The organism is Pantoea sp. AS-PWVM4 (assembly GCF_000468095.1).
GTDB classification, from domain to species: Bacteria; Pseudomonadota; Gammaproteobacteria; order Enterobacterales; family Enterobacteriaceae; genus Pantoea; species Pantoea phytobeneficialis.
Genome location: NZ_ASZC01000015.1, coordinates 172,279 through 213,320 on the forward strand (window position 1 = coordinate 172,279; position 41,042 = coordinate 213,320).

At 56.6% G+C, this 41,042-nt stretch carries 37 protein-coding genes, 2 tRNA genes and 1 rRNA gene (1 of these 40 running past the window's edge); 14 read left to right on the top strand and 26 right to left on the bottom strand.

Features of this window, described 5'->3' with window-relative positions; all coding sequences use genetic code 11:
* From L579_RS14440 to L579_RS14450, 3 genes are all read left to right on the top strand, one after another.
* Positions 1 to 473, top strand: partial view of an ABC transporter ATP-binding protein gene (locus tag L579_RS14440; RefSeq protein WP_021184956.1) — the 3' portion only. The gene continues 355 nt to the left of window position 1, outside the view; the window shows 473 of its 828 coding nt (coding positions 356–828); the start codon falls outside the window, past its left edge; its stop codon occupies positions 471 to 473.
* 113 nt (positions 474 to 586) lie between these two features.
* Positions 587 to 1,327 (top strand): ABC transporter ATP-binding protein, encoded by a 741-nt coding sequence (locus tag L579_RS14445; protein ID WP_021184957.1) that lies wholly within the window; start codon positions 587 to 589, stop codon positions 1,325 to 1,327.
* Positions 1,324 to 2,835, top strand: coding sequence for a serine hydrolase domain-containing protein (locus L579_RS14450; RefSeq protein ID WP_021184958.1), 1,512 nt, complete (start codon positions 1,324 to 1,326; stop codon positions 2,833 to 2,835). The genes L579_RS14445 and L579_RS14450 overlap by 4 nt, the downstream gene beginning before the upstream one ends.
* Positions 2,836 to 2,903: 68 nt before the next feature.
* Here L579_RS14450 and L579_RS14455 read toward each other — a convergent pair whose 3' ends face one another.
* The 10 genes from L579_RS14455 to mntP form a co-directional block, all read right to left on the bottom strand.
* Positions 2,904 to 3,740: a fumarylacetoacetate hydrolase family protein gene (locus L579_RS14455; RefSeq protein WP_021184959.1), complete on the bottom strand. Its 837-nt coding sequence runs from the start codon at positions 3,738 to 3,740 to the stop codon at positions 2,904 to 2,906.
* An 83-nt stretch (positions 3,741 to 3,823) separates the two neighbouring features.
* Positions 3,824 to 4,645: a M55 family metallopeptidase gene (locus L579_RS14460; RefSeq protein ID WP_021184960.1), complete on the bottom strand. Its 822-nt coding sequence runs from the start codon at positions 4,643 to 4,645 to the stop codon at positions 3,824 to 3,826.
* Between the two features lie 118 nt (positions 4,646 to 4,763).
* Positions 4,764 to 5,810: a DmpA family aminopeptidase gene (locus tag L579_RS14465; RefSeq protein WP_021184961.1), complete on the bottom strand. Its 1,047-nt coding sequence runs from the start codon at positions 5,808 to 5,810 to the stop codon at positions 4,764 to 4,766.
* A 2-nt stretch (positions 5,811 to 5,812) separates the two neighbouring features.
* Positions 5,813 to 6,697 (bottom strand): ABC transporter permease subunit, encoded by an 885-nt coding sequence (locus L579_RS14470; RefSeq protein ID WP_021184962.1) that lies wholly within the window; start codon positions 6,695 to 6,697, stop codon positions 5,813 to 5,815.
* On the bottom strand, positions 6,697 to 7,626 hold the full coding sequence (locus L579_RS14475; protein WP_021184963.1) for an ABC transporter permease: 930 nt from the start codon (positions 7,624 to 7,626) through the stop codon (positions 6,697 to 6,699). The genes L579_RS14470 and L579_RS14475 overlap by 1 nt, the downstream gene beginning before the upstream one ends.
* 145 nt (positions 7,627 to 7,771) lie before the next feature.
* Positions 7,772 to 9,313: a glutathione ABC transporter substrate-binding protein gene (locus tag L579_RS14480; protein WP_021184964.1), complete on the bottom strand. Its 1,542-nt coding sequence runs from the start codon at positions 9,311 to 9,313 to the stop codon at positions 7,772 to 7,774.
* A 20-nt stretch (positions 9,314 to 9,333) separates the two neighbouring features.
* Positions 9,334 to 11,205, bottom strand: a complete 1,872-nt coding sequence (locus tag L579_RS14485) for an ABC transporter ATP-binding protein (protein ID WP_036626743.1) — start codon at positions 11,203 to 11,205, stop codon at positions 9,334 to 9,336.
* A gap of 18 nt (positions 11,206 to 11,223) precedes the next feature.
* Complete coding sequence (gene dgcA / locus L579_RS14490; protein ID WP_021184966.1) at positions 11,224 to 12,189, bottom strand: N-acetyl-D-Glu racemase DgcA; 966 nt, start codon at positions 12,187 to 12,189, stop codon at positions 11,224 to 11,226.
* Position 12,190: 1 nt separating this feature from the next.
* Complete coding sequence (gene dgcN / locus L579_RS14495) at positions 12,191 to 13,198, bottom strand: N-acetyltransferase DgcN (RefSeq protein WP_021184967.1); 1,008 nt, start codon at positions 13,196 to 13,198, stop codon at positions 12,191 to 12,193.
* A 467-nt stretch (positions 13,199 to 13,665) separates the two neighbouring features.
* Positions 13,666 to 14,238, bottom strand: a complete 573-nt coding sequence (gene mntP, locus L579_RS14500; RefSeq protein ID WP_021184968.1) for a manganese efflux pump MntP — start codon at positions 14,236 to 14,238, stop codon at positions 13,666 to 13,668.
* Between the two features lie 386 nt (positions 14,239 to 14,624).
* Here mntP and L579_RS14505 point away from each other — a divergent pair, with 386 nt between their 5' ends.
* Positions 14,625 to 14,867 carry a DUF1158 domain-containing protein gene (locus L579_RS14505; protein WP_036626745.1) on the top strand — a complete coding sequence of 81 codons (243 nt, stop codon included), beginning with the start codon at positions 14,625 to 14,627 and terminating at the stop codon, positions 14,865 to 14,867.
* Here the strand turns inward: L579_RS14505 and L579_RS14510 are convergent.
* Together L579_RS14510 and L579_RS14515 are read right to left on the bottom strand one after the other, a co-directional pair.
* On the bottom strand, positions 14,857 to 15,501 hold the full coding sequence (locus L579_RS14510; protein ID WP_021184970.1) for an FMN-dependent NADH-azoreductase: 645 nt from the start codon (positions 15,499 to 15,501) through the stop codon (positions 14,857 to 14,859). The genes L579_RS14505 and L579_RS14510 overlap by 11 nt on opposite strands.
* 81 nt (positions 15,502 to 15,582) lie before the next feature.
* A complete protein-coding gene (locus L579_RS14515) occupies positions 15,583 to 17,025 on the bottom strand; it encodes a MocR-like pyridoxine biosynthesis transcription factor PdxR (RefSeq protein ID WP_021184971.1) in 1,443 nt (480 codons plus the stop codon).
* Positions 17,026 to 17,089: 64 nt separating this feature from the next.
* Between L579_RS14515 and L579_RS14520 the strand changes: the two genes are divergently transcribed.
* Together L579_RS14520 and mqo are read left to right on the top strand one after the other, a co-directional pair.
* A complete protein-coding gene (locus L579_RS14520; RefSeq protein ID WP_021184972.1) occupies positions 17,090 to 17,545 on the top strand; it encodes a carboxymuconolactone decarboxylase family protein in 456 nt (151 codons plus the stop codon).
* Between the two features lie 509 nt (positions 17,546 to 18,054).
* Positions 18,055 to 19,668: a malate dehydrogenase (quinone) gene (gene mqo / locus L579_RS14525; RefSeq protein ID WP_021184973.1), complete on the top strand. Its 1,614-nt coding sequence runs from the start codon at positions 18,055 to 18,057 to the stop codon at positions 19,666 to 19,668.
* 40 nt (positions 19,669 to 19,708) lie between these two features.
* Here the strand turns inward: mqo and L579_RS14530 are convergent, their stop codons facing one another.
* The gene (locus L579_RS14530; RefSeq protein ID WP_036626747.1) at positions 19,709 to 20,296 is read right to left on the bottom strand and encodes a LysE family translocator; all 588 of its coding nucleotides are present in this window, start codon (positions 20,294 to 20,296) and stop codon (positions 19,709 to 19,711) included.
* A 135-nt stretch (positions 20,297 to 20,431) separates the two neighbouring features.
* Here L579_RS14530 and L579_RS14535 point away from each other — a divergent pair, with 135 nt between their 5' ends.
* Entirely contained in the window at positions 20,432 to 21,922 is a 1,491-nt protein-coding gene (locus L579_RS14535; RefSeq protein ID WP_021184974.1) for an aminotransferase-like domain-containing protein, read from the top strand.
* Here L579_RS14535 and L579_RS14540 read toward each other — a convergent pair.
* The gene (locus L579_RS14540) at positions 21,889 to 22,512 is read right to left on the bottom strand and encodes a glutathione S-transferase family protein (protein ID WP_021184975.1); all 624 of its coding nucleotides are present in this window, start codon (positions 22,510 to 22,512) and stop codon (positions 21,889 to 21,891) included. The genes L579_RS14535 and L579_RS14540 overlap by 34 nt on opposite strands.
* Before the next feature lie 113 nt (positions 22,513 to 22,625).
* Here L579_RS14540 and L579_RS14545 point away from each other — a divergent pair, with 113 nt between their 5' ends.
* Complete coding sequence (locus L579_RS14545; protein WP_021184976.1) at positions 22,626 to 23,474, top strand: PhzF family phenazine biosynthesis protein; 849 nt, start codon at positions 22,626 to 22,628, stop codon at positions 23,472 to 23,474.
* Between the two features lie 83 nt (positions 23,475 to 23,557).
* Here L579_RS14545 and L579_RS14550 read toward each other — a convergent pair whose 3' ends face one another.
* Positions 23,558 to 24,316 carry an SDR family NAD(P)-dependent oxidoreductase gene (locus tag L579_RS14550; RefSeq protein WP_036626749.1) on the bottom strand — a complete coding sequence of 253 codons (759 nt, stop codon included), beginning with the start codon at positions 24,314 to 24,316 and terminating at the stop codon, positions 23,558 to 23,560.
* Positions 24,317 to 24,431: 115 nt separating this feature from the next.
* Here L579_RS14550 and L579_RS14555 point away from each other — a divergent pair, with 115 nt between their 5' ends.
* The 3 genes from L579_RS14555 (at position 24,432) to L579_RS14565 (ending at position 27,989) form a co-directional block, all read left to right on the top strand.
* On the top strand, positions 24,432 to 25,331 hold the full coding sequence (locus L579_RS14555; protein ID WP_021184977.1) for a LysR family transcriptional regulator: 900 nt from the start codon (positions 24,432 to 24,434) through the stop codon (positions 25,329 to 25,331).
* Positions 25,332 to 25,370: 39 nt separating this feature from the next.
* The gene (yhjD, locus tag L579_RS14560; RefSeq protein ID WP_021184978.1) at positions 25,371 to 26,378 is read left to right on the top strand and encodes an inner membrane protein YhjD; all 1,008 of its coding nucleotides are present in this window, start codon (positions 25,371 to 25,373) and stop codon (positions 26,376 to 26,378) included.
* Positions 26,379 to 26,654: 276 nt separating this feature from the next.
* The gene (locus L579_RS14565; RefSeq protein WP_021184979.1) at positions 26,655 to 27,989 is read left to right on the top strand and encodes an MFS transporter; all 1,335 of its coding nucleotides are present in this window, start codon (positions 26,655 to 26,657) and stop codon (positions 27,987 to 27,989) included.
* A 291-nt stretch (positions 27,990 to 28,280) separates the two neighbouring features.
* Here the strand turns inward: L579_RS14565 and ilvC are convergent, their stop codons facing one another.
* Positions 28,281 to 29,756: a ketol-acid reductoisomerase gene (gene ilvC / locus L579_RS14570; RefSeq protein WP_021184980.1), complete on the bottom strand. Its 1,476-nt coding sequence runs from the start codon at positions 29,754 to 29,756 to the stop codon at positions 28,281 to 28,283.
* 160 nt (positions 29,757 to 29,916) lie between these two features.
* Between ilvC and ilvY the strand changes: the two genes are divergently transcribed.
* Positions 29,917 to 30,798: an HTH-type transcriptional activator IlvY gene (ilvY, locus tag L579_RS14575; RefSeq protein ID WP_013510959.1), complete on the top strand. Its 882-nt coding sequence runs from the start codon at positions 29,917 to 29,919 to the stop codon at positions 30,796 to 30,798.
* On the opposite strand, the gene ilvA is transcribed toward ilvY, so the two are convergent.
* The 6 genes from ilvA to ilvL all read right to left on the bottom strand — a co-directional run bounded on the left by ilvA (position 30,799) and on the right by ilvL (position 37,357).
* Positions 30,799 to 32,346, bottom strand: a complete 1,548-nt coding sequence (gene ilvA, locus L579_RS14580) for a threonine ammonia-lyase, biosynthetic (protein WP_021184981.1) — start codon at positions 32,344 to 32,346, stop codon at positions 30,799 to 30,801.
* A gap of 3 nt (positions 32,347 to 32,349) precedes the next feature.
* A complete protein-coding gene (gene ilvD / locus L579_RS14585) occupies positions 32,350 to 34,200 on the bottom strand; it encodes a dihydroxy-acid dehydratase (RefSeq protein WP_021184982.1) in 1,851 nt (616 codons plus the stop codon).
* A gap of 60 nt (positions 34,201 to 34,260) precedes the next feature.
* Entirely contained in the window at positions 34,261 to 35,190 is a 930-nt protein-coding gene (gene ilvE / locus L579_RS14590) for a branched-chain-amino-acid transaminase (RefSeq protein ID WP_013510962.1), read from the bottom strand.
* A gap of 18 nt (positions 35,191 to 35,208) precedes the next feature.
* Positions 35,209 to 35,466: an acetolactate synthase 2 small subunit gene (gene ilvM / locus L579_RS14595; protein ID WP_013510963.1), complete on the bottom strand. Its 258-nt coding sequence runs from the start codon at positions 35,464 to 35,466 to the stop codon at positions 35,209 to 35,211.
* Positions 35,463 to 37,109 carry an acetolactate synthase 2 catalytic subunit gene (gene ilvG / locus L579_RS14600; RefSeq protein ID WP_021184983.1) on the bottom strand — a complete coding sequence of 549 codons (1,647 nt, stop codon included), beginning with the start codon at positions 37,107 to 37,109 and terminating at the stop codon, positions 35,463 to 35,465. The genes ilvM and ilvG overlap by 4 nt, the downstream gene beginning before the upstream one ends.
* Before the next feature lie 149 nt (positions 37,110 to 37,258).
* Positions 37,259 to 37,357, bottom strand: a complete 99-nt coding sequence (gene ilvL / locus L579_RS23375) for an ilv operon leader peptide (protein WP_071783595.1) — start codon at positions 37,355 to 37,357, stop codon at positions 37,259 to 37,261.
* Between the two features lie 328 nt (positions 37,358 to 37,685).
* Here ilvL and L579_RS14605 point away from each other — a divergent pair, with 328 nt between their 5' ends.
* Entirely contained in the window at positions 37,686 to 39,206 is a 1,521-nt protein-coding gene (locus tag L579_RS14605) for a YifB family Mg chelatase-like AAA ATPase (protein WP_021184984.1), read from the top strand.
* Between the two features lie 25 nt (positions 39,207 to 39,231).
* On the opposite strand, the gene L579_RS14610 is transcribed toward L579_RS14605, so the two are convergent.
* Positions 39,232 to 39,570, bottom strand: a complete 339-nt coding sequence (locus L579_RS14610) for a DUF413 domain-containing protein (RefSeq protein ID WP_013510966.1) — start codon at positions 39,568 to 39,570, stop codon at positions 39,232 to 39,234.
* A gap of 121 nt (positions 39,571 to 39,691) precedes the next feature.
* Here L579_RS14610 and hdfR point away from each other — a divergent pair, with 121 nt between their 5' ends.
* Complete coding sequence (gene hdfR, locus L579_RS14615; protein WP_021184985.1) at positions 39,692 to 40,513, top strand: HTH-type transcriptional regulator HdfR; 822 nt, start codon at positions 39,692 to 39,694, stop codon at positions 40,511 to 40,513.
* A 169-nt stretch (positions 40,514 to 40,682) separates the two neighbouring features.
* Here hdfR and L579_RS14620 read toward each other — a convergent pair.
* The 3 genes from L579_RS14620 to rrf form a co-directional block, all read right to left on the bottom strand.
* Positions 40,683 to 40,758, bottom strand: a tRNA-Trp gene (locus L579_RS14620).
* A gap of 9 nt (positions 40,759 to 40,767) precedes the next feature.
* Positions 40,768 to 40,844 (bottom strand) — tRNA-Asp (locus tag L579_RS14625).
* Positions 40,845 to 40,918: 74 nt separating this feature from the next.
* Positions 40,919 to 41,034: ribosomal RNA gene (gene rrf, locus L579_RS14630) — 5S ribosomal RNA — on the bottom strand.
* Between the last annotated feature and the right edge of the window lie 8 nt (positions 41,035 to 41,042).

Below are 41,042 nucleotides of genomic sequence, written 5' to 3' on the forward strand. Positions count from 1 at the left end.
GCGGCAGCAGAAAAGCGGCGATGCAGGCGGCGATTGAGTTGCTGGAACAGGTCAAAATCCGCGATCCCGAGACGGTGGCAAAACGCTATCCGCATGAAGTTTCTGGCGGCATGGGCCAGCGCGTGATGATCGCCATGATGCTGGCACCGGACCCGGAGCTGCTGATTGCTGACGAACCCACCAGCGCGCTGGATGCCACGGTGCAGGCCGAGATCCTGAAACTGATTGACGATCTGGTTTCTGCGCGCGGCATGGGGTTGATCCTGATCAGCCACGATCTGCCATTGGTGTCGCATTTCTGCGATCGCGTGGCGGTGATGTACGCCGGACGGATCGTCGAATTGCTGGAAGCCGGACAGCTACAACAGGCGCAGCATCCTTATACCCGCGGATTGCTGGCCTGCCTGCCATCGTTGCGCCATCCGCGCGAGCGGTTGCCGGTGTTGCAGCGCGATGCGGCGTGGCGGGATTAATAAGCGTTTCCGAAATTGCGCGATGAATCGCGCCGCCACGGTCTGGTGCGGCCTGTAGCGGCGCGATTTATCGCGCGAGTTGGATCGGATGATTAGCTAAACGAGCAAAACACATGATTCAAATCGATAATCTGCGCATCGCCTTTGGTGCGCACACCGTGGTGAAAGGCGTCAGCTTTGCCGTTGGTAACGGCGAAAGTTTTGGTCTGGTCGGCGAAAGCGGTTCCGGCAAATCCACCATCCTGCGGGCGCTGGCGGGCCTGAATGAACACTGGCAAGGCAGCATGACCTTCGGTGGTCAGGCGCTGAGTGCCAAACGCAGCCGGGCCTTTTTTCGTCAGGTGCAAATGGTGTTTCAGGACCCGTTCGGTTCGCTGCATCCACGCCAGACCATTGACCGTATCCTGCACGAACCGTTGCTGGTACATCAGCTCGATCGCGCCGAGCAACGCATCAGCCAGGCTCTGAGCGAAGTGGGCCTGCCTGCGGCGGTGCGGTTCCGTTATCCCCACCAGCTCTCCGGTGGGCAGCGTCAGCGTGTGGCGATTGCCCGCGCGTTGATTGCCGAGCCGGAAGTGCTGCTGCTGGATGAACCGACCTCCGCACTTGATGTGTCGGTGCAGGCGGAAATCCTTAATTTACTTAGCGATCTTCGCAGCGAACGCAAACTGACCTACATTATGGTGACACACAACCTCGCGGTGGTGACGCACCTGTGTCAGCGCATTGGCGTGATGCAACATGGCGAGATGGTGGAGCAGCTAAGCGCCGATGACCTGCGCGCCCGCCGCATCCAGCATCCGCACACCGCGCAACTTTTTGATCTCAGCATGACGCTGGAGGAACCGGCATGACAGCCCACTGGCAACAGGCCGCAGATGTTGCAAACTCAATTGTGCAAAGCTGGCAACAACCCGGCGCACCCGGCGGGGCCATCGTGCTGTTCGATGCTCACCATATTCACTCTACCCACTGTGCCGGTTTGGCCGATCTGGCCCAACAAACGCCGTTCACCGCCGACAGCGTGGTGCGCTTTGCCTCCATTACCAAACATCTGTTTGCCGCACTGGTGACCGGGCCAGGCCGCCACTATCTGCGACTGGAAGACACCCTGGCCCAGCATCTGCCGCAATTGACCGGCGCTAATGGTTCAGTAACCGTCGGCCAGGCGCTGGATATGAGCAGCGGTTTGCCGGATGTGCGTGAAACCCTGTCGCTGCTCGGTTTGTCGGTCTACAACGCCACCACCGCCGCCGACCTTTTGGCTTTCGTGGCGCGCGAAGGCGATCTCAGTTATCCACCCGGTAGCGAGATTTCCTACACCAACACCGGTTATCGTCTGGTGGAAGAAGCGCTGAAAGCCAAAGGCGTGCTGTTCAACGACCTGTTGCAGCAATACGTCTGCGAACCGTTGGATATCAACCTGTTCGCCCCGGAAAGCTGGTTTGATATCGTCCCCGGCCTGGTGCCGGGTTACTGGAATAATGGACAGCAGTGGCAGCTTTCCAGCGCCGGTCTGCATCTGTCGGCATCCGGCAGCGTGACCGGCAGCCTGCATGATTTGACGCGCTGGCTGCAAACGCTGTTGGCAGACACCGGTCCCGGTGCAGGCGTGCTGCAACGGCTGAGTGCGCCGCGCAATCTCAACGATGGACGCACCAGCGGTTATGGCCTTGGCATCACCAGCTCGACGCTCGGTAGCCAGACGCTGTTTGGTCATGGCGGTTCCCATGCTGGTTATAAAAGTTACTTCCTGCTGCACCCGGAACTGAAGATTGGGGTGGCTCTGGTCGCCAACCGCGAAGATATCACCACCTCCGAAAGCGCACTGCGTATCCTGGCGGCGGCATTGGGCCGGACGTTGCCGGAGAAGGGGCACGATCTGACGCCCGGTTTGTATGTGGCACCGGATGCCGCCGACTGGCTGGAGATTAACGGCGTTACCGCCACCTGGCTCGGTGCCGGTGAAACTCTGTGGCGCGACGAGCGTCACGGCGACGCCGTCTCCCTTTCCAGTACCTTCCCCATGCAGTTACGCCACGACGGTGCGGCGATTGTTGGTGAAATCGGCCATGCCGCGCGCCGTTTTGTGCCGGTGCAGCCCGATAGCGCCAGCCTTGATAACCTGCAAGGACGCTGGTTTGCGCCGCAGTGGCGCAGTGAAATGGTGATTGAAGGGGATACGCTGACGATGGGCATCGGCCCGGCGGCGATTCGTGCCACGTTGCAATCGCTGGGTGGCGATCGCGTGCTGGCTACCGCGCTGGATGGTCCGTGGGAAAAACGTTTTGTGTTGGCGCGCGCGGGGGACAGCGTGCGGCTGCTGCTCAATCGCAGCCGCGTGGTGACGTTTACGCGCTAAGCACCAAAACCCGCGCGATGAATCGCGCCGCTACCAATGATTGCACCCATCAGTAGCGGCGTGATTTATCACGCAATAGGGTGACGCAGGCGTCCGATTTTTTCGATCTCCACTTCAATCTCATCGCCGGGGAACATAAACAGCGGTGGCGTGCGTTTCTTACCCACGCCGCCCGGTGAACCGGTGATGATCACATCCCCTGCCGCCAGCGGGCTGAATGCCGAGATGTATTCGATGATCTTCGCTACCGGATGCACCATGCTGGCGGTGGTGTCGTTCTGTACTTCACGCTGATTCAGCCAGGTTTTAATCGCCAACTGCTGTGGATCGGGGATCTCATCCGCGGTGGTCATCCACGGGCCAAAACCCCCGGTTTGCGGCCAGTTTTTCCCGGCAGTGAACCAGGTGAACTGCATGTCACGCACGGTGGCATCCATAAAGCAGCTGTAACCGGCGACGTGGGCCAACGCTTCATCCGCTTTGACCTGATACGTCGGTTTGCCGATGATCACCGCCAGCTCGCCTTCATAGTCGAACTCCTGGGTAGTGACCGGTTTCAGCAGCGGCTGCTCATGAGCCGCCAACGAATCGGCAAAGCGCACAAATAAGGTCGGCGCTTCAAGGGTTTCAGCAAACTCTTTGCGTTTGTCGGCGTAATTCATCCCAACGCAAAACACCTTACCCGGATTCTCAATCACTGGCAGAAAACGGATAGCACTGAAGGGGTAATCGGCAGGCAGCGCGTGAAACGCCGCCAGGTCGCTCTGCGCACCACGTTGCAGCAGGGTTTTCAGGTCGGGACATTCGGCACCGAGGCGTTTGCCGAGATCCACCACACCCTGTTCCTGCACGATTCCATAACTTTTTGTTGCCTGGTCAATAAGATAAAAACTGCAAAGCTGCATGACTGCCTCGTTGGAATAAAAAAATCGCGCGCAGGTTACCAAAAGCCGCACAGGAAAGCGGTACGACCTGCGCGCGATGTGGCTTAATTTTGCGTACTCGCCAGATAGGAGAAGGCACTCAGCAGGCTGATCAGCGTCCCCATCTGCTCGGCACGATAGCCCACCGTTACCGCATCAATACGTGTTACACCGGGGATCAGGCTGAACAGATCGGCCAGCACCGGTTTGCTCGCCTGGAGCTGCATCTCATAAGGGGCGCTGAGGCGGGTGGTGCTGACCTGACTGGCACGCTGCACTGCCGCCGTCGCCGCCGCGCGAATGGCGTTTTGCGCCGCCTGCGGGCTGATAGATTCTGCGCAGGTATGGGAAATCGCGCGTTTTACGCAGACGTAGTCCACCGATGGATAATGCTCGCCCATCCAACCCTTGAGCTGATCGTCGCCGCTCACCAGCCACAGCGGTGTGCCCTGTTCGGCAGCCGCAGCGGCATAGATATCGCTCTCGCCCATCACTTTGCCGTTGATATGGATGCGCCAGAACGCGCGACCGTTAATGGTGTGCGCCAGCACGCCCGGCTCTCCTGCCGCGCTGTGATAACCGATAAAAAACAGGCCATCGAACGGTTGCTGCTCCAGCCCTTCGACCATCGACAAACCGCGCGGTTTGCCCTGCACCAGCCGGGCACGCGCATCGATATTTTCTGCGCGCAGGTTGGTCATTTGCGCGTGGCTGTCGGCCACCACCACTTCAGTGGCACCACCGGCAAACGCCCCGTCGATGGCGGCGTTGACTTCCTGTTCCATCAATCCACGCGCCAGCTGATATTCCGCATGGCCGGGTGAACATTGTTCCGGGCGCATCACGCCCGCGATGCCTTCGATATCGGCGGAGATAAAGATTTTCATAGGGTGATGTTTGTTCCGTTAATCATGTTACAAGCCAAAACCGCGCGATAAATCGCGCCGCTACATTACGTGCGTTCATTCGTAGCGACGCGATTTATCGCGCAAGAATACCGGGAAGTTATGGTTGCGCCAGTTTGTCTAAAACATCCGTCAATGCCGGGCGGTGGTGGCCGCGGAAGCCGGTAACGGCTTCGGCACTCAGCAACGCATCCAGCACCGCGTGTTCAGTGGCATCGGCGGCGGCAGCGAGCAAGGGTTCCAGCGCCGCATCGTCCGGTGGCTGTGGTTGGCCCTGGGTGGAAAAGGCTACCGCGATATCGCCGGAACCATGACCCCAGTAGCTACCAAGACGTCCCAGGCCGGCACCCGCTCGCTTTGCCACGCGCTTCAACTGACGAGCATCCAGCGGCGCATCGGTCGCCATAATGATGATGATGGAACCCGCATCGCGCTGTGGCGTCAGTTCCGGCAGCAACGGGGCGATCATCTCGCCGAGGCGCACGCCATCCAGCGTTAACGCCGTCAGTGCGCCAAAGTTCGCCAGCACCAGCACGCCCAGCGTGGCATTCAATGAAGGGATCAGACGCGAGGCGCTGCCAATGCCGCCTTTCAGGCTGAAGCAGCTCATACCGCGCCCGGCCCCCACGCTGCCACGGGGGAAATCGGGCTGCGCCTGGTGCAGGGCTTGCTGCGCCAGCGCTTCCGTCACTGCCAGCGCCTGGATGTCGTTCAGCCAGCCGTCGTTGCACTCCAGCGCCAGCGGATTAACCGTAGGCAAACTGCGGCCCAGTTCCGGGTTGCGGCTGATGGCATCTCGCACCAGGGTGGTAAACAGCGTGCCGACTGCCAGGGTGTTGCTGAGCAGGATTGGCGTCTGCAATACGCCCAGCTCCTCCACCTGTACCAGACCAACCGGCTTGGCAAAGCCGTTAAACACCGCTGCCGCGCAGGGCAGCGGTTGCTGGAACAGATTGTCGCCCGACGGCACAATCGCGGTGACGCCGGTCTGGATCTCACCCTCGGCCAACGTGGCATGGCCGACGCGCACGCCGGGAACATCGCTGATCAGGTTGGTCGGCCCACAGGCGCTGCGCGGCTGACCGAGCTGGCGCGTTTCACGCCAGCGTTGCAGCAGCAGGTCGCGCTGCATCTGTTGAAAATCCATGTTTAACTCTTCAGTTTGGGATCAAGCGTATCGCGCAGGGCATCGCCCAGCAGGTTAAACGCCAGCACCGTGATAAAAATCGCCAGTCCAGGGAAGACGCTGACGTGCCACATGCCCGCCATCATCATGTTGCGGCTCATCGCGAGGATGTTGCCCCACTCCGGGACGTCCGGCTCCGGGCCAAGACCGATAAAACTCAGTCCGGCTGCGGTGAGAATACTGGTGCCGATGCGCATGGTGAAGTAGACAATCACGTTCGACAGCGTACCCGGCAGGATATGGCGCAGCAGGATCACCCGGTCCGGCGCACCGGCGCAGCGTACCGCTTCCACATAGGCGGCCTGCTTCAGCGATAAGGTCGACGCACGTACGATGCGGGCAAACACCGGTACGCTGAATACCGCCACCGCGATAATCACGTTATTCAGACCTGGCCCGAGAATGGCCACCACCGCAATCGCCAGCAGCATACCGGGGAAGGCGAACAGCACATCAGAACCACGCATGATCAGCATGTCGATCCAGCGACCATAGTAGCCCGCCAGCAAGCCAAGCATCACGCCCACCACCATGCCAAGCGTGACTGACACAACGCCAACATATAATGAGATACGTGCGCCAAAGATAATGCGACTGAGCAGGTCACGACCGAGATCGTCGGTGCCCATCCAGTGCGCGGCAGACGGCGGTGACGACAGCGCCATCCAGTCTGGTGCCATCGGGTCCCACGGGGCCAGCCACGGGGCGAAAATCGCCACCAGTACCAGCAGCAACACAAAACCGCCCGATACCAGCGCCAGTGGATTGCGCACAAAGGCGTGGAGAAAATCGCGCCACGGCGAACGGATCGCCTCCTGCGTGTTGGCAGGCAGAGATTGCAGACTCATCACGGCTCCTGTCGCAGGCGAATTGCCGGGTTAACCACTGCGTACAGCAGATCCACCAGCAGGTTAATCACAATAAATTCAAAGACAAACAGCATAACCAGCGCCTGAATTACCGGCTGATCCTGCGCTTTGATCGATTCGATCAGCAGCCAGCCTAATCCCGGCCAGTTGAACACGCTTTCCACGACGATCGATCCACCCAGCAGAAAACCAAACTGCAAACCAAGCATGGTGATCACCGGGATCAGCGCATTGCGCATCACATGTTTCCAGGTGACCAGCCGATTACGTAGCCCCTTCGCTTTGGCAGTGCGCACGTAATCCTCCTGTGCCACTTCCAGGAACGCAGATCGGGTAAAGCGCGCCATCACCGCCGCCACCGAGGAGCCAAGGGTAATGGCGGGCAGGATGATATCGGTGGGCTTGTTGAAGCCGCTGACCGAGAACAAACCAAACGGCATGGCAACAAACTGAATCAGCAGCAGGCCCAGCCAGAAAGTCGGCATTGAGATACCGCCCACCGCGACGCTCATCAGCGTCCAGTCCTGCCATTTACCGCGTTTCAGCGCCGCCAGCACACCCAGAAACAGACCGAGAATCACCGACCAGGCAAAGCCCGCCAGCGCCAGCCACATGGTCGGCATAAAGCCTTTTTTGATCACTTCCAGCACCGGTTGTTGCGTGCGATAGGTGACGCCGAGATCGCCGCGAAACAGGCCGCCCAGCCAGTGCAGATATTGCTGCGGCAGCGGGTCATTCAGACCAAGATGCTGACGCGCGGCTTCCACCGCCGCCAGCGGTGCATCCGGCCCGGCGTAAATACGTGCCGGATCGCCCGGTAGCAGTTTGATGAAGCCGAATACCAGCAGCGAGACCACCAGCAGTACCGGGATCATCTCCAGCAGACGACGAATGATGTATGCGAACATGCGTTTCCTTTTTGCGATGGTGCGAGCGGTGGGGCCCTCACCCTAACCCTCTCCCGCCAGCGGGAGAGGGGACTGATCGAGCACCATCACTACCTCCCTCTCCCGTATTGCGGGAGAGGGCCGGGGTGAGGGTCACAGCGATGTCTTACTTAAACGCCGCCTGGGTATACAGGAAGTTGCCATCTGGCAGCATCGACACGCCGCTCAGGTTGCTGCGTTTACCCACCAGGTTGTCTGGCGTACCGAGGAAGGCGACCGGGGCATCTTTCCACAGCAGCTTCTGTGCTTCGGCATACGCCACACCACGTTTCGCCGGGTCAGCGGTGGCCAGGCCACCGGCAATCGCTTTATCCACTGCCGGGTTGCTGTAGTACGACACGTTGTATGAGGTCGGCACCCAGGATTCGGTGGCGTACAGCGGGCGCAGTGCCCAATCCGCATCACCGGTAGAGGTGGACCAGCCGCCGTAGTAGAGGTCAAATTCCGCCTGCTTCGGATCCTTCACGCCCCACAGTTTGGCGTTGCGCGTCCCGGAATCCATTGGCGTCACGGTGACGCGAATGCCTGCGGTCGCGAGCTGCGCTTTCAGGAACTGCGCCGCACGCACGCTGGCAGTGGCGTTGGTGGTCCACAGCTTCAGATCCAGACCGTTCGGATAACCCGCCGCTTTCAGCAGCGCTTTGGCTTCATCCGGTGCGTAACGGTAGTTCGGGTCGCTCTGCTTCTGCCAGAACTGCACCCCTTCCGGGATGGCGGAGCTGGCCGGTTTGCCCATACCGGCAAACGCGACTTTCAGCCACAGATTGCGATCGATGGCGTAGTTGATCGCCTGACGCACACGCAGATCCGCCAGCGGTTTGTGCTGGGTGTTGATCGCCATGTAGTACAGGTAAATGCTCGGATCGCGCTGGATCGCCAGCTTGCTGTCGTTCTGCACGGTGCTGATCAGATCGGACGGCAACGGCCAGATCGCATCCACCTGACCGGATTTGAGCGCGGCCACGCGCGTGGCATCTTCCGGGCTGGGTGAGAAGGTGACGTTATCGACTTTCGGCCAACCTTTCTGCCAGTAGCCATCGTATTTGGTCAGGTTGACCGCTTTCCCCGGCTGCCAGTCAACAAACTTAAACGGACCGGTTCCCACCGGATGCAGACGCAGCTGCGCTTCGTCCGGGTACTGCTTGAGGATTGCCGGGCTCCACATCACCGCCGACGGATGCGCCAGGGTGTTGATAAAAGCACCAAACGACTGGTTCAGCTCAACTTTGACCTGATCCGGGGCCAGTACCGTGACTTTCGCGATCATCTTGTACAGGCTGTTGCGTTTCAGGCCTTTGGTCTGATCGGCGAGGCGTTCAAGGTTGGCTTTCACCGCTTCCGCATCGAACGGCGTGCCGTCCTGGAAGGTCACGCCTTTGCGCAGCGTCAGGGTGAATTCGGTGGCACTGTCGTTGCTGGTGTAGCCGGTCGCCAGCCAGGGTTGCAGCTTCATCTGGGCATCAAACTGGAACAGGCGTTCAAAGATACCGCTCTGCACCGAATAGCTGACGTTGTCCGAGGTATCGTGCGGATCAAGGCCAGTGATATCGGCATACATTGAGATGTGCAGATCCTGCGCCTGTGCGGCAGCCGCCAGGGAGAGGGTAAGTCCGAGAGCGAGCGAGGTGCGACGGAAAAACGGGTTCATAAAATCTCCTGGTATTGGGGTTAGCGCGAAACAATGCCGTCAGCGACCCAGTGCTGCGGAGCAACCTGGCGATAACGGGGTTTAATGACCGTTTCTCCCACCTTGCGTAGCGGCGAGGGGATCTCGCTGTCTTCGAAAGTTCGTTGTGGACGGTTCTGTGGATCTGCCACCGGCACCGAAGCCAGCAGCCGTTGGGTATAGGGATGTTGCGGGTTATTGAACACCGACTGGCGTGGCCCCAGCTCCACAATCTGGCCGAGGTACATCACCGCCACGCGGTTGGCGATACGCTCCACCACCGCCATGTCATGCGAGATAAAAATCCACGACACACCGGTTTGTTGTTGCAGATCCATCATCAGGTTCACCACCTGTGCCTGAATCGACACATCCAGCGCAGAGACCGCCTCGTCAGCGATAATTACTTTGGGTTTCAGCGCCATTGCACGGGCAATCGCGATGCGCTGACGCTGGCCGCCGGAAAACTCATGCGGATAACGGCGCGCATGTTCCGGCAGCAGGCCAACACTTTTCAGCAACGCTTCCACCTGCGGCGTCGCCTCCTCCAGTGACTTCACCACGCCATGCAGCAGCAGCGGCTCGGCAATGGTGAACCCCACGGTTAAGCGCGGATTGAGTGAGGCATAGGGGTCCTGAAATACCATCTGGATTTCACGCCTGAGCGGCTGAAACTGGGCCTCTTTCAGGTTGGCAATTTCGTTACCCTGGAAATGGATACTGTCGGCATCGCTGTTGATTAAACGCATCAACGCGCGACCGGTGGTGGATTTGCCACAGCCGCTCTCGCCAACAATCGCCAGGGTTTCTCCCGGCCACAGCGTGAAATCGATCTGCTCCACCGCATGTACCTGGTGAGTCAGCGCCGAGAAGATGCCGCTGCGAATCGGGTAATACACTTTCAGGCCACGGACATCGAGCAGCGGTTTGTCGTCATAACGCGCGGTGCGCTGTTCGGCATTATCGGCTGGCGCGGCACCGAGCAGCGGAAAGCGTTGCGGCCAGGCGTGTTCACGCATGTCACCGAGTTTCGGCACCGCCGCCAGCAAGGCTTTGGTGTAAGGATGCTGCGGCGCGTTGAAAATCTCCGCCACCGTGCCCTGCTCCACCACATCGCCGCGATACATCACCACCACACGGTCGGCAACTTCCGCCACCACGCCCATATCGTGGGTAATAAACAGCACCGCCATCTGTTTGGCGCGTTGCAGATCGCGCAGGATATGCAGAATGCGCGCCTGCACCGTAACGTCGAGCGCGGTCGTCGGCTCATCGGCGATCAACAATTGCGGGTCGCAGGCCAGCGCCTGCGCAATCATCACTCGCTGCCGCATCCCACCCGATAACGAGTGCGGGTAGCTTTTCATCACGCGATCGACATCGGCAATACGCACCTGGCGCAGCAGTTCGCGCGCACGCGCTTCGGCCTCGGCTTTGCCACAAATTTGCTGGTCGCGTAGCGCTTCCGTCAGCTGATCGCCGACACGCAACACCGGGTTCAGTGAGGTCATCGGCTCCTGAAAAATCATCGACATTTCGCGGCCACGCAAAGCGCGGCGCTGGGTTTCGTTGAGTTTTTCCAGCTGATGCAGTTGACCGCGACGATCGCGGAACTGGATGCTGCCGCGATCGATACGGCCTGACGCCGCCAGCAACCCCATCACCGCCAGCGAGGTGACCGATTTACCCGATCCACTCTCGCCAACCACGGCGACGATTTCGCCCTGATGTATTTCGAAATTGATGCCTTTCAGCGCCTGGCTAACGCCGCTTCGGCCGCGAAAGCTGACGCTGAGGTCCTGAATAGCGAGTACCGGCGCAGTCGCGGAACCGGCAACGCTGGCGGCGTTGTGCATAAGTGAAGTGTCCGTCATCGTTGCTCCGCGTGCGGGTTATAGCCAGATTCGGCCCTGGGAATAGGAGAGGAATGGCGAGCTGTCTGCCGCCAGCCAAATCGGGCCATCCAGATCGACATGTTCTGCCGCAATCGCCACTGGCAGCGCCGCTTCCATCGCCAGCGATGAACCCAGCATGCAGCCGACCATCAGGCGCATATCCAGCTTTTGTGCTTCGGCCACCATCGCCAGCGCTTCGGTTAACCCGCCGCATTTATCCAGCTTGATGTTGATCATTTCGTAGCGATTGCGCAGTTGCGCGATGTCTTCCCGCGTGTGGCAACTCTCGTCAGCACACACCGGAATCGGATGGGTGAAACGCTGTAAATCCTGATCCTGACCGGCCGGTAGCGGTTGCTCGACCATCGCGATGTTGTACGGCAGCAGCGCGTTAAGCAGGCTGTGCAGATCCACACCAGACCAGGCTTCGTTGGCATCAATAATCAGCGTGGCGTACGGGGCCGCAGCGCGGATCGCCGCCACTTTTTCCAGAATGTCGTCACGATTAAGTTTGATTTTCAGCAGGATCGCGCCACGCGATACCGCATCGGCTGCCGCTTCCGCCATATTGGCGACGCTGTCCAGGCTGAGAGTTTCGGCGGTGATCACCGAAATTGGCTGCTCCTGCTGCGTCAGCTGCCAGATTGACTGTTTCGCCAGCGCAGCGTCGAGCCGCCACAGCGCGCAGTCCAGCGCATTACGCGCTGAACCGGCATGCAGACGGGTTTGCAGATCGACACGGCTGAGGCCCGCTTCGATGTCAGCGCGCATCGCTTCCAGCTCGGCGTTGACGCTTTCTGGCGTTTCGTCGTAACGCGGCGTGGGTGTACATTCGCCGCGACCAATAAAGCCATTCTGCTCCAGGGTGACGCGAATCACCGTCACTGCGGTGCGCGTGCCACGCGAGATGGCAAACGGGCGCGCCAGCGGCAGCTCCAGCACTTCAATCTGCATGCGCCGCATCTTAGCCACGCTCCTTCAGCAGCGCCGCGATGTCACTGATACCAAAGCGCACCGGGTCGGTGGCAGGTACGCCAAACTCGGCACTGACCTCGGCGCAGTAGGCGCGCGCTTCTTCTTCGCTGTAGTTCGAGGTGTTGATAGCGAAACCGGCCAGTTGCACCGAGTCACTGGTGACGGTGGCGGCGCGCAGGTTAGCTTCCACGCAATCTTTCAGGCTGACCATCGGTTGATGCGGCAGATGGCGCATATGTGGGCGGCCCATCTCATGACACATCACCAGCCACTGCGGCTGCGCACCGTGGATCAGACCCATCGAAACACCGGCGTAGGACGGATGGAACAAGGAACCCTGGCCTTCAACGATGTCCCAGTGATCGGCCTCGTTAGCCGGTGACAACGCTTCAACCGCACCCGCGATAAAGTCAGCAATCACCGCATCGATCGCGATACCGGCACCCGCAACCAGGATACCGGTCTGACCGGTGGCGCGGAAATCTGCGTTCAGGCCGATATCACGCATTGCGGCTTCCAGCGCCAGCGAGGTGTACATCTTGCCTACTGAGCAGTCGGTGCCGACTGTAAGTACACGCTTACCGGTACGTTTTTTGCCGCTGCCAACGTCCAGCTTCGGACGCATATGGCGGATATCAAACAGTTCAACGCCGAATTCCTGTGCCAGCGCCACCAGCTCAGGCTCATCCACCAAACGATGGTGCAGGCCGCTGGCAACATTCATACCGGCTTTGATGGCGTTGCGCACGGTATCCAGCCAGTGCTGCGGCAGGTAACCACCGGCGTTGGCGGTGCCGAGCACCAGGGTTTTCGCGCCACGCGCTTTGGCGGTGGCGATGTCGATCTCTTCCAGACCAAGGCTCACAGTGCAGCCAGGCAGTTTGATTTCGCCAACGCACTGCTCAGGACGCCAGACGTGGATGCCGCGCGCGGTTTTAGCCGCCAGTGGATCGGTTACGTCGCCAAGGAAAAGCAAATAAGGTTGCGGGATCAGCATGATGTTTCTCGTATCAGACAGGTGAAAAGGACCTGAGCTGACTATTCCATGCTGCTGGCGAGGGTGACGAATGCTTGTTTAGTGGCGGGGTATAACCTCAGGCTATAGCCAGATCTAAATCTGATGACTGAAGGGGTAAAACGACGTTTTCAGGGAGAAATTGGGGAGAGAATGCGCGGGAGAGATAAGAAAATCATTGATAATCACCGGTCGATCCCTGACCGCGATTATCGAGGGTTGCGTGCGGAGCGCTTAGTTTAAAGCACCCGGCGGTACGTGTTTGTAAGTTTCAACATAAGCACGAAACACGTATTTGAAGAACCGTTTCATAAAGCACCTGATTAAAAATAAGTTGAGAAATACTAAAAAAAGTATATCCCCAGCCTGTTTTTTAAGCAAGAAACTTTGAACCAGATCACAAAATTGCAGGTTTTTCGCATCTGCACAATCTGCCGATACGAAAGACCTTAACTGAACCAACCCAGATGTTCCACCAGAATGGTGGAACCGATACAAATCAGGACAACGCCCCCCAGCACTTCCGCCCATTTGCCCAATACCGGGCCAATAAAGCGTCCCACCATCACGCCGGTGGTCGCCATCACGGTGGTGGCTGCGCCGATGGTGATAGCGGTCATCACGATGTTCACCTGCAAAAACGCCAGGCCAACACCCACCGCCAGGGCATCCAGACTGGTGGCTACCGCGGTTAACGCCAGCACCATAAAACCGTGACGCTGCGGCGGATCACAGGGTTCACCGGCGGTCTGACTTAAGCCCGCCATCATCATACGGCCACCGAGCAGCGTCAGCAGGCCAAAGGCCAGCCAGTGATCCCATGCCATCACATAACGACTGGCCGCCAGGCCAATTGCCCAACCAATCAGCGGGGTGAGCATTTCAATCACACCGAAAATCAGACCGGTGCGCAGTGCCTCTTTAAAATCTGGACGATGCAGTGACGCGCCTTTGCCAAGTGCTGCGGCGAAAGCGTCCATTGACATACCAAAGGCCAGAATCAGGGTTGCGATAAATGTCATGATTTTTCAGTCGACGCGGAGCAAAAGGCGTATAAGCCTGGAGTTTGTCCGCATTTATTGTTCAGTAATGAAAAAGTGCGCGCAGTCTAGCACGCAAATTAACTAAAAAAAAGACAGTAAAATCAGGGCTTTAAGTATAGCAAAGGCTATAACTCTTAACTCTCGCTATTTCTGCTGCTAAGTCGATGGAATAGAAGAAAATTATTCAGCCTGTCGTCCCAGGGATTGCGCCCTGTGGGGCTTTGTGCGCTAATGCCCGCGCGGCTTGATGCTATTGCACGAATTCGTAGCGGCGCGATTTATCGCGTTGTATTCCTGGGTGATGTAAACCCGCGCGATAAATCGCGCCGCTACGGTATATGCGCGACTTGTTGTGGAATTTTGCGATGAAAAACCCGTTAGAAACCCTGATTATCCCTGGTGGCATTTTACTGCTGGGCTTTCTCTCCGCGCTGCTGCTGCCTGCGCCAGCCTTTAGTCTGGTGATGGCAAAGAGCCTGCAAACCCGCTTTCATTTGCAGGATCTGAATCAGCTTTACACCATTGTGTTTTGTCTGTGGTTTTTACTGCTGGGCGCGATTGAATTTTTCGTTATTCGCTTCGTCTGGCGACGCTGGTTCAGGCAGTAACCGCAGCATCGGCCCATTGCGTCACCACCGCATCCAGATCGCGATACGCCTGCGCCAGGCCCGCTTCCCGTGAGGCCTGGTCCGCAAATGCCAGCGGTTCCGCATTGACAAACTGCGGTGCCTGGATGCCGATAAAGCCAAAGGCAGCGCGCAGGGCGGGCGTTAAGGCGTCCATGTCAGCATAGGGCGAACCCGGTTGCAGGCTTGCCCCACGCGTGGTCAGAAACAGCGCTTTCTGGCGCGTCAGATTTCCAATCACATTTTGTTGTTCATCAAAGTGATACGTCAGATTGGTGCGAATAATGGCATCAATATAGGCTTTGAAGGCCGACGGCATACTCCAGTTGTACATCGGCATAGCGAACAGCAAGGCATCGGCATCGAGCAGTTGCGCACACAGGCGATCGGAATCTGCCAGCACCGCTTTCATACGTGGCGTGCGTTGGTCCTCCGGTGTGTAAGTCGCCTGGGCAAACTCCCCGCTGACATGGCTCACCGGATGCTGGTCCAGATCGAGATACTCCACCTGCAACGCAGGCAGCTGCGCCTGCAAACGCTCAACAAAATAACGACTTAACGCGCGAGAGTTGGATTTGGCACCTTTTGGGCTGACATCAACGTGTAACAGTTTCATCACTCAGATTCCTCATTCGTTGCAATGAGGCGTACCTTAATCCTCCCATTGGACCAGTAAAAGGCACAAGAATGCGGTTTTTTACTGGTCCATGCGCGGTTGATGCGCATCCACCAGCCATTTCAGCCGTTCGGCACAGCGCGCAAACCCTTCGCGCGGTAACTGGGTCACCCCCAGCAGGAAACCATATTGTCGCCCGGTTTCGTGTTGAAACCAGATGGAGAGCGGTGAAGGTGCCAGGCCATAGGCCAGCGCCTCACGGGCAATTTGCTGGTCTGGCGTGCCTGCGGGCAAACGGACAATCACTGCCAGACCGGCGCGTTGAACATCAGTAAAATGCGGGCGTAATGCCGCAACAATCCCCTCCAGCCGCTCATGATAGACCCGCTTCATACACCGCAAATGGCGCAGGAAATGGCCCTCACGCAGGAATTCCGCTACCGCGTCATGCAGCAGCGCAGAGGAGGCGGGTGCCAGCAGTGCGCTGGTGTCGGCAAAGCGCGCCGCCAGACCGGGCGGCACCACGACAAATCCCAGCCGCAGGCTGGGGCTGAGGGTTTTACTGAAGGTACCGACGTGGATCACTCGTCCGTCGCTATCCATCGCCGCCAGCGCCGGAGCGGCACGGCTGCCGAGTTGCAGTTCGCCGAGATAATCATCTTCCACGATCCAGCGCTGTTGGGAGCTGGCCCATGCCAGCAACGCCTGGCGGCGCGCCAGCGAGAGCGTTACCCCAAGCGGTGCCTGCTGTCCGGCCGTGACCAGGGCAAATGCAGCATCAGGCGCGCGTACCTTCCCCTCCTCCACCCGCAAGCCTTCAGCATCCACCGGGATGCCGACCGGCGTTACATGCATGTGCTGCAATGCCGCGCGTGCCAGCATAAAACCGGGTTCTTCCATCCATGCCTGTTGACCGTGTAAACCGAGCGCCAGCGCAATCAAACCCAGCGCGCCCGCGTAGCCATTGGTTACCAGGATCTGACTTGCCTGGCAATGAATCCCGCGCGCCACCGCCAGATAGCCCACCAGCGCCTGGCGCAGCGCAAGGCTGCCACGCGGATCGGGATAGCCGCGTGACTGGCTGGCCTGCTGGCGCGCCTGCCGTTGTACTACGCGTGTCCAGACTTTGGCCGGAAAAGCGTCGCTGGCGGGGACGCCCATCTGGAAAGTCAGCGGCGCCGTGTCGAAGTCATACACCATGTCGAGCAGAGCGGACCCTGTCGCAGCCACCGCCGCGCGCGGCGGCTGGCTTAACGCCGCAGCCGCCACAAAGGTGCCCGCCGCCCCTTTTGCCACCAACAATTGGCTATCTACCAACATGTCATACGCGCGACGCACCGTGCCGCGCGCCACACCCAGTTGCACTGCCAGATCGCGGCATGATGGCAAGCGCGCACCGGCCACCAGTTGCCCTTCGGCAATCGCCATGCTGAGTTGCTGGTGCAGTTGTTCACTCAACCCCCGCGTATCGCTGCGATCCAATGTCAGGGCGAATGGACCACTGCTTTTGTCATTTTTTGGCACTTTTGTTGCTCCATACGGCAGTGAACAATGCAGATGAAAACCTTAACTGATTGAGGAACGAAAGATGAGCCAACGTATCGATTTTTACAGCGCCGCGCCCGGTGCGATGAAAGCCCTGGGTGGCGTTTATAGCTATCTGACACAAACCGACCTGTCGCACAGCCTGCTGGAGCTGGTATTTCTGCGCGTTTCGCAGATTAACGGCTGTGCTTACTGCATCGATATGCACACCCAGGCACTGCACAAAGCCGACATGCCGTGGCACAAAATTGTGTTAACCCAGGTATGGCATGAATCAGGCACGCTGTTTGATGCCCGCGAACAGGCAGCGCTGGCGTGGGCCGAGAGCCTGACGCTGATTGCCAGCCAGGGTGCGCCCGAGGCGTTGTTTGCACAAGTGAAAGCGGTGTTCAGCGATAAGGAGATTGTGGATCTCAACGTGGCAATCGGTTTGATGAATACCTATAACCGGCTGGCGATCAGTCTGAAAAAGTTACCCGATAGTGCACCGCGTGATTGAAATTTCTTCTGACGGGCGCGGTAGCTCGCGCCTGAATAAGTCATCACACAAATGTAACATTATTTTTACACAATCAGGCGAAATATCGCGCAACATAAAAATCGCATAAAAAATCAATTTTCTTTAAATTCAATATTATCATAATGTTAACATTAACCTTTTGGTGTTAACCCCGTAAAAATCCGCACAAAAGCATCACAATGTCGCAACATAGACATTGCCGTAACCGTCTGATTAAGGGATAAAAATCCCTTATGACAAGCGGGTTCCGCCGATTAATTCTTATGCTGAATCATTTCTGCCTTTAAAAAATAAACAAACGTTTAATTCCGATACGAGAATGTTATATTCGAATGACTATGCATAACGTGCAGTTAACCGTTAGCACCCCCACGACTTAACCTGAGTCTTAACCTTTGAGAAACGGCGCGACGCGCTCGAAAGAAGCGTGGCTGTTTCGCCTGCGAACCTGTTGAACTTCAGGTCAACAGAAGAGGAGATGTCGCCTCATGAGCAAAACTGCGGTAAATCTGGCGCTGGCAGTAAGCGCCGCTGGCATGGAAAGCGCAAACCTTCAGGAACGAAAAGACGTTGATGTGCTGTTAATTGGCGCTGGCGTCATGAGCGCTACTTTAGGAACCTGGTTGCAAGACCTGGAGCCGGATTGGTCTATTGAGATGGTCGAACGCCTGGCAACGGTAGCGGAAGAGTCATCCAATGGCTGGAACAATGCCGGTACCGGTCACGCTGCCCTGGCGGAGCTGAACTACACGCCGCAGAAGGCGGATGGCGGCATCGATATTTCTAAAGCGGTGGCGATTAACGAATCGTTCCAGATTTCCCGTCAGTTCTGGGCGTATCACGTTCAGAAAGGCAATCTGCGCAATCCGAAAAGCTTTATCCACAGTACGCCGCACATGAGCTTCGTCTGGGGCGACGACAACGTCGAATTCCTGCGCAAACGTTTCCAGGCGCTGCAAAAAAGCACCCTGTTCCGTGGCATGGAATACTCAGAAGAACGCGATCAAATCACGCAGTGGATTCCGCTGGTGATGAATGGTCGCGACAAAAAACAGAAAGTGGCTGCCACCTGGACCGAAATGGGCACCGACGTGAACTTCGGTGAAGTGACGCGCCAGCTGATCGCCGCCCTGGAGAAGAAAGCCAATTTCCGCCTGCGGATGCGCCAGGAAGTGCGTGATATCAAGCGCCTGAGTGATGGTCGCTGGCAGGTTAGCCTGTTTAATCCCGACAGTGGCGAAAGCCGTGTGCTCAACGCCCGTCAGCTGTTTATCGGCGCAGGCGGCGCGGCACTGCCGCTGCTGCAAAAATCGGGCATCCCGGAAGTGAAAGGCTATGCCGGTTTCCCGGTGGGCGGCTCGTTCCTGGTGACAGAGAACCCGGACGTGGTGCAGCAGCATATGGCGAAGGTGTATGGCAAAGCCTCTGTCGGCGCACCACCGATGTCCGTGCCGCACGTTGATACCCGCGTGCTGGATGGCAAGCAGGTGCTGCTGTTTGGTCCCTTCGCCACCTTCTCCACCAAATTCCTCAAGCAAGGTTCGCTGCTGGATATGTTCGGCGCGATGAATGGCAGCAACCTGATGCCAATGATGCAGGTTGGGCTGAAAAACTTCGATCTGGTGAAATATCTGGTTGATCAGGTGCTGCAAAGCGACAGCGATCGTATGGACGCCCTGCGCGCCTATGTACCGCAGGCGAAGCAGGAAGACTGGCGTCTGGTGACGGCAGGTCAACGCGTGCAGATCATCAAGAACGATGAGAAAGACGGCGGCGTGTTGCGTCTTGGCACCGAAGTGGTCACCTCACAAGATGGCACGATTTCGGCGCTGCTGGGCGCATCACCGGGGGCATCGACTGCCGCACCGATTATGCTGGAGCTGATGGCGAAGGCCTTCCCGGAGCAGATGCGTTCGCCTGAGTGGCAGACCAAAATCCGCACGGTTATTCCATCCTGGGGCCGTAAGCTCAACGGTGACGTGGCACTGACCGAGAAAGTATTGGCAGAAACCAGTCGCGTGCTGCAACTCGATTACGCACCGGTGACACCGATGGCCGCGAACGACGAAGGCCGCGAAACCGCGCACGTCGTCGGCAAGTAAATACCTGTAACGGCGCGGTTGATCGCGCCGTTTCGTATTCTTACACCAACTGCAACGCGTCGTACAACATCCACCCGGTCGTCACCACCAGCGACAACGCCATCAGGCTGTTGAAGGCCTGGCGCTTCCACGCAATTTGCAGGTGGCTGCGCAAGCGATCTCCCAGCGCCGCCCAGATCAAAATGCACGGCAGGTTCAGCAGCGCAAATCCCACCACGATCGCCGCCACCCCATTGCTGTTGGCATACATCAACGCCACGTTACTCGCCATTAACCAGGCTTTGGGATTGACCGCCTGAAACAAGGCACCACTCAGGATGGTCATCGGCTGAACGCTGTCTCGTGCCTCGGGCGCTCCCGCACGAAAAATCTTCCACGACAGCCAAAGCAGGTAGCCACATCCCACCAGCGTTAACGGCAGGCGAATCGCGCTCATCCAGTGCAGCAGCACCTCCAGCGCTACCCCCGCCAGTACCACCTGCATCGCACAGCCCAGCATAATGCCGAACACCATCGGCAACGTACGCTTAAAGCCAAAATTCACCCCGGAAGTGGCAAGCAGCAGGTTGTTCGGGCCGGGGGTGATCGACATAACGGTGACATAACTGAAGAAAGAGGGATCGAGCATGATGCAGTTCCTGATTGATCAACATGACTTCATGCTAATCGTCACAACGCAATGGAAACAGAGACACAAAATGACTATTGTTATGGTTACAGTTTGCCAAATTGATAATTGTACCCATCAAATGCGGAGGCTTTTGTGTCCCTTCCTCTTTCATCCGGCCAGACGCTGTATCAGCAGCTCGCCGACAGCTTTGCGGAATCTATCCACCAGGGAACACTGAAGCCCGGTAAACGCCTGCCCGCCATACGTCGGGTAGCGCAATCCCATCAGGTGAGTATCAATACGGTACTCAATGCCTGGCAAATTCTGGAAGATCGCGGCCTGATCGAAGCACGTCCTCAGTCCGGGTATTATGTACGCAGCGTGTTACCTGCGTTGACACGTCCGGTACAGAAAATGCGCGCGAAGGTGGATGACCCGAGTACACAAAAGCTGGAGCTGATTGAGCAGGTGTTTGCCGCGCAGAACAACCCGGACTACACCAATATCTCGCTGGCCTGCCCACAGGATGCTGAATTGTATCCGTCAGCCCGTCTGAGCCGGATAACCGCCAGCGTTTTACGCCGTAACCCGCAAATAGTTGGTCGTTACGCGCTTCCGCCGGGTAGTGAGCGCTTACGGGAGGAGATTGCCCGCCGCAGTCTGCATACCGGGATAAACCTTACAGCGCAGGACATCACCCTCACTCATGGCTGCATGGAAGCACTACAACTGGCGCTGCGCGCGGTCACCAAACCCGGAGACTGTGTCGGGCTGGAATCCCCCACCTACTTCTTTCTCTTCCCACTGCTGGCTTCACTGGGGTTGAAAGCGCTGGAGATTCCCACCGATCCACAGCAGGGATTATCGCTAGATGCCCTGGAGATGCTGCTCCAGGAACAGCGTATTCAGGCGCTGATCGCCATGCCCGGCGCGCAGAACCCGCTCGGCTACGTGATGCCGCTGGCGAATAAGAAACGTCTGGCGAAGTTAGTAAATACTTACCATCTTCCATTGATTGAAGACGGTCTGTACGACGAATTGCAGTTTGACTGGCCGTTGTCACCGCCGGTTAAAGCCTTCGACAACGATGGCTGGGTGATTTACTGCACCAGCTTTACCAAAACCGTCGCACCCGATTTTCGCATCGGCTGGACCGCCGCCGGGCGTTTTCACGAAAAAATTGCGCGGCTGAAGGCGGTGTCGTCGATGTCGGAGTCCCGCCTGCTGAGCGAAGTGCTGGCGGAGTTTCTCGCCAGCGGTGGCTACGATCACCACCTGCGCACCCTGCGTCGCCGCTATGCTGCCAATCTTGATGCAGCGCGTGGCATTATCGCCCGCCATTTCCCGCAGGGAACGCGCGCTACCCTGCCGCGCGGTGGCTTTGTGTTTTGGGTCGAACTGCCGGGAAAAGTGGATACCGTGGAGATGTTTCATCGGTTGTTGCAGGAGCAAATTTGCGTCACGCCGGGTGCGCTGTACTCACTGAGTGAGCGCTACACCCATGCGCTGCGCCTCTCCTGCTGCTATCCGTTCGATGCGCGTTATACCTGGGCACTGGAGCGTACTGGCGCGCTGGCCTGTGAATTAAGCGGCCTGCCGCCAGGACAGGATCAAGGCGTGCCGTTACGGCCCCAGGTGGTGTAACCCTCGCGCTCGGTCAGGCGTTCGTAATAGGTGCGTACCGCTGGCAGGTCGGCATGTTCCAGCGGAGTTTCAAACCAGCGGTTCACCGCCAGACCGACCGGGATATCCGCCAGAGTGAAGTTACGACCTGCTACGTAGCGCCCGGTTTTTTCCAACTGCTGGTTGAGAATACCCATCGTGTGATTCCAGCCTTTGCAGGCTGCCGCCAGCAGACGTTCATCCTGGTGGGCGGGTGAATTGCGCACCAGCGACATAAACGCGTAGCGCCATGAGGTGTTAAGTTCAGTGGCTTGCCAGTCAGTCCATTGATCGATCGGCGCACGGGCGCGCGGGTTTTCCGGGTAGAGCCACTCGCCGCCGTAACTGGTGGCGAGATAGCGCAGAATGGCATTGGACTCCCACATGACGAAATCGTCTTCGATAATCACCGGGATCATGGCATTGGGGTTAAGCGCCAAAAATTCGGGAGAGTGCAGGGATTTGTTTTCATCGCCCCAGACTTCGTGCTCGTAAGGAATATCCAGCTCGGCACATAGCCACAAAACTTTGCGCACGTTAATTGATGATGTGCGGCCAAGAATTTTTAACATAGCGAACTCCGGTTGCATAATTGTTAATCTATTCATAGCCCTAATGATTACCTTTAGCAATCAACATCATGTAAATCAGGATTTCAGACCACCTCAACGAGGAAGGAGTGACAATGAAGGTCGCGTTTAAACAAGTGGATGTCTTTACCTCATCAGCCTTTCGCGGCAATCCGCTGGCGGTGATTATGGATGCACAGGGATTGAGCGATGCGCAATTGGCTGCGATTGCGCGCTGGACCAATTTGTCGGAAACCACCTTTGTGCTGCCACCGGAGGATGCCGCGGCGGATTATCGGGTGCGCATCTTTACCCCCGGTGGTGAGCTGCCGTTTGCCGGGCATCCGACGCTTGGCACCGCGCATGCGCTGCTTGAGGCGGGCTGGCCGCTGAAGACGCCGGGCAAAATCGTGCAGGAGTGTGGCGTTGGCCTGGTGGACGTCAGGATCAGCACTGACGGAGCGCTGGCTTTCGCCGCCCCGGCAGCCACCCTGACTCCCTTCAGCGATGCGCTGATCGGCAGCGCCATTAATAGCGACGCCCTGGATGAAAGCCAGTCGCCTACGGTGGTGGATATGGGGATCCGCTGGCTGCTGTTACCGATGACCAGCGCCGCAGCAGTGCGGGAGATTAAGGCCAACGCCAGTGATCTGCTGCGCTTGCAGAAACACGCCAAGGTGAATGGCATCGCCCCGTTTGGCCCGTTACCACAAGGTGAAAGCGAACAATATGAATTGCGCGCGCTGTTTATAGAGAACGGCAGCCTGGTGGAAGATCCGGTGACCGGCAGCGCCAATGCCTGCCTGGCGCGCTATTTGGCGTCACAGGGCGATACCCGCGACTACCGCGCCCGTCAGGGCAGCGTGGTTCAGCGTGACGGACGCATTCAGGTCAGTTTCACGCCAGAGGCCATCTGGATTGGCGGCCAGACAGTGACGGTGATTAACGGTACCATCGAGGTATAACGCACCGAGGCAAATTGCGCGATAAATCGCGCCGCTACGGTATCTGCACATATTTGTAGCGGCGCAATTTATTGCGCGGTTGATTACAGTGCTTGCCCGCCGGACGCTTCGATACGCTGGGCGGTGATCCAACCGGTTTCATCGCTAAGAATTGCGCTGACCGCGTCGCCGATATCATCCGGCAGTCCCACGCGGCCCAGTGCCGTCAGCGAGGCAATGGTGTCATTGATTTCTTTGGTGTCGCGTACGCGGCCACCGCCAAAATCCGTCTCAATCGCCCCCGGTGCCAGGATGTTGACGCGGATACGCCGTTCGCCCAATTCCTTCGCCTGGTAGCGCGTCAACACTTCCATCGCCCCTTTCATGGAGGCATAGGTGCTGGACCCTGGATAAGTGATACGCGTCAGGCCGCTGGAGATATTGAGGATACGACCACCATCAATAATCACCGGCAGCAGCTTCTGGGTAAGGAAGTACGGCCCTTTGAAATGCACGTTGACCAGTGCATCAAACTCGTCCTCAGTGGTTTCGCTGAACAGCTTGTAGTGACCGTGACCGGCGTTGTTCACTAAATAGTCAAAGTTGTCTCGCTGCCACACCTTTTGCAGCGTCTCTTTAACCCGACTGACAAAGCCATCAAACTGACGCGTATCGCCGACATCCAGCAACAGCGCGGCAGCACGCGCACCCAGCGCTTCAATCTCCTTCACCACCGCCTCAGCTTCTTCTGCATGGCTGCGGTAAGTAAAAATAATATCGGTGCCTTTTGCGGCCAGTTTTAGCGCGGCATTCTTGCCTAAACCGCGATTGCCGCCAGTAATCAACGCAATTTTGTGACTCATGATTCGCTCCTGTTGCAAAATTGAACACGTTTCAAGGATATTCTCTGAGGTTTGATCTATAAACTCGTTGTAATGCGCTGCACTGTTTCACTAACAACAACAATCGGTGAACAACATGGATAAAATTCACGCAATGCAGGTTTTTGTGCGGGTGGCAGAAATGGGCAGTTTTACCCGCGCGGCAGAGAGCCTTGGTTTGCCAAAAGGCAGCGTATCGCGCCAGTTACAGGCGCTGGAAAATCAAATGGGTACACGGCTGCTGCATCGCACTACGCGCCGTGTCCATCTCACCCAGGATGGGCTGGTTTATTACGATCGCTGCCTCGATTTGTTGTCGATGCTGGATGATATGGACAGCCTGTTTCAACACGATCCGGCGACGCTGAGCGGCAAATTGCGCGTGGATATGTCGGTAGCGATGGCGACCGGTTTTATCCTGCCGCGGTTGCCGGAGTTTTTGCAGCACTATCCCGGCATTGAGATTGAGCTTAGCAGCAGCGATCGCCAGGTGGATGTGATCCGTGAGGGATTTGACTGCGTGATACGCGTGGGGGAGCTGAAAGATTCCGGCCTGATCGCGCGTAAAATCGGAACCCATGCCTTGATTAACTGCGCCAGCCCCGATTACCTTTCCCGCTTCGGTATGCCGGTGCGCCTGGAAGATTTATCGCAACATGCGATGGTGCACTATACCCAGCAGTTGGGCCAGCCATCGCCTGGCTTTGAATATTTTGATGGCAAGCAGACGCATTACGTGCAAACCGGCGGCGTGGTAACCGTCAACAGCACCGAAACCTATCGTGCGGCGTGTATTGCCGGGCTGGGGATTATTCAGGTGCCGGCGATTGGCGTGCAGCCATTGCTGGAGTCCGGGCAACTGGTGGAAGTGCTGCATCATTTTCCGGCTAAACCGATGCCGATTTCGCTGCTCTATCCGCATCGACGCAATGTTGCACGCCGGGTGCGGGTGTTTATGGAGTGGTTAAGCCAGGTCTTGCAGGAGTACGTCACTTAGCAGGCTATAATTTTAATTTCGCTGTGAACAGGATGATGAATGTCTATGACGGACGAAAAAAATCAGGAAAAAGCGGCCGGGCAAAAGCCGCTCATTGATCTGAAAACCGGTAATCAGCATGTGGACCGCTCGATTGTGCATGTCTCACGCTTCGCGACCTGGTTTCAGGCCATCCCGGCGGTAGCCCATTTTTTGCGCGCGCTGGAGCGGTTCAATGATCGTCTCGGCAGCCAGTTTGGTGCCGCCATTACCTACTTCTCGTTTCTCTCACTGATACCGATTTTGATGGTCTCCTTTGCGGCGGTCGGTTTTGTGCTGGCGTCGAATCAGGATTTACTCACGGAGTTGATCAACAAAATCGTCAACAGTATCAGCGATCCTAACCTTGCCAATACCCTGAAAAACACCGTCAATACGGCGATTCAACAGCGTGCTACCGTCGGCCTGACCGGCCTGCTGCTGGCGCTGTATTCAGGCATTAACTGGATGGGTAACCTGCGCGAAGCGATTCGCGCGCAATCGCGTGATGTGTGGGAACGGAAACCTGATGATCAGGAAAAATTCTGGAAGCGATACATTCGTGATTTTATCTCACTCACCGGTCTGATGCTGGCGCTGGTCATCACCTTGTCGCTGACCTCGGTGGCCGGGGCGGCGCAGGCCGCGATTGTGCAGGCGCTGGGGCTGGATCATATTGAGTGGTTACGCCCGGCGATGACCATCATTACTCTGAGTATCTCTATCTTTGCTAACTATTTACTCTTCCTGTGGATTTTCTGGATTTTGCCGCGCCACAAGCCGCGTAAGAAAGCGCTGTTTCGCGGTACGCTGCTGGCGGCTGTTGGCTTTGAGGTGATTAAGTTTGTCATGACCATTACCTTGCCGAAACTGGCGACCTCCCCCTCCGGTGCGGCATTTGGTTCGGTATTAGGTCTGATGGCATTTTTCTACTTCTTTGCGCGTCTCACGCTGTTCTGCGCCGCCTGGATCGCCACCGCCAGATATAAAGATGATAAAGAGATGCCGCAACCCCACCAGCAACATTAGTTACATTTGCCGCAACAGCCAAAAATGTTCCCCATTGGCTGTTTTTGCGGCAAAACCCAGCAGGAATCGCTAAAGGGTCACTTTTATTTGGCCCTTTTGCAGAGATTCCCGCCAAAAAAGCCGCCGTTCCCCTTCCCATCCGCCGCCGATTGCATGAACTCAGAAATTATCCTCTTTTTCGCCGAAAAAGCCTGTTGTGACGCGGTTTTTCGCCATTGAATGACGCAAAACAGGTGCGTAAGATTCTTTGTTTCAATTTACAATTAAGAAACAGTTATGCAAGCCTCCATCACAGAACCACTCGACAAAAAACACGACGATGCGCCAGTCAATTCACGCGGCAAAGTGGTCGTAGCGTCTCTTGTCGGCACCGCGATTGAATTCTTCGATTTCTATATTTACGCCACTGCGGCGGTGATTGTTTTCCCGCATATCTTCTTCCCACAGGGTGATGCCACAGTCGCGACGCTACAGTCGCTGGCGACGTTTGCCATCGCCTTCGTCGCGCGTCCAATTGGTTCAGCGGTGTTTGGTCACTTTGGTGACCGCGTGGGCCGTAAAGCCACCCTGGTGGCTTCCCTGTTGACTATGGGGGTATCGACCGTACTGATCGGCCTGCTGCCTGGTTATCAAACCATTGGTGTGGCTGCACCGCTGCTGCTGGCGCTGGCACGTTTTGGTCAGGGTCTGGGCCTCGGTGGCGAATGGGGCGGTGCCGCGTTGCTGGCAACCGAAAATGCCCCGGCGAAAAAGCGTGCGCTGTACGGATCGTTCCCGCAGCTTGGCGCACCGATTGGCTTCTTCTTCGCTAACGGTACCTTCCTGCTGCTCTCCTGGCTGCTGACTGACGAGCAGTTTATGCAATGGGGCTGGCGTGTACCTTTTATCCTCTCCGCCGTACTGGTGATTATCGGTTTGTATGTTCGCGTATCGCTGCATGAAAGCCCGGTATTCGCAAAAGTGCAGAAAGAGAAGAAGCAGGTACGCGTACCGATTGGTACCCTGCTGAGCAAACATCTTGTGGCGACCATTCTCGGCACCTTTATCATGCTCGCCACCTATACGCTGTTCTACATCATGACCGTCTATTCCATGAGCTACGGCACGGCGCCAGCGCCGGTCGGCCTGGGTTATTCACGTAACAGCTTCCTGTGGATGCTGATGGTGGCGGTGATTGGTTTTGGTGTGATGGTGCCGATTGCTGGCCTGCTGGCTGACCGTTTCGGTCGCCGTAAAACCATGATCACCATTACCCTGATGATTATCGCGTTCGCCTTTATGTTCCCGGCGCTGCTTGGTTCGGGTTCGCAGGTGCTGGTGATGGGCTTCCTGCTGCTCGGCCTGAGCATTATGGGCCTGACGTTTGGCCCGATGGGTGCGTTGCTGCCAGAGCTGTTCCCGACTGAAGTGCGTTATACCGGTGCTTCGTTCTCCTATAACCTGTCGTCGATTCTCGGGGCATCCGTTGCACCTTATATCGCGACCTGGCTGAACGCGAACTACGGTTTGCAGGCGGTGGGTTTCTATCTGGCTTCGATGGCGGCATTGACCTTGATCGCGTTGATTGCCTGCAAAGAGACACGTAATCAGACGCTGTATGAAGCGGTGTAATGCGTTGAAGTGTTAAATGCGAAACCCGGCTCAGGCCGGGTTTTTTATTGGGGGTTAGGTGCGTGCTGTTACCCTCACCCCGGCCCTCTCCCATGAGGGAGAGGGAGATGTGCCATATGCTCGATCAGTTCCCTCTCCCATGACGGGGAGGGAGGTGTGCCATATGCTCGATCAGTTCCCTCTCCCGCTTGCGGGAGAGGGTTAGGGTGAGGGTAACAGCGCGCACCTTAACCCAAAAAAAACCCCGGCAAGCCGGGGTTTTTCGTTGCTGAAAACTGTGTCGCGAACGGATTAACCCGCTACGGCGATACGTTTCATGTCGGTCATGTAGCCACGCAGTTTGCGGCCAACCGCTTCGATCGGGTGCTGACGAATCGCTTCGTTCACGTCACGCAGCTGCGCGTTGTCTACCTGAGTGCCTTCCACTGCTTTGCCCAGGTCGCCCGGTTGCAGGGTAGTCATGAACTCTTTCAGCAGCGGTACAGCCGCGAAGGAGAACAGGTAGTTACCGTATTCTGCGGTATCAGAGATAACCACGTTCATTTCATACAGGCGCTTACGTGCGATGGTGTTAGCGATCAGCGGCAGCTCGTGCAGTGATTCATAGTAAGCAGACTCTTCAATGATGCCCGCGTCGATCATGGTTTCGAATGCCAGCTCAACGCCCGCTTTCACCATTGCAACCATCAGAACGCCTTTGTCGTAGTATTCCTGCTCTTCGATTTTACCTTCGAACTGCGGTGCGGTTTCGAACGCGGTTTTACCGGTCTCTTCACGCCAGGTCAGCAGGTTTTTGTCGTCGTTGGCCCAGTCAGCCATCATGCCGGAGGAAAATTCACCAGAGATGATGTCATCCATGTGCTTCTGGAACAGCGGAGCCATGATGCCTTTCAGCTGCTCAGACAGCGCGTAAGCACGCAGTTTAGCCGGGTTAGACAGACGATCCATCATCAGGGTGATGCCGCCGAACTTCAGGGATTCGGTGATGGTTTCCCAGCCGAACTGAATCAGTTTTTCAACGTAAGCCGCATCGTGGCCTTCTGCCACCAGCTTGTCGAAGCACAGCAGAGAACCGGCCTGCAACATACCGCACAGGATGGTCTGCTCACCCATCAGGTCAGATTTCACTTCCGCAACGAAAGAGGATTCCAGCACGCCCGCACGGTCACCACCGGTCGCAGAGGCCCAGGCTTTAGCAATCGCCAGGCCTTCGCCTTTCGGATCGTTTTCCGGGTGAACTGCGATCAGGGTCGGCACACCGAAGCCACGCTTGTACTCTTCGCGCACTTCAGTACCCGGGCACTTCGGCGCCACCATGACCACGGTGATGTCTTTACGGATGGTTTCGCCCACTTCAACGATGTTGAAACCGTGTGAGTAGCCCAGCGCTGCGCCGTCTTTCATCAGCGGCTGTACCGCCTGAACTACAGCAGAGTGCTGCTTGTCTGGCGTCAGGTTAACCACCAGGTCAGCCTGCGGGATCAGCTCTTCGTAAGTACCCACTTTGAAGCCGTTATCGGTCGCTTTGCGGAAAGAAGCTCGCTTCTCAGCGATCGCTTCGGCACGCAGGGCGTAAGCAATATCCAGACCGGAATCACGCATGTTCAGACCCTGGTTCAGGCCCTGAGCACCACAGCCAACGATGACGACTTTTTTCCCTTTCAGGAAGCTGGCGCCATCCGCGAATTCATCGCGCGCCATGAAACGACATTTGCCTAACTGCGCTAACTGGTTGCGCAGGTTCAAAGTGTTGAAGTAGTTAGCCATGGGTACTCCGGTTTGATGTTGTGTTTGCTTTGTTCAGTAACGACGCTGTTATCAGTGTCGCGAATGACCCCATCATATGACAGGAAATCTGTTGCTTAAATTGATATATTTACAAGGTCACATTGCAGGATTTGCAATATTACTTTGAGGTTACCCGCGCATGGATTTACGAGACCTGAAACTCTTCCTCCATCTGGCCGAGAGCTGCCACTTTGGCCGCACAGCACGCGCCATGCATGTCAGCCCATCCACCCTGTCGCGCCAAATCCAGCGCCTTGAGGAGGATGTCGGCCACGCGCTGTTTCTGCGTGATAACCGGACCGTGACACTCACCGAGGCCGGTGAAAGGTTGCGTCAGTTTGCCCAGCAAACCCTGCTGCAATACCAACAACTGCGTCATGTGATGGACCTGAACGGCCCCTCGCTCAGTGGCGAGTTACGTCTGTTTTGTTCGGTCACGGCAGCCTATAGCCATTTGCCACCGATTCTCGACCGCTTTCGCGCCGAACATCCGCAGGTGGAGATCAAGCTCACCACCGGCGATGCCGCCGATGCGATTGAGATGGTGCAGTCTGGTGAGGCCGACCTGGCGATTGCCGGTCGCCCTGAATCGCTGCCCGCCAGCATAGATTTTACGCCACTTGGGCTGATTCCGCTGGTCCTGATCGCCCCGGCGTTGCCCTGCCCGGTGCGGAATCAGGCGACCCAGGACGAGCCTGACTGGTCGCTGATTCCGTTTATCCTGCCGGAACAAGGGCCTGCACGCCGGGGGATCGACCTGTGGTTTCGCCGCCGCCGCATTCCCAATCCGCTGATTTATGCCACGGTGTCGGGTCATGAGGCGATTGTGTCGATGGTGGCGCTGGGATGTGGCATTGCGCTGCTGCCGGACGTGGTACTGGAAAACAGCCCGGAACCGGTACGTAATCGCGTGCTGGTACTGGAGAACGTCGAGTCGGTCGCGCCGCTTGAGCTGGGCGTTTGCGTACAAAAAAAGCGGCTCGGAGAGCCGCTTATCAATGCCTTCTGGAACCTGCTGTAGTTACTGACCGGCGAGGAAGAAGCGGAACGCCGGGTTATTGGCTTCGTCGTGGAAGTCATAACCCAGCGCCGTGAGATGCTCCTCAAAGCGCGGCTCATCATCACCCAGTTCAAACGCCGCCAGCACACGACCGTAATCGGTGCCGTGGCTGCGATAGTGGAACAACGAGATATTCCAGTGCGTACCGAGCGTTTGCAGGAACTTCAGCAACGCACCGGGTGCTTCCGGGAACTCGAAGCTGAACAGGCGCTCACGCAACGGTTTGGATGGACGACCACCGACCATGTAACGGACGTGCAGCTTGGCCATCTCATCGTCGGAGAGGTCCACCACGTTATAACCACCCTGCGTGAGCTGGCTGATGATTTCGCTACGTTCCTCCAGCCCGCGCGTTAAGCGCACACCAACGAAGATGCAGGCGTTATCGGCATCGGCGTAACGATAGTTGAACTCAGTGACGGAACGACCGCCCAGCGTCTGGCAGAACTTCAGGAAGCTGCCTTGTTGCTCAGGGATGGTGACCGCCAGCAACGCTTCACGCTGCTCGCCCAGTTCGCAGCGCTCGGAGACGTAGCGCAGACCGTGGAAGTTGACGTTGGCCCCCGACAGCACATGCGCCAGACGTTCGCCCTTGATGTTGTGCTGCTGGATGTATTTTTTCATCCCGGCCAGCGCCAGCGCCCCGGAAGGCTCCGCCACCGCACGCACATCCTCGAACAGATCTTTCATCGCGGCGCAGATAGCATCGCTGTCCACGGTGATGATGTCGTCCAGATACTCCTGGCACAGGCGGAAGGTTTCGTCGCCGATACGCTTCACCGCCACACCTTCAGCAAACAAACCGACACGCGCCAGATCAACCGGATGACCGGCATCCAGCGCCGCTTTCAGGCAGGCTGAATCTTCTGACTCAACGGCAATCACCTTAATCTGCGGCATCAGTTGCTTGATCAGCACCGCCACACCCGCCGCCAGACCACCGCCACCGACCGGTACGAAAACGCGATCGAGATGCGCATCCTGCTGCAACAGTTCCATCGCCAGCGTGCCCTGTCCGGCGATCACCGCCGGATGATCAAACGGGTGAACGAAGGTGTAACCTTGCTGCTCCGCCAGCTCAATCGCCTTGGCTTTTGCCTCGTCGAAGTTGGCACCAAACAGGTAAGCCTCACCGCCAAATGCGCGCACCGCATCAACCTTGATATCTGCCGTGGCCAGCGGCATCACAATCAGTGATTTGATGCCTAAGGTACTGGCTGAGAGGGCTACGCCCTGCGCGTGGTTGCCAGCGGATGCCGTCACCACGCCGCGCGCTTTCTGCTCCTCAGTCAGCCCGGCAATCATCGCGTAAGCTCCGCGCAGCTTGAAGCTGTGCACCGGCTGACGATCTTCACGCTTCACCAGAATGGTGTTGCCAAGACGCGATGAAATTTTTTCCATTTTCTGTAACGGCGTGACCTGTGCAATTTCGTACACCGGTGAACGCAATACCGCGCGCAAATACTCCGCGCCGCAAGGCGCCGCGGGTAGCGGTTGAGACTCAGCCATCTGTTAGCCTCCCAGCTTAGACTTATCGCGCACCGCGCCTTTGTCAGCGCTGGTCGCGAGTGATGCATAAGCACGCAGGGCGAAGGAGACCTGACGCTCACGGCCATGCGGCGTATACGCTGCATCACCACGGGCTTCTTCCTCTTCACGACGTGCGTGCAGTTCGTTTTCCGGCACCGCCAGCTTGATGCCACGGTTCGGGATGTCGATTTCGATGATGTCGCCGTCTTTCACCAGCGCGATGGTGCCGCCGTTGGCCGCTTCCGGTGAAGCGTGGCCGATAGACAGACCGGAGGTACCGCCTGAGAAACGACCATCGGTGATCAGCGCACAGCTTTTGCCGAGGCCCATCGATTTCAGGTAGGTGGTCGGATAGAGCATTTCCTGCATGCCCGGTCCACCTTTCGGCCCTTCGTAGCGAATCACCACGACATCGCCCGCGACCACTTTACCGCCGAGAATCGCTTCAACCGCATCGTCCTGGCTTTCGTAAACTTTGGCCGGGCCTTTGAAGGTGAGGATCTCTTTGTCCACACCAGCGGTTTTCACGATACAGCCATCTTCCGCCAGGTTGCCGTACAGCACCGCCAGACCACCGTCTTGCGAGAAAGCGAATTCACGGGTGCGGATACAACCTTCCTGACGGTCGTCATCCAGCGTGTCCCAACGGCAATCCTGCGAGAACGCCTGAGTGGTGCGAATACCGGCCGGACCGGCGCGGAACATCTTTTTCACCGCTTCGTCTTTGGTCAGCATGATGTCGTACTGATCCAGGGTTTCACGCAGGTTCAGACCCAGCACGTTGCGCACGTCAGTGTGCAACAGGCCAGCGCGATCCAGTTCACCGAGGATGCCGATGACGCCACCCGCGCGGTGCACATCTTCCATATGATATTTCTGGGTGCTCGGGGCCACCTTACACAGATGCGGCACTTTGCGTGACAGACGGTCGATATCAGAAATGTTGAAGTCGATTTCGCCTTCCTGCGCGGCGGCCAGCAGGTGCAGTACGGTGTTGGTGGAGCCGCCCATCGCGATATCCAGCGTCATGGCGTTCTCAAACGCGGCTTTGCTCGCGATATTACGCGGCAGTACGCGGGCATCATCCTGCTCGTAATATTGTTTGGTCAGGTTAACGATGCGCTTACCGGCATTGATAAACAGGTCCTTACGATCAGCATGGGTCGCCAACAGCGAACCGTTACCTGGCTGTGACAGACCCAGCGCTTCGGTCAGGCAGTTCATCGAGTTGGCGGTGAACATACCAGAACAGGAACCACAGGTCGGGCAGGCGGAACGTTCAATCTGCTCGCTATCGGCATCGCTGACGTTCGGGTTCGCACCCTGAATCATCGCATCCACCAGATCCAGCTTGATGATTTTGTCAGACAGCTTGGTTTTACCCGCTTCCATCGGGCCACCGGAAACGAAGATCACCGGAATGTTGAGGCGCAGCGAGGCCATCAGCATTCCCGGGGTGATCTTGTCGCAGTTGGAGATGCAGACCATCGCATCGGCACAGTGGGCGTTGACCATGTACTCGACGGAGTCAGCGATCAACTCGCGCGAAGGCAGTGAATACAGCATGCCGCCATGACCCATGGCGATACCGTCATCCACCGCAATGGTGTTGAACTCTTTAGCCACACCGCCAGCCGCTTCGATTTGTTCAGCGACCAGTTTGCCGAGATCGCGCAGGTGGACGTGGCCAGGCACGAATTGGGTGAATGAGTTGACCACGGCGATAATCGGCTTACCGAAATCGGCGTCGGTCATTCCTGTCGCGCGCCACAAGGCACGGGCACCCGCCATGTTACGGCCATGGGTGGTGGTGGCGGAACGGTACTTAGGCATGCTCTATTTACTCCAGTAAGGATAATGTCGCGGACGCTACTGCGTCCGCGAAAAAACGTGTTATGGGTTAACCTGGTCCAGCCAGCCCCATTTGTCTTCAGTTTCGCCAGTGAACAGGCCAAAGAATGCCTGCTGAATGCGTTTGGTCACCGGACCACATTTGCCTGCGCCCACCTGAATTCCGTCAACGCTGCGAACCGGAGTGATTTCCGCCGCAGTACCAGACATGAACACTTCGTCAGCCAGGTACAGTGATTCGCGTGACAGCACCTGCTCGCGAACTTCGATACCCATGTCTTTTGCCAGTTTGATGATGGCGTCACGGGTGATGCCCGGCAGCGCAGAAGAAGTGAACGGCGGCGTGAACAGAATGCCATCTTTCACTTCGAACAAGTTTTCACCAGCACCTTCTGAAATATAGCCGTTGGTGTCGAGAGCGATACCTTCCTGATAGCCGTGGCGACGAGCTTCGCTGCCCACCAACAGAGAAGAAAGGTAGTTACCACCGGCTTTCGCTGCGGTCGGCAGGGTGTTCGGGGCTACGCGGTTCCATGAAGAAACCATCGCGTCAATGCCCTGCTCAAGCGCTTCAGCACCCAGGTAAGCACCCCAAGGGAACGCAGCGATGATCACATCGGTGGTGTAGCCATCTGGCGGGTTCACACCCAGGCCCACGTCGCCTACGAAGGCCAGAGGACGGATGTAAGCGCTTTTCAGTTTGTTGACGCGCAGCACTTCACGGCAGGCTTCCATCAGCTCATCTACGCTGGCTTTGATCGGGAAGCGGTAGATTTTGGCGGAGTCGTGCAGACGCTGCATGTGTTCACGATGACGGAACACCACCGGGCCTTTGTGTGAGTCGTAGCAACGCACGCCTTCAAACACCGAAGTACCGTAATGCAACGCGTGAGACATAACGCTGACCTTGGCGTCTTCCCACTTAACCATCTCCCCATTGAACCAAATAAAGTCTGCTTTCTTCGTACTCATTGTTATTTCCTTTCGCGACTAGGCACGGATTTGTTGTGTTGTCTGTTGTTGGATCTGGACGCAAGCGACATCCATCAGTTTGCTTAACTGCGAAGACAGTAAATCGACAGAGCGCTGGCTGGCAACGGTCATTTCGATATTAATATTTTCGGCATTCGCGGCTGATGCCATGTTCATGGTGCACACCTGGAAACCACGGTGGCGCACGACGCGCAAAATGCGCTCCAATATTTCAGGGCGGAAGCGCGCTTCGATAGACAATTGATGCTGGTTCATACGGTTTTCTCCATCATGTTTGCGTTGCTGGCACCAGGCGGTACCAAAGGCCAGACGTTTTCATGCTCATCAATCGCAACATGCAGGAAGTATGGACCTTCACTGTTCAGCAGAGCATCAAGGGCGGCGTCGACCTGATCTTTACGGCTAATGCGCTGGCCGGGGATATCAAAAGCGCTGGCCAGCGTGAGGAAATCGGGGTTATCAGTCAGGATGGTTTCGCTGTAGCGTCCATCAAAGAACAGCTGCTGCCACTGGCGTACCATGCCGAGGCGCTGGTTATCCAGCAGCAGGATTTTAACCGGCAGTTTGCCGCGTTTGATGGTACCCAGCTCCTGAATGTTCATCATGATTGAGCCGTCACCGGATACGCAGATGACGGTATCGTTCGGACGGGCCACCTGGGCACCTACCGCAGCCGGCAGGCCAAAGCCCATGGTGCCAAGGCCGCTGGAGGTAATAAAGTTTTCCGGCGCGCTGAATGACATATGCTGCGCTGCCCACATTTGATGCTGACCCACGTCAGTGGTCACCACTGCGCTGTCGGCTTTACGATCGGACAACTGCTTCAGCAGCAGTGGGGCATAGATTGCTTCGCCTGGATGGTCGTAACGCCAGTTGAATTCGGCCTTCAGCGCTTTAACTTCGGTGCGCCATGCATCGATTTGCAGCGGCATGCTCAGCGCGGGCAGCACCTGATTCAAATCACCCTGCAACGAGACGTGCGCACGGCGCAGCTTGTTCAGTTCGGCGGGGTCGATATCAATATGGATAACGCTGGCGTGTGGCGCGAAGGTGTCGAGCTTACCGGTAACGCGGTCGTCAAAACGCGCACCAACCGCGATCAGCAAATCGCACTCCTGGACCGCCAGGTTAGCCGCTTTGGTGCCGTGCATCCCCAGCATGCCGAGGTAAAGATCGCTGTTGGCATCCGCGCTACCCAAACCTTTCAGCGTGGCGACCATCGGGATGCCGGTTTCGATCGCCATCGCACGTAACGCAGGGACTGCCTGCGCCATACCCACGCCACCACCGATATACAGCATCGGTTTTTTTGCCTGCGCCATCAGGGCGCGCGCTTCCGCGATATGCTGCGGTGAATGGCTCAACGCCTCTTCAACCGGCAGCAGGTGCGGCGTGAGATCGCCATGAGCGATTTGGATGTCTTTCGGGATATCAACCAATACCGGGCCTGGACGGCCAGACTGGGCGATGGCGAAGGCTTCAGCCATGACTGAAGGTAAATCATCAAGGGATTCAACGAGGAAGCTATGCTTGGTGCAGGCCAGTGACAAGCCGAGAACGTCAATTTCCTGGAACGCATCGGTGCCGATAAACGGAGAAGCAACCTGGCCGGTAATGGCAACCACCGGGATGGAGTCCATCATTGCATCGGCTAAGCCGGTGATCAGGTTAGTTGCGCCAGGGCCAGAGGTGGCAATACAGACGCCGGTCTTGCCAGTAGAGCGAGCATAACCAATCGCCGCCATCACTGCACCTTGCTCATGCCGACACAGTAGGTGTTCCACGCCGCCATCGTAGAGCGCATCGTACACTGGCATGATGGCACCGCCAGGATAACCAAACACTGTATCAACACCCTGCGCGCGTAAAGCCTGAACTACCCACTGTGCACCTGTCATGGTTATTCTCCTGTATCCCTGCGGGAACAACAGAATTTTATGCTACTGTTCATTATCTGTTCCTCGATGATTCGCTGATATTTTACCTGGTCGAAAAAAAACCCCCGGACCTTGCGGTGCGGGGGTTTTTCGAATTCCAGGCTTGATTTTTAAGCCTTTCTTTCTCCAAGCGTAGCCCCGCACGGTGGGATAATAATCACCACCACGCTAATCACGACTAGGCTAATCACTTGTAGAAGGGCTTTCATGTGTTGTTCGTTTTTTCGATTGTTCGAAGTAATACCTACAGAGTTACCATAGTTATCCGGGCATTGACAATAATTTTCATCAGAAATTTTTATGACGCAACGGCACGAAAGTGGTTATCACCTTGTAAGTAAACGGTTATTTGTATTTGTGATAAATATTCATTACGACCGCGTCGTAACATTCGATTTCGTTCTGAGAACCCGCATCCAAAATACGTGAACAGGCAGAAATTCGCAGTGAAATGATGGAACCCTGCGCGTAATTCTGATCATCCCGATTAGGCCTTCCTTATAAAGCCCTGCAAGATAGAACCAACAAGGAGTGGTTATGTCTTTATCAAGGGTTTTGACACGCGCGGCGCTGGGTGTGCAGGCACCGCTGGTAACGGTGGAAGTGCATATTAGCAACGGCCTGCCTGCCTTAACGCTGGTGGGTTTACCAGAAACCACGGTGAAAGAAGCGCGTGAGCGGGTGCGCAGCGCGATCATCAACAGCGGATTTACCTTTCCGGCAAAGCGCGTCACCATCAATCTCGCCCCTGCCGATCTCCCTAAAGAAGGTGGGCGCTACGACCTGCCGATCGCCATTGCGATTCTCGCCGCCTCAGAGCAGCTTCCTGACGCGAAACTCGCACAATATGAATTCCTGGGTGAATTAGCACTGAACGGGGCGCTGTGTGGCGTTCAGGCTGCCATTCCTGCGGCTATGGCAGCCCTCCAGGCGGGTAGACAAATGGTACTCTCTGAACAGAATCAACAGGATGTAGGTTTAATTCAGCAAGGCACAACCCTGATTGGTAAACATCTGCTGGAGATTTGCGCCTTTCTGCATAATCAGACGGAGTTACCCATTGCTCGTTATCAGCCTGACCGCATCGACAACGACAGCCAGGATCTGAGCGATATTATTGGGCAGGAACAAGGACGACGGGCATTGGAGATTACCGCCGCAGGCGGTCACAATTTGCTGCTGCTGGGTCCGCCGGGAACCGGGAAAACCATGCTGGCCACACGCTTGCCCGGCATTATGCCCCCGTTGAATGACCAGGAGGCACTGGAGTGTGCGGCTATCGCCAGCCTGGTCAGTAGCGGCAACCTTCAACAACAATGGCGTAAACGCCCCTTCCGCGCACCACATCATAGCGCTTCGCTGTATGCATTGATTGGCGGCGGTTCCTTACCGCGTCCGGGTGAAATTTCGCTGGCGCACAATGGTGTCCTTTTTCTGGATGAATTACCTGAGTTCGAACGCCGGGTACTGGATGCGCTACGCGAGCCGATTGAGTCCGGTGAGATTGCCATCTCTCGCACCCGAGCCAAAGTTACCTATCCAGCGCGTTTTCAGTTAATTGGCGCAATGAACCCCAGCCCAACTGGTCATTATCAGGGAAACCATAACCGATGTACTCCACAGCAGGTATTGCGCTATCTGAGCCGTCTTTCCGGCCCTTTTCTTGACCGTTTTGATCTCTCCCTCGAAGTGCCGCTGTTACCCAGCGGTACACTCAGCCAGAAACAGCAGCGCAGTGAGAGTAGCGCAGAGGTGCTACAACGTGTGGTTGCGGCACGGCAACGTCAAATCAACCGCAGTGGGAAAGTGAACGCACATCTTTCGAATGCAGAAATACAGCGCTGGTGTGAGCTGGTTGACGAAGATGCAAAGTGGCTTGAAGAGGTGCTGAATTCACTTGGCCTGTCAGTACGTGCCTGGCAACGCATTCTGAAGGTGGCGAGAACGATAGCCGATTTGGCAGGAGAGGCGCGAATTACCCGGCATCATATTCAGGAAGCGGTAGGGTATCGCAGTATTGATCGCTTGATGATTTTTCTACACAAAAGTCTGGAGTAAAAAAACGGGGCCAATGCCCCGTTTCTTAGTCTTCGCTGTCGCTGTAATCTTCGACGCTGTCCATCTGCGGCTTACCGCCGGAAAGCGTGTGAAAACGCTTAGGACGCTTGATACGTGCGGTATATTTCGACCATACACGCTCCGCTTCCGTTTGCGGCTCACGAATACCACGACATACTTCAATAAATAAACGTTCTTCTTCCGTCACTGGCTCACGCTTTGCCAGGTCCAGTTCATTAAAGGCAAAACCGTGGCGCTCAAGAAGCGTAGCTTCTTTAATGGTGAAATCACCATGACGCGAAAAACCACGAGGGTAATGCTTGTTATCAAAGAAACGATTCGTTGTTGCGAAGCTATCCGCCATTTTACACGCTCCTGATTCTCATATGGCCGTGCTATTTATGGCGCGGAGTATTAGATAGGCTTGACAGAGTGTAAAACAAAACATTTAAATCAATACGACAAACATTTTTTGGGAGAATGCTGTGGATACGGAATTACTGAAAACTTTCCTCGAAGTGAGCAGAACTCGCCATTTCGGGCGTGCTGCTGAAGCGCTTTACCTCACGCAATCTGCCGTTAGTTTTCGCATTCGCCAACTGGAAAACCAGCTGGGCGTTAACCTTTTTACGCGCCATCGTAATAACATTCGGCTGACTTCTGCGGGCGAGCGCTTATTACCTTACGCAGAAAGCCTGATGAGTACCTGGCTGATGGCAAAAAAGGAAGTCTCCCATACACAGCAGCATCATGAGCTTTCTATTGGGGCCAGCGCATCGCTGTGGGAGGCTTATCTAACCCCCTGGTTACAATCGCTTTATGAGAACAGAGAAAGCCTTCATCTTGAAGCGCGTATTGCGCAACGGCATTTGCTGGTGAAGCAGTTACATGAGCGGCAGCTTGATCTTTTGATCACCACCGAAGCGCCAAAGATGGATGAATTGACCAGCCAGCAAATTGGCCACATTTCACTCGCATTATTTCGTGCGCGTAAAACTGAGAAGCGTGAAAAATATGATTACATCAAACTGGAATGGGGAGCAGATTTTCACCAACATGAAAACTATCTGTCCAGTGATGACGTTCCGGTATTAACGACAACATCGGCGCATGTTACCCGAGAATTGCTGCATACGACTGGTGCTTGCGCGTTTTTACCTGATTTTTGGCATAGCATTTACAGCGATCTGATGGTTATTCCTGATACGCCTGTCGCTGTCAGACCACTATATGCGGTCTGGCTACAAAATAGTGATCAGCAGGCGCATATTCGCCAGTTGCTCAAATATCCGGTATTAACACATTGATGTAATAAAATCAGAAGGGTTTGAGTGGATATTGGTGAAGCTCAATTCCCTCCATCACTAAACGATCTGAGCATTTTGTGCTGGAGAAAAGTATCCAGGAGAGGATAGTGAAAATATGCAGGTTATTTTAGGCAAAAAAAATCCTTTGCCTAAGCAAAGGATTGTTTTCTGGCAGGGGCGGAGGGACTCGAACCCCCAACACCCGGTTTTGGAGACCGGTGCTCTACCAATTGAACTACGCCCCTAAATGAGGGTGGCGGTGCGGACGGGACTCGAACCCGCGACCCCCGGCGTGACAGGCCGGTATTCTAACCGACTGAACTACCGCACCACCGAATACTGCATTACCAGCGGGGTCTCGCTGATAACCGGTGTTACCTTTTCAGGTAAATACCTTAAATTGATGCCTGGCAGTTCCCTACTCTCGCATGGGGAGACCCCACACTACCATCGGCGCTACGGCGTTTCACTTCTGAGTTCGGCATGGGGTCAGGTGGGACCACCGCGCTACAGCCGCCAGGCAAATTCT

Coding starts and splice junctions, on each gene's coding strand:
- L579_RS14540 (WP_021184975.1), bottom strand. CDS start 22,512: ATGTTAAAAATTCTTGGCCGCACATCATCAATTAACGTGCGCAAAGTT.
- L579_RS14510 (WP_021184970.1), bottom strand. CDS start 15,501: ATGAAACTGTTACACGTTGATGTCAGCCCAAAAGGTGCCAAATCCAAC.
- L579_RS14555 (WP_021184977.1), top strand. CDS start 24,432: ATGGATAAAATTCACGCAATGCAGGTTTTTGTGCGGGTGGCAGAAATG.
- ilvE (WP_013510962.1), bottom strand. CDS start 35,190: ATGAGTACGAAGAAAGCAGACTTTATTTGGTTCAATGGGGAGATGGTT.
- L579_RS14610 (WP_013510966.1), bottom strand. CDS start 39,570: ATGGCGGATAGCTTCGCAACAACGAATCGTTTCTTTGATAACAAGCAT.
- L579_RS14530 (WP_036626747.1), bottom strand. CDS start 20,296: ATGCTCGATCCCTCTTTCTTCAGTTATGTCACCGTTATGTCGATCACC.
- L579_RS14480 (WP_021184964.1), bottom strand. CDS start 9,313: ATGAACCCGTTTTTCCGTCGCACCTCGCTCGCTCTCGGACTTACCCTC.
- ilvG (WP_021184983.1), bottom strand. CDS start 37,109: ATGACAGGTGCACAGTGGGTAGTTCAGGCTTTACGCGCGCAGGGTGTT.
- mqo (WP_021184973.1), top strand. CDS start 18,055: ATGAGCAAAACTGCGGTAAATCTGGCGCTGGCAGTAAGCGCCGCTGGC.
- dgcN (WP_021184967.1), bottom strand. CDS start 13,198: ATGCTGATCCCGCAACCTTATTTGCTTTTCCTTGGCGACGTAACCGAT.
- L579_RS14545 (WP_021184976.1), top strand. CDS start 22,626: ATGAAGGTCGCGTTTAAACAAGTGGATGTCTTTACCTCATCAGCCTTT.
- L579_RS14565 (WP_021184979.1), top strand. CDS start 26,655: ATGCAAGCCTCCATCACAGAACCACTCGACAAAAAACACGACGATGCG.
- L579_RS14450 (WP_021184958.1), top strand. CDS start 1,324: ATGACAGCCCACTGGCAACAGGCCGCAGATGTTGCAAACTCAATTGTG.
- ilvD (WP_021184982.1), bottom strand. CDS start 34,200: ATGCCTAAGTACCGTTCCGCCACCACCACCCATGGCCGTAACATGGCG.
- L579_RS14475 (WP_021184963.1), bottom strand. CDS start 7,626: ATGTTCGCATACATCATTCGTCGTCTGCTGGAGATGATCCCGGTACTG.
- ilvL (WP_071783595.1), bottom strand. CDS start 37,357: ATGAAAGCCCTTCTACAAGTGATTAGCCTAGTCGTGATTAGCGTGGTG.
- ilvM (WP_013510963.1), bottom strand. CDS start 35,466: ATGAACCAGCATCAATTGTCTATCGAAGCGCGCTTCCGCCCTGAAATA.
- mntP (WP_021184968.1), bottom strand. CDS start 14,238: ATGACATTTATCGCAACCCTGATTCTGGCCTTTGGTATGTCAATGGAC.
- L579_RS14485 (WP_036626743.1), bottom strand. CDS start 11,205: ATGACGGACACTTCACTTATGCACAACGCCGCCAGCGTTGCCGGTTCC.
- L579_RS14455 (WP_021184959.1), bottom strand. CDS start 3,740: ATGCAGCTTTGCAGTTTTTATCTTATTGACCAGGCAACAAAAAGTTAT.
- yhjD (WP_021184978.1), top strand. CDS start 25,371: ATGTCTATGACGGACGAAAAAAATCAGGAAAAAGCGGCCGGGCAAAAG.
- L579_RS14445 (WP_021184957.1), top strand. CDS start 587: ATGATTCAAATCGATAATCTGCGCATCGCCTTTGGTGCGCACACCGTG.
- ilvA (WP_021184981.1), bottom strand. CDS start 32,346: ATGGCTGAGTCTCAACCGCTACCCGCGGCGCCTTGCGGCGCGGAGTAT.
- L579_RS14520 (WP_021184972.1), top strand. CDS start 17,090: ATGAGCCAACGTATCGATTTTTACAGCGCCGCGCCCGGTGCGATGAAA.
- dgcA (WP_021184966.1), bottom strand. CDS start 12,189: ATGCGGCGCATGCAGATTGAAGTGCTGGAGCTGCCGCTGGCGCGCCCG.
- L579_RS14550 (WP_036626749.1), bottom strand. CDS start 24,316: ATGAGTCACAAAATTGCGTTGATTACTGGCGGCAATCGCGGTTTAGGC.
- ilvC (WP_021184980.1), bottom strand. CDS start 29,756: ATGGCTAACTACTTCAACACTTTGAACCTGCGCAACCAGTTAGCGCAG.
- L579_RS14460 (WP_021184960.1), bottom strand. CDS start 4,645: ATGAAAATCTTTATCTCCGCCGATATCGAAGGCATCGCGGGCGTGATG.
- L579_RS14605 (WP_021184984.1), top strand. CDS start 37,686: ATGTCTTTATCAAGGGTTTTGACACGCGCGGCGCTGGGTGTGCAGGCA.
- L579_RS14505 (WP_036626745.1), top strand. CDS start 14,625: ATGAAAAACCCGTTAGAAACCCTGATTATCCCTGGTGGCATTTTACTG.
- ilvY (WP_013510959.1), top strand. CDS start 29,917: ATGGATTTACGAGACCTGAAACTCTTCCTCCATCTGGCCGAGAGCTGC.
- L579_RS14470 (WP_021184962.1), bottom strand. CDS start 6,697: ATGAGTCTGCAATCTCTGCCTGCCAACACGCAGGAGGCGATCCGTTCG.
- L579_RS14465 (WP_021184961.1), bottom strand. CDS start 5,810: ATGGATTTTCAACAGATGCAGCGCGACCTGCTGCTGCAACGCTGGCGT.